Genomic DNA, 47,341 nt, shown 5'->3' with positions numbered 1-47,341 from the left:
CAAATCGGCCCTCCCGGGCTTCCTCGCTGGCTGGATGTCCAACACTACGCCGGTTTCCAGCACCCCCGCAGGAGCAACCGGTCCGGCGACCCTCCCGGGCCGCGCGGCGCATGGAGAACCATACACGCCTCCGGAGGGGGTCTGCAGGGGGGTGCGGACGCGCCCCGCCCCGACCGGGGTCAGGCGACGCCGGTCGGGCGGAACTGCACGCTCACACGAGGGCCCACGGGCCTGGTGGTCTTGGGGATGCAGTGCTCCCACGTGCGCTGGCAGGACCCACCCATGACGGCGAGGTCGCCGTGACCCAGCGGGAAGCGGAGGCTCTGCCCACCCCCGGCCGGCCGCAGCAGCAACGGACGGGGCGAGCCGAACGAGACGATTGCGACCATCGTGTCCGACGACCGCCCGCGGCCGATCCGATCGCCGTGCCAGGCGACGCTGTCGCGGCCGTCCCGGTAGAGGCACATACCCGCGCTGACGAATCGCTCGCCGAGCTCCGGCCCGTAGTAGCGGTTCAGTGATTCGCGCGCCTCGGTCAGGAGGGGGTGGGGCAGCGTCTCGCGGGGGCCGTACCAGCGGAGCAGTCTCGGGACGGCGACCTCCCGCTCGTACATCTGCCGGCGGTCCTCCCGCCAGCCGATGTTCCCGAGCAGCACGTCCAGGACGGCGTCCGATCCGCTGACCCAGCCCGGCAGGTGGTCCACCCAGGCGCCGTCGCTCAGTTCGTGCCGGACGACAGCGCCGGCGAGCGGCCGCAGGGTCGACTCCTCCGCGAGGTCCCACATCGAGGGCTGGTGCGCGAGCTGCATGCGGGCACGCTACTCCCGGTTTCGCACATGTGTGCGAAAAGCTGTGGAAAGAGCGCGGGCCTCAGGCAGTCAGGGCCAGCGCGAACGGCAGGACGGCGGTGGCGCCCGCCCGGCGGAGCTCGCGGCCGGCCACCGTCATGGTCCACCGCGAGTCGGCGAGATCGTCGACGAGCAGGATCGGGGCAGAACCTGCCTCCGCCAGCCGGTCGCGCAGCTCCGGGCCGACGACGATGCGGTCCCAGACGGCAGCCAACCGGAAGGCGCTGTTGCCGCCCGGCCGCCCGGTGGGTCCGCCGTGTTGCAGCGACATCTCGCCCAGGTAGGGCAACCGGCCCAACCGGGCCAGGCCCTGCGCCAGCCCGCTGATCAGCCGCGGCCGCCGCCGGGACGGCATCGCGACCACGGCGCCCGGGCGCTCCGTCCAGTCCCAGGCGGCGAGCACCCGCGCGCAGGCCTTCATCAGCTCGTCGTCCGGGGGGACGTCGGAGATCGAGCGCTGCACCGGGACGTCGAACGCGGCGTCCGGGTCCTCCTCGATGCCGGGTGCCTCGAGGTCGAGGACCACCACCCCGCCGACGCCGTCGTCCCCCAGGAGCGTGCGGAGGCGCTGTCCCCAGCCGAGGTCGGTCAGCCGCGCCACGGCCCGGCCGGGCTCGATCTGGTCAGCCGGCGAGATCTTGCCCTTGACGTCGACCCCGAGACGGTCGGCGCCGGTCGGCCACTGGCCGCGTGGCGCGAGCTCGACCCCCGGGCGGTCGAGCACGGCGGAGGCCGCCTCGGCCGCGGCCTCCGGCACGTCGGCGGAGTACCAGGGCCCGGCGCAGACGTCGCACCGCCCGCACGGGGCGGCGGTCGGGTCGTCCAGGGCCTCCTGGAGGAAGGCCATCCGGCACATCGCCGCGTCCACGGGCCTGGCGTAGGCGATCATCGCCCGCTGCTCGGCCTCGCGGGTGCGCGTGACGCGGGCATACCGGTCGGCGTCGTACACCCACGGTTGACCGGTCGAGCGCCACCCTCCCTGGACGCGCTCCACGGCGCCGTCGACGGCGAGCACCTTCAGCAGCAGCTCCAACCGCGACCGGCGGACGTCGGCGACGGTCTCCAGCCGCGGTACCGACCACGCCTTGCCGTCCGCCATGGCGGTGAGCACCGCGGCCGCGTGGTCCTCACGCGGCATGGAGGACGTGGCGAACCACTGCCAGATCGCGAGGTCCTCCGGGCCGGGCAGCAGCAGCACGTCGGCGTGCTCCACGGCGCGGCCGGCACGACCGACCTGCTGGTAGTAGCTCACCGGAGAGGACGGCGCCCCCAGGTGCACGACGAACCCGAGGTCGGGCTTGTCGAACCCCATGCCCAGCGCCGAGGTCGCGACGAGGGCCTTCACCTTGTTGTTCCGCAGCGCCTCCTCGGCATCCTTGCGGTCGGCGTCGTCGAGCCGGCCGGTGTAGGCACGCACCTCGTGACCGGCGTCCCGGAGCAGCGCCGCCGTCTCCTCCGCCGCGGCGACGGTGAGCGTGTAGACGATGCCGCTGCCCGGCAGGTCGCCGATGTGGGCGGCCAGCCAGGCCAGCCGCGCCCGGTCCGACGGCAGCCGGAGCACGCCCAGCCGCAGCGACTCCCGCGACAGCGGCCCACGGACGGTCGTGACCTCCACGCCACCGGCGCCCAACTGCTCGGCGACGTCGGCCACCACCCGCTCGTTCGCTGTGGCAGTGGTCGCCAGCACCGGCGTCCCGGCCGGCAGGGTGGCGAGCAGGTCGCGGATCCGGCGGTAGTCGGGTCGGAAGTCGTGTCCCCAGTCGGAGACGCAGTGCGCCTCGTCGACCACGACGAGCCCGCAGCGGGCGACCAGGCCGGGCAGCTGCTCCTCGCGGAACCGGGGGTTCGTGAGCCGCTCGGGAGAGACCAGCAGGACGTCGACGTCATCCGCAGCGAGGCGGGCGGCGATGTCGTCCCACTCGGTCATGTTCGCACTGGAAATCTCGACCGCGCGGATGCCGGCGCGGGCCGCGGCGGCCACCTGGTCACGCATGAGGGCCAGAAGGGGCGACACCAGCAGCGTCGGGCCGGCGCCACGGCGGCGCAGGAGTGCGGTGGAGACGAAGTAGACCGCCGACTTCCCCCAGCCGGTGCGCTGGACGACGAGGGCGCGCTGCGAGCGCTCGACCAGCGCCGAGACGGCGGCGTCCTGCCCCTCGCGGAACACCGCATCCGGCCGCCCGGTCAGCTCGCGGAGGACGGCGAGCGCCTCCTCGGTGATCTCCGACGGCGGCGCAGCGGTGCTCATGGGGACGACAGTAGGCAGGAGCTCCGACACTCGGGGCCACCGCGCGGGGCCTGGGGACGGCGAGGGAGAATCCACAGCGATGCGACCGCCGGACAATCACGTGCACACCAGGTGGTCGTGGGACACCCCTGGCTCCTCGACGATGCGCCGTGCCTGCGAGCGGGCGGTCGCCCTCGGACTGCCGGCGATCGCGTTCACCGAGCACCTGGACTTCACGGTCTGGCACGAGGACGACGCGGCGACGTCCCAGGGCCTGGTCGACCGTCACCCCGCGCATCAGCTCCCCATCGACGTCGAGGGCTACTTCGCCGAGCTCGAGGAGTGCCGGGGCCGGTTCCCGGACCTGCGGATCCTGTCCGGCGTCGAGACCGGTGAGCCGCACCTGTTCGAGGCCAGCGTGGCGGACCACCTGGCGCGGAGTCCCGTGGACCGGATCCTCGGCTCGCTGCACTCCCTGGAGCTCGACGGGCGCCTGGTCGGCGTCGGGCGCCTGCTCTACGTCGATCCGGACACGACGATGCGCCGCTACCTGGCCGAGATCGTGCGGATGATCGAGACCAGCGACGTCTTCCAGGTGCTCGCGCACGTCGACTTCCCGCGCCGGTACTGGCCCGGCGGCACCGACCGGTACGTCGAGAAGACCTACGAGGAGGAGTACCGCGCCGTCTTCCGCGCCCTGGCGTCGACCGGCCGGGCCCTCGAGGTGAACACGAGCAGCCCGCTCGCCTCCGTCGACCAGGTGCGCTGGTTCCACGAGGAGGGCGGGCAGGCGGTCAGCTTCGGCAGCGATGCGCACGCCCCGGCCGCGGTCGGGCAGCGGTTCGACCTCGCCGTCGACGTGGTGGAGGCGGCAGGCTTCCGGCCGGGTCGCGACCGCTTGGACTTCTGGCGCCGGTGACCGCTCCAGCAGGTACTTCACCGCTAAGGCATCTTCCCGCTAGGGTCCGGGGATGACCTCTCGCCGCGTCGTGATCGCCCTCGGGGGCAACGCCATGACCGGCGCCGACGGCTCCGCCACGCCGGAAGCACAGCGGGATGCCATCCGCGAGGCGTCGGCCCACATCGCCGCAGTCGTCGCGACCGGTGTCGAGGTCGTCCTGACCCACGGGAACGGCCCGCAGGTGGGCAACCTGCTCGTCAAGAACGAACTGGCCGCCCACGTCGTCCCGCCCGTGCCGCTGGACTGGTGCGTCGCCCAGACCCAGGCGACCATCGGCTTCACGCTGACCGACGAGCTCGACGCCGCCCTCTCCGAGCGCGGCCTGTCGCAGCGCGCCGCAGGTCTGGTCACCCGCACCCTCGTCGACGTCGACGACCCGGGCTTCCGCGAGCCCTCGAAGCCGGTGGGCCGCTTCCTCCCGCGCGAGGAGGCGGAACGGTTCGTCTCCCTCGGGCAGATCTGGGAGGACCGCGGCGAGAAGGGCTGGCGACGGGTGGTCGCCTCCCCCGAGCCGAGGTCCGTCGTCGACTCCCCCGCGATCCACGCGCTGGCGGCCGCCGGTTTCGTCGTCGTCTGCGCAGGCGGCGGAGGTATCCCGGTGACCGACGACGGCCGGGACGGCACTGCCCTGCGGGGCGTCGAGGCGGTCATCGACAAGGACCTGACGGCTGCGATCCTGGCGCGCGAGCTGGACGCCGACACCCTCGTCATCGCCACCGACGTCCCGAACGTGATGGTCGACTTCGGGACGCCGTCCGCCCGGCCGCTGGGCCGCGTCACCGCAGCGGAGCTGCGGCAGCATGCCGCCGCCGGCCAGTTCGCGCGCGGCAGCATGGGCCCCAAGGTGGACGCCGCGCTCCGTTTCCTCGATGCCGGCGGCACCCGCGCCGTCATCACGTCCCTCGAGCACATCGCCGACGCCGTCGCTGGTGACGACGCCGGCACCGTCCTCACCCGCTGATCCGAACCTGGAAGGAATCCACGTGCCCGCACCGATCGAGGTCCGCAAGATCCCGCTGCACAACGTGAGTGACGCCTCCGAGCTGGCCAAGCTCATCGACGACGGCGTGATCGAGGCCGACCGCGTCATCGCCGTCATCGGCAAGACCGAGGGCAACGGCGGCATCAACGACTACACGCGGATCATCGCCGACCGGGCCTTCCGCGAGGTCCTCGTCGAGAAGGGCAGCCGCCCGCTGGACGAGGTCAAGCAGATCCCGATCGTGTGGTCCGGCGGCACGGACGGCGTCATCAGCCCGCACGCCACCATCTTCGCGACCCTCCCCGAGGACTCGGTGGAGAAGACCGACGAGCCGCGGCTGACCGTCGGGTACGCGATGAGCGACGTCCTCCTGCCCGAGGACATCGGCCGCATCTCGATGGTCGAGAAGGTCGCCGACGGCGTCCGGAAGGCGATGGAGGCCGCGGGCATCACCGACCCGGCCGACGTCCACTACGTGCAGACCAAGACCCCGCTGCTGACGATCGACACGATCCGCGACGCCCGCGAGCGCGGGAAGACCACGTACATGGAGGAGCCGCACGGCTCCATGGACCTCTCCAACGGCACGACCGCGCTCGGCATCGCGGTGGCCCTCGGCGAGATCGAGATGCCGACGCAGGAGCAGGTCATGCACGACCTGTCGCTCTTCAGCGCCGTCGCCTCCTGCTCGTCCGGTGTGGAGCTGGACCGGGCGCAGATCGTCGTGGTCGGCAACGCCCGCGGGCACGGCGGCAACTACCGCGTGGGCCACTCGGTCATGAAGGACGCCCTCGACCAGGACGGCATCTGGGAGGCCATCCGCAATGCCGGCCTCGAGCTGCCCGAGCGCCCGCACCACACCGACCTCGGCGACCGGCTGGTCAACGTCTTCCTCAAGTGCGAGGCCGACCCGAACGGCAAGGTCCGCGGACGGCGCAACGCGATGCTCGACGACTCCGACGTCTCCTGGCACCGCCAGATCAAGGCGACCGTCGGCGGCGTGACCGCCTCGGTGACCGGCGACCCGGCGGTCTTCGTGTCGGTGGCCGCGGTGCACCAGGGCCCGTCCGGCGGTGGCCCGGTCGCCGCGATCGTCAAGGCCTAGCCGGCACGCTCAGGCGACGCGGCCCCAGAGCGCCCCGTCGGGCATGACGGCCTTTCCCACCGGGGCCGTCGTGTCCGGCGGGACGACGCTGGGTGGGACCGGCGGCCTGCCGCGCCTGCGGTCCGACGCACCGGGGACGACGAAGCGGTAGGTGGCGTCGAGGTCCCGGACGGCGAACACGTCCTCGTCCGGGCCGGCGTGGTGCAGGACGACGGTGTCGAACCGCTCGGCGACCCGGTGCAGCGACTCGGCGTCCGACACGTCGATGACGGTGGGTCCCGGGCTGAAGGACGACACCGGGAGGATCCGGTCGGCGTGCCGGACGAGGAAGCTGTCCGCGACGTCGCCCCGGCCGACCCGCCCCACCCACGCGGCGGCACCGAGGGTGACGAGCGCGGCGAGCAGGGCGGCACCGACGGCCGTGCGGACGGCCCCGATCGGTACCGACACCCCCAGCACCGTGAGGCTGCGCGGCACCACCTCGTCGGTCTGCACCTCGGTCCGCACGGTCGTGGCGAAGGCCGCTGCCTCGGTCGCGGCCGGCCGCAGGGACATGTCCTCCAGCGCGAAGACCAGGCCGGGGAGGGGGTCGGCGGCAAAGGCGATGCCCTCGACCGTGCCGGTCAGATCGGTCACCGGGGTCACCGTGAGGGTCGCCGACCCCCCGGTCACGCCGATCTCGTCGTAGTGGCGGGTGAGCAGCTCCTCGGCCTCGTCGGTGTCGACCGCGACCGACGCCGTCGCCGTCCCGCCCTGGAGGGCCGCGACGCCACCGCTGGTCAGGACGGCGCTCCAGCCGTCGGCAGCGGTGACCACGACGTCGAGGCGCATGCCGCCGCCGAGCCCGGCGAGGTCCGGGCCGGTGACCGTGCTGGTGAGGGACACGGTGAGGTTCCGGACGAGGCTGGTCCACACGGTCTCGCCGGTCGCGACCGTGCCGTCGGGGTAGGTGGTGCCGGGCTCCGCCTCGCCCGTGTAGGCGAACTCGCCCTGCTGGTGGACCTGCAGGGTCCGCGTGTCCGTCTGGGTGGGCGGCAGGGCCAGCAGCACGCCGCAGCCGACTGCCGCGAGGATTGTGACCGCGCCGGCCCCCAGGGCGACCTGGCGCGCCCGCGCCCGGGTGGGCGTAGAGGCCCGGGCCGCGACCGGCAGGGATCGGACCCGGTCGGACAGCGAGAGGCCGGAGACGCGGCCGCGCAGTGCCCGTAGGTGGCGGCGGGCGCGGGGTCGACGGGCGGTGGCACCGAGCAGGGCCAACACCACCCCCGCCATCGGGAGTGATAGCCCGGGTGAGCGCAGCGCATCGAGCACCTCGCCGCCCTGGGGAATGCGGAGAAAGAGACGGCCGAGGATCTCGTCCGCCGTCGGCCGCTCCTCGTCGAGCCAGTCGTTGTTGTCGCCCTGGGTCACGAATCCGTCCGCGTCGCCGGAGACGATGCGGTGCATGACGATCGTCTCGAGGTCGTTGCTGTAATACGCGACGACGTCGCCGACGGCGTAGGTCTCGGCCGGGCTCAGGACGGCGAGGTCCCCGGTGGTGAACTCGGGTTCCATGCTTGTGCCGTGCGTGGAGACGTACGTCGTCCCCCCGCCCAGCTCCGCGGGCCAGAACAGCCACACGGTCGTCAACACCAGCGCGATGACAGCGCTGATGCCGGCGACTCTGGAGGCTGCGTTCATCGTGAGAGCGCCCGACCACGGGGCGGGCGGGGCGGGTACTGCGCCGCCCCGCCCGTTCCGGGGCAGGGTTACTGGACCACCGTCAGACCGACGGCGTCGAAGTCGGCGAACCTCCGGACGACGCCGGCGTTCGACGCGGCGCTCGTGTCGCAGGTGAGCACGAGGCTCGGAGGGGTCGCCCCGGGCGCCCACGGGGAGGTCACGGCGCACGCGTACGGGCTACCGACGACCGCGGTGCCGCCCGTCGTCTTGAGCGTCATGGTCGACGTGTGCGTGGTGATGTTGGTCGTGCTCGTGAACCGGATTGCGTCGACCACGGTGCCGTCCGACCCGTTGGCGACGTAGCTGATGTTGGTCACCGTGGCGCCGGTGACGGTGCCCTGGCCATAGCCGGCGACGCTGTTCGGGACGGTGTTGCTGGCAGTGAAGGCGGAGGTGGCAGCACCGGCAGCGGCAACCGCAACACCGGCGAGCAGAACGCGCGACTTGCGCATTGCCTGGGTCCTGTTCTCTCAGGTGGCGCAGGGTCGCGCGGATGGGGTCATCCGGCTCCAGCGACGGCTGTGCCACTTCTCGTTGACATCCCCTTTTCGGCCGCGCTCCTACAGCCTTAACTCCTGTCCCAAAGGAAACTGGAGTCGCCATGACGACTCCGGAAAGGCGGCTACCGCCGCCTTCCGGAACGGGGAGGAAAGTGCTCGTCAGCCTGCATTCGCAGGCGGGCGGAGAATCAGCTCCCGCTGCGGTACAGGAGGAACGCGACGTCGTCGTCGGGGGCGTCGGCGAGCAGTTTCTCGGTGAGCAGGTCCGCGAGGTCCGCCGGCGACAGGTGCCGGCCGGAGGTGAGGACGTCGACCGCCCGGGCCATCCCGTCGTCGATCACGCGGTCGCGGCGCTCGACCAGACCGTCGGTGTAGAGCAGCAGCGTCGAGCCCGGCGGCAGGACGACATCGGACTCCGGGCGCTGCAGGTCGTCCGCCACGGCCAGCGGCAGCGAGGCGGCGTCCTCCAGGAATCGCGAGTGCCCGTCGGCGTCGACGAGGATCGCCGGCGGATGTCCCGCGCTGCTGTACCGGAGCGTCTGGGTGTGGACGTCGATGACGGCGCAGAACACCGTGCTCACGGCGGCCCCGGGCACGAGGTCCGCGAACCGGTCCAGCGCGGACAGCACGTGCCCGGGGGAGCTGGTCTCGAGCAGCAGGGCGCGTCCGGCGCTCCGGAGCTGGCCCATGACGGCTGCGGCGGCGAGGCCACGGCCGACCACGTCGCCGACGACGACGCCGTAGAGACCGTCGGGCAGGTCGACCACGTCGTACCAGTCGCCACCGACCTCGAGGGTGCCGGTGGCCGGCTCGTAGTGGACGGCGAAGCCCTCCGGCAGGAGGGTCGGGCCGAGGACGGCGCGCTGCAAGGTGACGGCCACGTCGGTGAAGAACTGCGCCTCCGCGCGGTCCAGGGCGGCCTGGTCCTCGGCGCGCCGGCGCTCCAGCTCGACCGCGCGGGCATCGGCGAGGGCGGCCGACATCTGTCCCGCCGCCAGGGCCAGGAAGCTGCGGTACTCCTCGTCCATGCGCAGGTGGGGGCTCACGCCCAGGACCAGCGCTCCGGCCGGGCGCGACGAACCGGCGAACGTCAGCGGCAGGACGACCGCGGTGTCGACTTCCGCCTCCCTCACGGGGCTCGCGCCGCCGGAGGACAGGCCCGGCAGCCGCTCGGCCAGGCGGTCGACCGTCTGCGCCACACCGGTGTCGACCACCGTGCGCGCGAGCTCCGGGATGTCGCTCCCGGCCAGCCGCTGCTCGGTGCCCGTGCCGTGGCCGGCGACCAGCCGGAGGTCGCCGTGGTCGTCGGCGAGGTAGACGAGGCCGAACGGACAGTCGGCCCGGGCGCGGCCGAGCACCTCGAGTGCGGCCTCCACCGCCTCGACCGCGTTGCCGTGCACGGAGCGCGGGAGGCTGCCGAGCTGCTGCAGCACGAGCAGCCGCCGTGCGGCGAGGACGCGGGGGGTGGTCTCCACGACGGTGTTGAGCAGACCGGCCACGCGCCCGCCCGGCTCCACGACGGGACTGTAGGAGAAGGTGAAGTAGCACTCCTCCTCGAAACCGTGCCGGGTCATCGTGAGCGGCAGGTCCTCGAAGAAGGTCGCCTCGCCGGCGAAGACGTCGTCGATCATCGGCTTGATGTCGGCCCAGACGTCGACCCAGACGTCGGGTACCCGCTTGCCGAGGGCGTCGGGGTGCCGCATGCCCAGCATGGGGGCATAGGCGTCGTTGTAGACCATGACGAGCTCCGGGCCCCACATGAGGAGCTTGGCGAAGCGCGTGTTGAGCGAGTTGCTGACCGTCGTCCGCAGGACGGGTGACCACTGCTCCTCGGGACCGAGAGCGGTCGCCGCCCAGTCGTGCTCGAGGACCCTGCGCTGCATGTCGGTGCGGCAGGCGCCCGGGATGAGCTCGCCCAGCAGCCCGTCCAGTTCATACCCCCAGGAAGCACGCGCGGGACGCCGTGGCGGCGCCCCCGTCCACCGGAATCCTGCCACTTCTGCGTCGCGCCAGCCCCTCGGGCGCTACCGATCGTGACGGAACGGTCATACCCCGCTGTCGACACCGAGGTACGCCGGAGGAACGGTCTCGGTCAGCCAGACCCCGTTCGCCGACCGCGTGAACGTGTGCCCGGCCGCGGCCATCCCTGCCGCGTCCACCCGGAGGACGACGGCGCGACCGCGCCGCCCACCCACCGATCGGGCGGTGGCGGCATCCGGGCTCAGGTGGACCGCGTGCCGCCGTCCGGGGACGAGCCCCTGGGCCAGGATCGCGGGGAGGAACCGATCGACCGTGCCGTGGAAGAGGACGTCCGGCGGCCGCTCGGGCCGGTAGCCGAGCTCGACCGGACGGCTGTGGCCCTGGCTCGCGCGGATCCGGGTGCCGGTGTCGTCGAAGGCGAAGCGCTGCTTGTCGTTGGTGGCGACGACGTGCTCGAGCTCCCCCCTGGTGAGCTGCAGCGCCGTGAGCAGGGCGTCGACGTCCACCCAGCCGGCGTCGTCCAGGACCAGCCCGACGCTGCCGGGCTGGTGCCGCAGGACGTATGACAGCCGCTTGCTCATCCGGACGACGTCCACGTCGCCAGTGTCGGTCAGCGCGAGTAGTACTCCACGACAAGCTGCTCCTCGCAGACGACCGGGACCTCGTCGCGGGACGGCGTCCGCTCGTACCGTGCGACCAAATCGGTCAGCCGGACCGCGAGGTAGGCCGGGGCGTCGGCGTGCGCACCGGAGGCGGCGACCACGAACGGCTCCTTGGCCCGCGACTTCTCGGCGACCTGGACGAAGTCGCCCGGCCTGAGGCGGTACGACGGACGGTCGACCCTCGTGCCGTTGACGCCGTCGACCGCCTGCTGAGCTGCGGTCGAGACTGAAGCGTCCAGCAACAGAGCGAGCATGAACGCGAAAGCTCCACCCGGGGGACGCTCCCTCTAACGTCGCCCCATGAACCCTCCGCCGGCGACGGCCACCACAGGGTTGCTCGCTCTCGGCGCCGGGCTTCTCGGGGTGATTCTCGGTGCGGCGTTCCAGCATCAGAGGGACCGAGCCGCCCACCAGCGCCTGCTTCGAACTCGTTGGGACGAGACGCTTCTCCTCAGTCTCGTCGAGTACCTCGGTGCAGTGGACAAGGCCGTGCGCGGGCTTCGGCGTGCCTGGGAACTGCGTGCTCAGGGCAGTCCGGATGCGGAACACATCAAGGAGAAGGCACTGGAGTGTCTCGAGGTCGCCCATGAGAAGTCACACGCTGTCACGCTGCTCACCGGTGACGCCGACGATGCCGTGCGAGCTGCTGCCCGCGAGATGCGCCGGCTCCTGCTACCCGTCGGGCGTGCGTTACGAGACTCACGCGAGCTTGACGAGTCGACGCTAGGGACGCTGGTCGGTCAATGTCACGACGCCCGGTACATGTTGATCGACGCCGCTCAGCGGCGGCTCGGTGTGCAGGCTCAGAACTCTGGGCGCTGGTCGTCGGCCACCTCGGCTCCACCTACCCGTGAACCGTCTCCCCTGTCGTCGAACGAGGCTCGCTGATCTCCCGTCGGGCACAGGGCTCAGGAACGTCGTCGATCATCCTGCGATCACGAGCGCATGATCGACTTCGGCAGGCTCAGGGGGTGCGGGACTCCTCGGCGAGCGCGGCCAGCGCCTTCTCGAAGCACTCCTGCGGCGGCTGGACCAGCCCGGCGCCGACCTGACCGGTGCCGGCCACCCGGCCGGCCATGCCGGTGTTGATCTGCGGCAACCAGCCGGTGCGCGCGACCTTGAGGACGTCGATGCCCGTCGGCGAGCCGCGGAAGCCCATGATCGGGATCGCCATCGCCGGGTTCTCCGCGAGCGTCAGCTGGTACATCCGCTCGGTCGTGGCCAGCGCGTCCGGCACGGTGCCGCCGACGAAGCGCACGATCGCCGGGGCCGCGGCCATCGAGAAGCCGCCGACGCCGTAGGTCTCCATGATCGCGGAGTCGCCGATGTCGGGGTTGGCGTCGTCCGGGCCGTAGTCACCGAGGAAGAGGCCGACCGGCGTCTGAGCAGGACCGGTGAACCAGCGGTCGCCGGTGCCGGCGGTCTGGATGCCGAACTCGGTGCCGTTGCGCGACATGACGGTCACCAGCGACGAGCCCGGGACGTCCCGGGCGGCGTCCATCGCGAGCTTCGCCGTCGGCATGCCGAGGTTCAGGTAGAAGTGCTCGTTGCCGCCGATGAACCTCAGCACCGCGGCGATGTCGGTCGACGGCGCATCCACCGCGACGATCGCCGGCGACAGCTCGCGGAGGGTCATCAGCGACCCGGCGCGGTTGCGGTTGTGCCCCTCGTCCCCCATCTGCAGCATCTGGGCGAGGATCGACTTGGCGTCCAGCGGATCGGTCATCGAGCGCACCGCGTCGCACAGGATCGGCCCGAGGACGTCGCGCATCCACGCCAGCCGGGTGAGCACCTCGTCGTTGTAGGCGCCCATCCGGAGCACCTTGCCGAGGCCCTCGTTGAGGTTGCAGAAGGCCATGTTCTTGTTGCTGCCGCCGTTGACCGGGTCCGCCAGGCACCACATCCACATCGACGGGCTGGTCACGCCCGCCATCGGGCCGACCGTCCGGTGGTGGTGGCAGGGGTCCAGCGTGACCTCACCGGCGGCCAGGATCCGTTCGGCGTCCTCGACGTCGGACGCCCAGCCCTCGAACAGGCAGGCGCCGATGAGCGCGCCGCGCATCGGACCCGAGGCGGTCTCCCAGGTCAGCGGCGGACCGGAGTGCAGCAGGGTGCGGTCGGCGAGGCCGATCACCTCACGGGCGGGGCGGACGTCGACCAGCTGCGAGCCCGCGGCGAGGATCCGCTCCACGGCCACCCGGTTGGCCGGGTTCCGGCGGGGGTCCAGCGCCAGCGCGGCCAGGTCGCCCGGGTCCCCGAAGCCCGGCGGCCGCCAGTCGACGTCGTGCACGTCGGCACCCTGGGCGCGGAGAGCGTCGGAGAAGACGTCGACCCCGGCGGCGACGATGGACGGGGGTGCGGAGAGCAGTCCACCCAGAGTCATGCCGAGGCTCCCAGCAGGTCGAGGGCGTACCGGACGGCGTGCGCGTTCGAGGCGAAGACGGCGGCACCCGCGGCGGCGAGCGCGTCGGCCTGGCGGGACCAGCCCTGCGGATCGCCCTCCGTGCCGATCAGCGCGATCACCACGGGCAGGGTGCCCGCACGCCGGGCCGCGGTCAGCGCCGGCGCGAGGGAGTACGCCGGGTCCGGATCGGCGCCGTAGCCGAGGACGACGTCCAGCAGCAGGACCGCGGGCTCGCGCCGCGCGGCCAGGTTGCTGATGGCCTCCAGCCGCAGGGTCGGGTCGATCATCGGGTGCGCCCGGCCCACGGTCAGGGCGTCGTCCCCGAAGTCGATGACGACGTGACCGGGGGCATTCAGGTCCGTTCCGAGGTCGAGCTCGGGCTTCAGCGGGGTGTTGGACCGGATGTCGCCGAGCGCCGGCGCAGCCAGGAGCATCGCCTCGTCGGCGAGCGTGCCGCCGGAGTAGAGGCCCTTCAGGACCGCGCCCGGGACGGCCGCCTCGGCCGGCCCTGGGCGGGACGGCCAGGCGGGAACGTCCAGCCCCAGGTCCGTCAGCAGCCCCTCGACGGCGGCGGTCAGGTCAGGGGTGTCGGGCGAGAGGGCGGCGGACCGGACCGGCACCGAGAGCTTCGCGGCGGCGGCCTCCACCGACGCGGCGACGGACGGCGCCGGCGGCTTGGACACCAGCAGCACCCGCTCGGTCGCCGGGTCGGCGTCCAGCGCGGCGAGCGCATCGAGCGTGGCCAGTCCGCCGACGGCCTCGGAGAGGTCGCGGCCACCCACGCCGAGCACGTGCGAGACGCCGACCCCGGCCATGTCCAGCAGGCACGAGACCTGCTGGGCGCCCGTGCCCGACGCGGCCACGAGGCCGACCGGTCCTGGACGGACGACGTTGGCGAAGCCGAGGGCAACCCCGGAGACGATCGCCGTCCCGCAGTCTGGACCCATGACGAGGACCCCGGCGGCGTGCGCAGCCCGCTTGAGCGCCACCTCGTGCTCGACGGCCACGCCGTCGGAGAAGACCAGCACGCTGCGGCCGGCCGCGATCGCGTCGGCGGCTTCCGCCACGGCGTACTGACCGGGCACCGAGATGATCGCCAGCGCCGACGCGTCGGGGGCGAGTTCGGCCAGGCCGGAGCCGATGGTGCGCTGCGGGATGGCGGCCGCGGTGCCGGTCGAGCGCTCGCGGGCGGCCAGCGCGGCGTCCACGGCGGCGACCGCGGTGGCCAGCGTGGCGTCGTCCTCGGCCCGGACGGCGATGAGCAGCTGCTCCGGCGAGGCGTCCTCGTCCGGCGCGAGGCCCATACCGGCCGCGAGCTCCAGGTTCAGCGGCGTGGCCATGGCGACCAGCACCGCGGTGACGCCCTCCAGGCCCTGGATCTCGCGGCTCACCTGCATCAGCCGGACGGAGTCGGCGTAGACCCCCGAGCGGAGGGTCACCGACCGCACCCCGGAGGGAACGGATGGGGGCGGTGTGGCGGTCATCCAGAGGACCGTACCGACAGCTGTCTCAGTGGTGAAGTATCGGTGTTCACCTGCAATAACGATTTAGCACTGAGGCACTTCCGCGCGAGACGACTGCGTGACACATTGGCGCCTCCCCGGTGAGGGAAACAGCCGTTGACCAGCACCGGTCCGGGTCGGAAGTGCACGTCGAGGAGGCACTCGCATGGCGCTCAGCTGGAAGCTCTACGGGGACGGCAAGACCCCGCCCTTGGGCGAGGCTGTCGCCCCGGACGAACGGCTCTCGTGGCCGCGCACGGTCGGCATCGGTGCGCAGCACGTCGTCGCGATGTTCGGCGCGACCTTCGTCTTCCCCCTGATCATGGGGCTGGACCCCAACCTCGCGATCATGATGAGCGGGATCGCGACGATCCTGTTCCTGCTCATCGTCAGGGGCCAGGTGCCCAGCTACCTGGGCACCAGCGCCTCGTTCGTGGGCGGCGTCGTGGCGATCCGCGCCAACGGCGGTGACTCGAGCGATGTCGTCGGCGCGATCCTGGTTGCGGGCGTCGTGCTGGCGCTGGTGGGTCTGCTGATCCACTTCGCGGGCGTCGGCGTCGTGAACAAGGTGCTGCCCCCGGCCGTCACCGGCGCGGTGGTCATGCTGATCGGGTTCAACCTGGCCCCGGTCGCCGCCGGCATCTACTGGCCGCAGGACCAGTGGGTCGCCCTGGCCACGATGGCGTTCGTCATCGTCTGCTCGCTCGCGCTGCGCGGCTTCCTCGCCCGCATCTCGATCCTGCTCGGCCTGGTCTTCGGCTACCTGCTCTCGGTGCTGCTCGACGTCACCGCCGGCCAGATCACCTCCCCCGACGGGACCGGCGAGGTCGTCACCCGCGACCGGATCAACTTCGACACGGTGGGCGACGCCGACTGGTTCGGCCTGCCGGACTTCACCGCGCCGAGCTTCTCGCTGAAGTTCAGCCTCCTGGTGCTGCCCGCGGTCATCGCCCTGGTCGCGGAGAACGCCGGTCACGTCAAGGCCGTCGCGGAGATGACCAAGCGCGACCTCGACCCGGTCATCGGCCGCGCGATCTTCGCCGACGGTGTCGGCACCGTCGTCGCCACCTCGGTCGGTGGCTCGCCCACGACGACCTACGCCGAGAACATCGGCGTCATGGCCGCCACCCGGGTGTACTCGACCGCGGCGTACTACGTGGCCGCGATCGTCGCGATCCTGCTGGGCCTCGTGCCCAAGTTCGGCGCCCTGATCAACATCGTCCCGGGCGGCGTTCTCGGCGGGATCACCGTCGTCCTCTACGGGATGATCGGCCTGCTCGGCGCGAAGATCTGGAAGGAGAACCGCGTCGACTTCGCCAACCCGATCAACCTGGTGCCGCTGGCCGCAGGCATCATCATCGGCATCGGCCCGGTACGTCTCCAGATCACGGACAACTTCTCCCTGGAGGGGATCGCGCTCGGCTCGATCGTGGCCGTCGTCGGCTGGCACGTCGCCCGTGCACTGGCCCCGACGGACATGAAGGCCGCACTGCTCCGCGAGGGCAGCGTGCTGGAGAGCGGCTCCACGCTCGGCCACACCGGCGAGCAGCTCCGTGGTCCGGCCGGCGGCTACGCCGACGCGCGCGGTGGCACCGATCCGTCGTCGGTGGACGAGGTCGGCCGCCCGGGTGTTCCCCACGATCGTGGAGAGGGCACGCTCAACCGGTGAAGCCCGCTCCCTTCCGTTACGCCGACCCCGGCACCCTGGACGAGGCCCTCGCGGTCCTGTCGGCAGAGGGTGAGGGCGCCAAGGTGCTCGCCGGTGGCCAGTCGCTGCTCCCGCTGCTCTCCATGCGGCTCGCGGCGCCGACCACCCTGGTGGACATCAACCGGGTGCCCGGCCTCGACACCGTCGAGGCCACCGGGGACGGCGTGACGGTGGGAGCCCTGGTCCGCCACAACGCACTGCTGGGTGGCCACCCCCAGGCCGTTGCCGCCGCCCGGGTCCAGCCGCTGCTGGCCCGGGCGACGGCGAACGTCGCCCACCCGGCCATCCGCAACCGGGGGACGACGGTCGGCTCGATCGCGCACGCCGACCCCTCGGGCGAGATGACCTCCGTCCTCGCCCTCACCGACGGTCATGTCACCGTCGCCACGCCCTCCGGGATCTCCACCGTCGAGTGGCGCGACTTCTTCGTCGGCCCGCTGGAGACCTCGGTGCACGGTCCCGCGGTCGTCACCTCCGCCTACTTCCCCGCGTTGCCGCTGCGCTCGGGCACCGCCTTCGCCGAGGTCGCCCGGCGCAAGGGCGACTACGCGGTCTGCGGCGCGGGCGTCGTCGTCACCCTGTCCGAGGACCGCACCGTCGAGCGTGTCCTCGCCTCCTACGTGTCGGTGGGGCTCACCCCCGAGGTGCACGACCTGACCGACGCCGTCGCCGGGTCGACGGTGGAGAAGGCCGACTGGGCCGCCGCAGGTGCGCTGGCGCGGACGCTGGTCGACCCCGACACCGACATCCACGCCAGTGCCGACTACCGCCGCCTGCTGGTCGGCGTCCTGACGGAACGGACTTCGGCCTCGGCGGCAGCCGAGGCGGCAGGGGGAACCGCGTGAGTGTCGACACGGAACGGACGATCACCGTCACGGTGAACGGTGTTCCACGTGAAGCCACCGTGCCGGTGCGCCGGCTGCTGTCGGACGCGCTGCGCCACGACCTCGGGCTGACCGGCACGCACGTCGGCTGCGAGCACGGCGTCTGCGGGGCGTGCACGGTGCTGGTGGACGGCGACCCGGTGCGCTCGTGCCTGCTGCTCGCCGTCCAGGTGGACGGCGCCTCGGTGACCACCGTGGAGGGCCTCGCCTCGGACGACGGCTCGCTGCACCCCGTGCAGGAGGCCTTCCGCGAGTGCCACGCGCTGCAGTGCGGGTTCTGCACGCCCGGCTTCCTGATGACGATCGCGGCGGGGTTGGAGAAGCGGGACAACGCCGCGGAGCTGACCGAGGAGGAGGTCGACGACCTGGTGGGCGGCAACCTCTGCCGGTGCACGGGCTACGCCAACATCAAGAAGGCGGTCCACCACGCCAACACGGCGATGCGGGACGCCCAGTGAGTGCCGAAATGGCGATTTCGGCACCCGGGGAGGGCCGGCCGTGACCACGAAGCTGTTCGGGGAGCCGGTCCGCCGGCGCGAGGACGCCCGGCTGATCATCGGCAAGGGCCGCTACCTCGACGACATCGGCCACCACGCCCTGGCCGCCGCGTTCGTGCGGTCGCCGCACGCCCACGCACGGATCACCGACATCGACGTCGAGGCCGCCCTGGACGTCGAGGGCCTGGTCGCGATCTACACCTACGAGGACCTGCACGGCCCGATGGCCGAGCCGCTGCCGGTGCTCATCCCGCACCCGCAGCTGCACTCGCCGCGCACCGGCTACCCGCTGGCGAACGGCATCGTGAACCACGTCGGCGAGCCGATCGCGATGGTGGTCGCGATCGACCGGTACATCGCCGAGGACGCCGCCGAGCGGATCGCCGTCAGCTACGAGGAGCTGCCGGTCGTCGTCGGGGTCGACGCTGCCCGAGAGGCGGCGCACTGGGTCCACGAGGACGTCCCGTCGAACGTGGCGGCGCACCACCACCAGGAGACCGGGGACGTCGAGCCGGCGCTGGCCGCCTCCCCGCACACGCTGAGCTTCACGCAGTACATCGAGCGCAGCGCCTGCACGCCGATGGAGGGCAAGGGCGTGCACGCTCGCTGGGATCCGGACGACGGGTCGCTGCGGGTCTACACGAGCACCCAGGCCTCGACCTCGGTGCGCGCGGCGATCGCGGCGAAGCTGCAGCTGTCGCTGGACAAGGTCGAGGTCATCGCGCCGGACGTCGGCGGCGGCTTCGGCGTGAAGATCGTGCATCCGTGGCCCGAAGAGCTTCTGGTGCCGATGGCGGCGATCGCGCTGCAGCAGGAGGTGAAGTGGGCCGAGGACCGGCGCGAGCACTTCATCTCCTCGGCGCACGAGCGGCAGCAGAAGCAGGAGATCACCGTCGGCTTCACCGACGAGGGCCGGATCACCGCCCTCGACGTCCACATCTGGCACGACAACGGGGCGTACACGCCCTACGGGATCATCGTGCCGATCGTGACGGCGACCCAGCTGGTGGGCCCGTACGTGCTGCCGGTGTACCGGGTGATCGTCGAGAGCGTCTACACGAACACCGTGATCGTGACGCCGTACCGCGGGGCCGGGCGGCCGCAGGGCTGCTACGCGATGGAACGGACGATGGACCGCATCGCCGACGAGCTCGGCCTCGACCGGGCACTGGTGCGCGAGCGGAACCTGATCCAGCCCGACCAGTTCCCCTACGACCACCACCTGACGTTCCAGGACGGCCGGCCGGTCATCTACGACTCCGGCGACTACCCGGGGCTGATGGCGAAGCTGAAGACGCTGGTCGGCTGGGACGACGTCGAGACGCTGCGCGCCGAGGCCTCGTCGCGGGGCAAGCAGCTCGGCATCGGGATGGCGCTGTACGTGGAGGGCACCGGGCCCGGGCCGTACGAGGGCGGGCACGTGCAGGTGCTCGGCAGCGGCAAGGTGCTGGTGTCGACGGGGCTGACCTCGCAGGGGCAGGGTCACGAGACGGTGTTCGCGCAGATCGTGGCGTCGGAGCTCGGGGTGCCGATCGAGGACATCGAGGTCACCACCGGTGACACCCGACGCTTCGGCTACGCGGTGGGCACGTTCGCCTCGAGGGCCGCGGTGATGAGCGGCAACGCGATCGCGCTGGCGGCGCGGGGCGTGAAGGAGAAGGCGCTGCGGATCGCTGCCGACGTCCTCGAGGCCTCCCCGGACGACCTGGAGATCGACAACGGCGTCGTCCAGGTGAAGGGGGTGCCGGGGTCGTCGGTGCCGCTGCGCACAGTCGCCGTCCTCTCCAACCCGCTGCGGTACGCCTTCGACGAGGCGGCGAAGCAGGCGACCCAGTTCGCCATCCCGGGGTCGGACGACAAGCCGCCGGTGGCCGTGGGCGATGCGCCGGGGCTGGAGCACCGCGACTACTACTCGCCGATCCGGTCGACCTTCGCGTCGGGCGCGCACGCGGCGATCGTGGAGATCGACCCGCAGACGTGGGAGATCGACGTCGTGAAGTACGCGGTGGTGCACGACTGCGGCAACGTGGTGAACCCGATGATCGTCGAGGGCCAGGTGCACGGCGGTGTCGCGCAGGGCGTGGGCGGTGCACTGTACGAGCGGATGGCCTACGACAAGGACGGGCAGCTGCAGAACGCCTCGTTCATGGACTTCCTGATGCCGTACGCCTCCGAGGTGCCCGAGATCGACATCGACCACCAGCAGACGCCCTCGCCGCTGAACCCGCTGGGGATCAAGGGCGCCGGCGAGGCCGGCGTCATCCCGGGTACGGCGGCGATAGCGTCGGCGATCGAGGACGCGGTGGGACGGCGGATCGCGGCGATGCCGATCAGCCCGACCGAGCTGTACGACCTGGTGCGCAACCCGGAATCGGAACTGACCGCCACGGCTGGGCGCCGGGCGGGGACTGGAGCGATGGCGTGAACCTGGACGGCTCTGCGGTGCTCTCGGCCGATCCCGAGCGGGTATGGGCCGTGATCACGGACCCGGCCGTGCTGGCGCGGACCATCCCCGGCTGCGAGACGCTCGAGCAGGTCGGGGACGACGAGTACAAGATGAACGTCTCCGTGGGGGTCGGGGCGATCCGCGGGACGTACGCCGGCGAGGTCAAGCTGACCGACCAGCAGCGGCCGTCGTCCTACGTCATGCACGCGTCCGGCGCAGGGGCTCCCGGCAATGCGCGGGCGACGGTGACGATCAACCTGGAGCCGGCCGGCAACGGCAGGACCAACCTCACCTACTCGGCGGACGCCGTGATCGGCGGCCCGGTCGCCGGCGTCGGTCAGCGGATGATCACCGGCGTCGCGAAGCGGATGGCCGGCCAGTTCTTCAAGGCGATCGACGACGAGCTGACGGGTGCAGTGGTGCCGATCGGTGCCGCGCCGTCCGCTGCTGCGGCGGCGAGCGACGCCTCACTGGTGGCCGGCGCTCAGCCGGTCGCTGCCGCGCCCCGGACCTTCACCGGCAAGGCGGCAGCCGCTGGGCCCGCCGGCGACGTCCAGTCGTTGCTCCTCGGCGCCGTCGGCGGCGCGCTGCTCACCCTGCTCGGCGTCCTGGTCGGCTACCGCCTCGGCCGCCGCACGAGCTGACCCCGGACATCACCGAGGGGCCCTCTCGATGGGATCGAGAGGGCCCCTCGGTGCGGGTTGATGGTGGAGCTCAGCTGACCGCGAGGAACGGGTAATCGGTGTAGCCCTCGGCGCCGGCGCCGTAGAAGGTCGCCGCGTTCGGCTCGTTCTCGGGGTGCTCGCCGGCCCAGCGCTCGACCAGGTCGGGGTTGGCGATGACGGCCCGGCCCACGGCCACGGCGTCCGCATGCGCGGCGTCGATCAGCTGCACGGCCTCCTCCCGGGTGGTCACCCGGCCGAAGCCGCTGTTGGCGACGAGCGGACCGCCGAAGCGACCGCGCAGCTCCTGCACCAGCTCACCACCAGGCTCGGAGTGCAGCACGGAGAGGTACGCCAGGCCCAGAGGGCGGAGCTGGTCGACCAGGTACCCGTAGGTGGCGCGGACATCGGCCTCGTCGACCTCGTGCATGCCCTGGACGTGGTGCATCGGCGACAGCCGGATGCCGACCCTGCCCGCGCCGATGGCCTCGGCCACCGCCGTCGTCACCTCGAGGACGAACCGCGCGCGGTTCTCCGGCGAGCCGCCGTACTGGTCGGTGCGCTCGTTGGTGTTGGGGGAGAGGAACTCGTGCAGGAGGTACCCGTTGGCGCCGTGGATCTCCACGCCGTCCAGGCCGGCGGCGACCGCACGCCTCGCCGCCGCGACGAAGTCGACCAGCGTGGCCTGAGCCTCCTCGGTGGTCAGTGCGTGGGGCACCGGGTAGGGCTTCTTGCCAGCCGGGGTGTGCGCGTCCCCGTCGATCGCCAGGGCGGACGGGGCGACGATCCGGTCGGTGCCGGTGATGTCGGGATGCGAGACCCGGCCGCTGTGCATGAGCTGCATGACGACCCGGCCGCCGCGGGCGTGCACAGCCTCGGCGACTCGACGCCAGCCGTCCTCCTGCTCGGCGTTCGTGATGCCGGGCTGGCCCGGGTAGGCGCGCGACTCGGGGTTCGGGTACGTGCCCTCGGTGATGATCAGGCCGACGCCCGCGCGCTGCCGGTAGTGCTCGACGACGAGGGCGCCGGGCACGCCGGCGGCACCGGAGCGCATCCGGGTGAGCGGGGCCATGACGACGCGGTTGGCAAGTCGGAGGTCGCCCAGGGCGACGGGAGAGAACAGATCCACGACGGTTGCAACCTGCGATGCGGCGGCCCATTCCGGAACGCGACCGTCATCACGTCACGAGCGCGGGGCGCCTGGCTCAGGAACCGCGACCTCCAGCGGGATGCCGGTCTCGCGCTCGGAGACCTGCCACAGGACGTCGATCTGCTTCTGCAGGTTGAAGCGACGCAGGATCGGGCGCTTCACCGCCGGTCCGTGGGTGCCGAACTGCGGCGCGTAGAGCTCCCCACCCTTCGCCGGCGGATCGGTTGCCGCCCGCAGCTGCGGCCGCGCACCTTCCAGAGGCGTCATCCCCGACCGCGCCGTCATGGTCTCGAAGAACGCGCCCAGCCAGCCAGCGCCACCCTCCCGCACCGACCGCGGCTGCAGGTCGGTGTTCGTGAGCCCCGGGTGCGCGATGAGGCTCGCCGCCCGCACGCGGGCGCGCTCGAACTGCTGCTGCAGTCCCAGCCCGAAGTGGTAGTTGGCCATCTTCGCCCGCGCGTACGACGACCAGGCCCCGTAATTCTCGCGCATGTGCGGGTCGGCCGGGTCCAGCCCCTGGCTCCGGAACCGCGCCGTGCTCGTCACCGTCACCACCCGCGCCGCCGGCGCCTTCAGCAGCGCCGGCAGCAGGTGCGCGGTGAACGCCCAGTGCCCCAGGTGGTCCACACCGAGCTGCATCTCGAACCCGTCGACCGTCGTCCGCTGCGGCATCGCCATCACGCCCGCGTTGTTCACCAGCAGGTCCACCTGCTCGTGCGCCGCGAGCACCTTCGAAGCGGCCGTCGACACCACCGAGAGGTCCCCGAGGTCCAGCGGCACGACCCCTAGCGACGCCGCCGGATACCGCTCGGCGATCCGCGCCACCGCCGCCGTGGTCTTCCCAGGGTCCCGAGCAGCCAGGACGACGTGCGCGCCGGCTCCCGCCAGAGCCAGCGCCGTCTGGTACCCCAGCCCGCCGTTCGCGCCGGTCACCACCGCGGTGCGCCCGCTCAGGTCGGGGATGTCCTTCTCGGTCCAGGCCATGGACCCATCCTCCACGGACGGCGGCGGGGCAAGCCGCGCGCCTTGACGACGCTTCCGCGGAAGCGTCTCCTACCGGCCGGCGCGCATCTCCGCCTTCACGGCGACGGCTGCCAGCACCTCCCACCGGATCGCCGAGCTGCCCGGTCCGACGACGCACCAGTACCGGTTGAACCGCTTCCGGGTCGCGTCATCGGTCGCGGCGACGCGCGTCTCCGAGCTCAGGTGAGTGCCCCCGACCGCCGGCGACAGCCGGAACTCCATCCCGATCTTCACCCAGCCGGGCTCCTCGAACGACCGCACGCCGTCGGCGTCGAGCTCCGGCGGTGTCTCGCCCCCGGTCAGCCGCCACGCCTGCAGCACGCCTCCGAACACCACGGCGGTCGGCGCCTCGGACGACAGCACAGGGATCGGGACGACGTCCAGGAACGTGCGGTCGAGGCCCCCGCGCCACCGGCCGGTCAGCAGCACCGGCACGGCCCGGATCCCGCTCAGCACGAGCGACACCGGCAGCGACCGCCGTGGTGTTCGGAGGCGTGCTGCAGGCGTGGCGGCTGACCGGGGGCGAGACACCGCCGGAGCTCGACGCCGACGGCGTGCGGTCGTTCGAGGAGCCCGGCTGGGTGAAGATCGGGATGGAGTTCCGGCTGTCGCCGGCGGTCGGGGGCACTCACCTGAGCTCGGAGACGCGCGTCGCCGCGACCGATGACGCGACCCGGAAGCGGTTCAACCGGTACTGGTGCGTCGTCGGACCGGGCAGCTCGGCGATCCGGTGGGAGGTGCTGGCAGCCGTCGCCGTGAAGGCGGAGATGCGCGCCGGCCGGTAGGAGACGCTTCCGCGGAAGCGTCGTCAAGGCGCGCGGCTTGCCCCGCCGCCGTCCGTGGAGGATGGGTCCATGGCCTGGACCGAGAAGGACATCCCCGACCTGAGCGGGCGCACCGCGGTGGTGACCGGCGCGAACGGCGGGCTGGGGTACCAGACGGCGCTGGCTCTGGCGGGAGCCGGCGCGCACGTCGTCCTGGCTGCTCGGGACCCTGGGAAGACCACGGCGGCGGTGGCGCGGATCGCCGAGCGGTATCCGGCGGCGTCGCTAGGGGTCGTGCCGCTGGACCTCGGGGACCTCTCGGTGGTGTCGACGGCCGCTTCGAAGGTGCTCGCGGCGCACGAGCAGGTGGACCTGCTGGTGAACAACGCGGGCGTGATGGCGATGCCGCAGCGGACGACGGTCGACGGGTTCGAGATGCAGCTCGGTGTGGACCACCTGGGGCACTGGGCGTTCACCGCGCACCTGCTGCCGGCGCTGCTGAAGGCGCCGGCGGCGCGGGTGGTGACGGTGACGAGCACGGCGCGGTTCCGGAGCCAGGGGCTGGACCCGGCCGACCCGCACATGCGCGAGAATTACGGGGCCTGGTCGTCGTACGCGCGGGCGAAGATGGCCAACTACCACTTCGGGCTGGGACTGCAGCAGCAGTTCGAGCGCGCCCGCGTGCGGGCGGCGAGCCTCATCGCGCACCCGGGGCTCACGAACACCGACCTGCAGCCGCGGTCGGTGCGGGAGGGTGGCGCTGGCTGGCTGGGCGCGTTCTTCGAGACCATGACGGCGCGGTCGGGGATGACGCCTCTGGAAGGTGCGCGGCCGCAGCTGCGGGCGGCAACCGATCCGCCGGCGAAGGGTGGGGAGCTCTACGCGCCGCAGTTCGGCACCCACGGACCGGCGGTGAAGCGCCCGATCCTGCGTCGCTTCAACCTGCAGAAGCAGATCGACGTCCTGTGGCAGGTCTCCGAGCGCGAGACCGGCATCCCGCTGGAGGTCGCGGTTCCTGAGCCAGGCGCCCCGCGCTCGTGACGTGATGACGGTCGCGTTCCGGAATGGGCCGCCGCATCGCAGGTTGCAACCGTCGTGGATCTGTTCTCTCCCGTCGCCCTGGGCGACCTCCGACTTGCCAACCGCGTCGTCATGGCCCCGCTCACCCGGATGCGCTCCGGTGCCGCCGGCGTGCCCGGCGCCCTCGTCGTCGAGCACTACCGGCAGCGCGCGGGCGTCGGCCTGATCATCACCGAGGGCACGTACCCGAACCCCGAGTCGCGCGCCTACCCGGGCCAGCCCGGCATCACGAACGCCGAGCAGGAGGACGGCTGGCGTCGAGTCGCCGAGGCTGTGCACGCCCGCGGCGGCCGGGTCGTCATGCAGCTCATGCACAGCGGCCGGGTCTCGCATCCCGACATCACCGGCACCGACCGGATCGTCGCCCCGTCCGCCCTGGCGATCGACGGGGACGCGCACACCCCGGCTGGCAAGAAGCCCTACCCGGTGCCCCACGCACTGACCACCGAGGAGGCTCAGGCCACGCTGGTCGACTTCGTCGCGGCGGCGAGGCGTGCGGTCGCCGCCGGCCTGGACGGCGTGGAGATCCACGGCGCCAACGGGTACCTCCTGCACGAGTTCCTCTCCCCCAACACCAACGAGCGCACCGACCAGTACGGCGGCTCGCCGGAGAACCGCGCGCGGTTCGTCCTCGAGGTGACGACGGCGGTGGCCGAGGCCATCGGCGCGGGCAGGGTCGGCATCCGGCTGTCGCCGATGCACCACGTCCAGGGCATGCACGAGGTCGACGAGGCCGATGTCCGCGCCACCTACGGGTACCTGGTCGACCAGCTCCGCCCTCTGGGCCTGGCGTACCTCTCCGTGCTGCACTCCGAGCCTGGTGGTGAGCTGGTGCAGGAGCTGCGCGGTCGCTTCGGCGGTCCGCTCGTCGCCAACAGCGGCTTCGGCCGGGTGACCACCCGGGAGGAGGCCGTGCAGCTGATCGACGCCGCGCATGCGGACGCCGTGGCCGTGGGCCGGGCCGTCATCGCCAACCCCGACCTGGTCGAGCGCTGGGCCGGCGAGCACCCCGAGAACGAGCCGAACGCGGCGACCTTCTACGGCGCCGGCGCCGAGGGCTACACCGATTACCCGTTCCTCGCGGTCAGCTGAGCTCCACCATCAACCCGCACCGAGGGGCCCTCTCGATCCCATCGAGAGGGCCCCTCGGTGATGTCCGGGGTCAGCTCGTGCGGCGGCCGAGGCGGTAGCCGACCAGGACGCCGAGCAGGGTGAGCAGCGCGCCGCCGACGGCGCCGAGGAGCAACGACTGGACGTCGCCGGCGGGCCCAGCGGCTGCCGCCTTGCCGGTGAAGGTCCGGGGCGCGGCAGCGACCGGCTGAGCGCCGGCCACCAGTGAGGCGTCGCTCGCCGCCGCAGCAGCGGACGGCGCGGCACCGATCGGCACCACTGCACCCGTCAGCTCGTCGTCGATCGCCTTGAAGAACTGGCCGGCCATCCGCTTCGCGACGCCGGTGATCATCCGCTGACCGACGCCGGCGACCGGGCCGCCGATCACGGCGTCCGCCGAGTAGGTGAGGTTGGTCCTGCCGTTGCCGGCCGGCTCCAGGTTGATCGTCACCGTCGCCCGCGCATTGCCGGGAGCCCCTGCGCCGGACGCGTGCATGACGTAGGACGACGGCCGCTGCTGGTCGGTCAGCTTGACCTCGCCGGCGTACGTCCCGCGGATCGCCCCGACCCCCACGGAGACGTTCATCTTGTACTCGTCGTCCCCGACCTGCTCGAGCGTCTCGCAGCCGGGGATGGTCCGCGCCAGCACGGCCGGGTCCGTGATCACGGCCCATACCCGCTCGGGATCGGCCGAGAGCACCGCAGAGCCGTCCAGGTTCACGCCATCGCTCCAGTCCCCGCCCGGCGCCCAGCCGTGGCGGTCAGTTCCGATTCCGGGTTGCGCACCAGGTCGTACAGCTCGGTCGGGCTGATCGGCATCGCCGCGATCCGCCGTCCCACCGCGTCCTCGATCGCCGACGCTATCGCCGCCGTACCCGGGATGACGCCGGCCTCGCCGGCGCCCTTGATCCCCAGCGGGTTCAGCGGCGAGGGCGTCTGCTGGTGGTCGATGTCGATCTCGGGCACCTCGGAGGCGTACGGCATCAGGAAGTCCATGAACGAGGCGTTCTGCAGCTGCCCGTCCTTGTCGTAGGCCATCCGCTCGTACAGTGCACCGCCCACGCCCTGCGCGACACCGCCGTGCACCTGGCCCTCGACGATCATCGGGTTCACCACGTTGCCGCAGTCGTGCACCACCGCGTACTTCACGACGTCGATCTCCCACGTCTGCGGGTCGATCTCCACGATCGCCGCGTGCGCGCCCGACGCGAAGGTCGACCGGATCGGCGAGTAGTAGTCGCGGTGCTCCAGCCCCGGCGCATCGCCCACGGCCACCGGCGGCTTGTCGTCCGACCCCGGGATGGCGAACTGGGTCGCCTGCTTCGCCGCCTCGTCGAAGGCGTACCGCAGCGGGTTGGAGAGGACGGCGACTGTGCGCAGCGGCACCGACGACCCCGGCACCCCCTTCACCTGGACGACGCCGTTGTCGATCTCCAGGTCGTCCGGGGAGGCCTCGAGGACGTCGGCAGCGATCCGCAGCGCCTTCTCCTTCACGCCCCGCGCCGCCAGCGCGATCGCGTTGCCGCTCATCACCGCGGCCCTCGAGGCGAACGTGCCCACCGCGTAGCCGAAGCGTCGGGTGTCACCGGTGGTGACCTCGATGTCCTCGATCGGCACCCCGAGCTCCGACGCCACGATCTGCGCGAACACCGTCTCGTGACCCTGCCCCTGCGAGGTCAGCCCCGTCGACACCAGCACCTTGCCGCTGCCGAGCACCTGCACGTGCCCGCCCTCGTACGGCCCGGGCCCGGTGCCCTCCACGTACAGCGCCATCCCGATGCCGAGCTGCTTGCCCCGCGACGAGGCCTCGGCGCGCAGCGTCTCGACGTCGTCCCAGCCGACCAGCGTCTTCAGCTTCGCCATCAGCCCCGGGTAGTCGCCGGAGTCGTAGATGACCGGCCGGCCGTCCTGGAACGTCAGGTGGTGGTCGTAGGGGAACTGGTCGGGCTGGATCAGGTTCCGCTCGCGCACCAGTGCCCGGTCGAGGCCGAGCTCGTCGGCGATGCGGTCCATCGTCCGTTCCATCGCGTAGCAGCCCTGCGGCCGCCCGGCCCCGCGGTACGGCGTCACGATCACGGTGTTCGTGTAGACGCTCTCGACGATCACCCGGTACACCGGCAGCACGTACGGGCCCACCAGCTGGGTCGCCGTCACGATCGGCACGATGATCCCGTAGGGCGTGTACGCCCCGTTGTCGTGCCAGATGTGGACGTCGAGGGCGGTGATCCGGCCCTCGTCGGTGAAGCCGACGGTGATCTCCTGCTTCTGCTGCCGCTCGTGCGCCGAGGAGATGAAGTGCTCGCGCCGGTCCTCGGCCCACTTCACCTCCTGCTGCAGCGCGATCGCCGCCATCGGCACCAGAAGCTCTTCGGGCCACGGATGCACGATCTTCACGCCGAAGCCGCCGCCGACGTCCGGCGCGATGACCTCGACCTTGTCCAGCGACAGCTGCAGCTTCGCCGCGATCGCCGCGCGCACCGAGGTCGAGGCCTGGGTGCTCGTGTAGACCCGCAGCGACCCGTCGTCCGGATCCCAGCGAGCGTGCACGCCCTTGCCCTCCATCGGCGTGCAGGCGCTGCGCTCGATGTACTGCGTGAAGCTCAGCGTGTGCGGGGAGGCGGCCAGCGCCGGCTCGACGTCCCCGGTCTCCTGGTGGTGGTGCGCCGCCACGTTCGACGGGACGTCCTCGTGGACCCAGTGCGCCGCCTCTCGGGCAGCGTCGACCCCGACGACGACCGGCAGCTCCTCGTAGCTGACGGCGATCCGCTCGGCGGCGTCCTCGGCGATGTACCGGTCGATCGCGACCACCATCGCGATCGGCTCGCCGACGTGGTTCACGATGCCGTTCGCCAGCGGGTAGCCGGTGCGCGGCGAGTGCAGCTGCGGGTGCGGGATGAGCACCGGCAGCGGCTCGGCCATCGGGCCGTGCAGGTCCTCGTAGGTGTAGATCGCGACCAGGCCCTCGACGTCCAGGGCGGCCTCGACGTCGATGTCGGTGATCCGTGCGTGGGCGTGCGGCGACCGCACGAACGCGGCGGCCAGGGCGTGGTGGCCGATGTCGTCGAGGTAGCGGCCCTTGCCGATGATCAGCCGGGCGTCCTCGCGCCGGCGGACCGGCTCCCCGAACAGCTTCGTGGTCACGGCCGGCCCTCCCCGGGTGCCGAAATCGCCATTTCGGCACTCACTGGGCGTCCCGCATCGCCGTGTTGGCGTGGTGGACCGCCTTCTTGATGTTGGCGTAGCCCGTGCACCGGCAGAGGTTGCCGCCCACCAGGTCGTCGACCTCCTCCTCGGTCAGCTCCGCGGCGTTGTCCCGCTTCTCCAACCCCGCCGCGATCGTCATCAGGAAGCCGGGCGTGCAGAACCCGCACTGCAGCGCGTGGCACTCGCGGAAGGCCTCCTGCACGGGGTGCAGCGAGCCGTCGTCCGAGGCGAGGCCCTCCACGGTGGTCACCGAGGCGCCGTCCACCTGGACGGCGAGCAGCAGGCACGAGCGCACCGGGTCGCCGTCCACCAGCACCGTGCACGCCCCGCAGACGCCGTGCTCGCAGCCGACGTGCGTGCCGGTCAGCCCGAGGTCGTGGCGCAGCGCGTCCGACAGCAGCCGGCGCACCGGCACGGTGGCTTCACGTGGAACACCGTTCACCGTGACGGTGATCGTCCGTTCCGTGTCGACACTCACGCGGTTCCCCCTGCCGCCTCGGCTGCCGCCGAGGCCGAAGTCCGTTCCGTCAGGACGCCGACCAGCAGGCGGCGGTAGTCGGCACTGGCGTGGATGTCGGTGTCGGGGTCGACCAGCGTCCGCGCCAGCGCACCTGCGGCGGCCCAGTCGGCCTTCTCCACCGTCGACCCGGCGACGGCGTCGGTCAGGTCGTGCACCTCGGGGGTGAGCCCCACCGACACGTAGGAGGCGAGGACACGCTCGACGGTGCGGTCCTCGGACAGGGTGACGACGACGCCCGCGCCGCAGACCGCGTAGTCGCCCTTGCGCCGGGCGACCTCGGCGAAGGCGGTGCCCGAGCGCAGCGGCAACGCGGGGAAGTAGGCGGAGGTGACGACCGCGGGACCGTGCACCGAGGTCTCCAGCGGGCCGACGAAGAAGTCGCGCCACTCGACGGTGGAGATCCCGGAGGGCGTGGCGACGGTGACATGACCGTCGGTGAGGGCGAGGACGGAGGTCATCTCGCCCGAGGGGTCGGCGTGCGCGATCGAGCCGACCGTCGTCCCCCGGTTGCGGATGGCCGGGTGGGCGACGTTCGCCGTCGCCCGGGCCAGCAGCGGCTGGACCCGGGCGGCGGCAACGGCCTGGGGGTGGCCACCCAGCAGTGCGTTGTGGCGGACCAGGGCTCCCACCGTCACGCCGTCCCCGGTGGCCTCGACGGTGTCGAGGCCGGGCACCCGGTTGATGTCCACCAGGGTGGTCGGCGCCGCGAGCCGCATGGAGAGCAGCGGGAGCAGCGACTGGCCACCGGCGAGCACCTTGGCGCCCTCACCCTCTGCCGACAGGACCGCGAGGGCCTCGTCCAGGGTGCCGGGGTCGGCGTAACGGAAGGGAGCGGGCTTCACCGGTTGAGCGTGCCCTCTCCACGATCGTGGGGAACACCCGGGCGGCCGACCTCGTCCACCGACGACGGATCGGTGCCACCGCGCGCGTCGGCGTAGCCGCCGGCCGGACCACGGAGCTGCTCGCCGGTGTGGCCGAGCGTGGAGCCGCTCTCCAGCACGCTGCCCTCGCGGAGCAGTGCGGCCTTCATGTCCGTCGGGGCCAGTGCACGGGCGACGTGCCAGCCGACGACGGCCACGATCGAGCCGAGCGCGATCCCCTCCAGGGAGAAGTTGTCCGTGATCTGGAGACGTACCGGGCCGATGCCGATGATGATGCCTGCGGCCAGCGGCACCAGGTTGATCGGGTTGGCGAAGTCGACGCGGTTCTCCTTCCAGATCTTCGCGCCGAGCAGGCCGATCATCCCGTAGAGGACGACGGTGATCCCGCCGAGAACGCCGCCCGGGACGATGTTGATCAGGGCGCCGAACTTGGGCACGAGGCCCAGCAGGATCGCGACGATCGCGGCCACGTAGTACGCCGCGGTCGAGTACACCCGGGTGGCGGCCATGACGCCGATGTTCTCGGCGTAGGTCGTCGTGGGCGAGCCACCGACCGAGGTGGCGACGACGGTGCCGACACCGTCGGCGAAGATCGCGCGGCCGATGACCGGGTCGAGGTCGCGCTTGGTCATCTCCGCGACGGCCTTGACGTGACCGGCGTTCTCCGCGACCAGGGCGATGACCGCGGGCAGCACCAGGAGGCTGAACTTCAGCGAGAAGCTCGGCGCGGTGAAGTCCGGCAGGCCGAACCAGTCGGCGTCGCCCACCGTGTCGAAGTTGATCCGGTCGCGGGTGACGACCTCGCCGGTCCCGTCGGGGGAGGTGATCTGGCCGGCGGTGACGTCGAGCAGCACCGAGAGCAGGTAGCCGAAGACCAGGCCGAGCAGGATCGAGATGCGGGCGAGGAAGCCGCGCAGCGCGAGCGAGCAGACGATGACGAACGCCATCGTGGCCAGGGCGACCCACTGGTCCTGCGGCCAGTAGATGCCGGCGGCGACCGGGGCCAGGTTGAACCCGATCAGCATGACCACCGCGCCGGTGACGGCCGGGGGCAGCACCTTGTTCACGACGCCGACGCCCGCGAAGTGGATCAGCAGACCCACCAGCGCCAGCACGACGCCCGCAACCAGGATCGCGCCGACGACATCGCTCGAGTCACCGCCGTTGGCGCGGATCGCCACGACGCCGCCCACGAACGAGGCGCTGGTGCCCAGGTAGCTGGGCACCTGGCCCCTGACGATGAGCAGGAACAGGATCGTCGCGATCCCGCTCATCATGATCGCGAGGTTGGGGTCCAGCCCCATGATCAGGGGGAAGACGAAGGTCGCGCCGAACATCGCGACGACGTGCTGCGCACCGATGCCGACCGTGCGCGGCCACGAGAGCCGTTCGTCCGGGGCGACAGCCTCGCCCAAGGGCGGGGTCTTGCCGTCCCCGTAGAGCTTCCAGCTGAGCGCCATGCGAGTGCCTCCTCGACGTGCACTTCCGACCCGGACCGGTGCTGGTCAACGGCTGTTTCCCTCACCGGGGAGGCGCCAATGTGTCACGCAGTCGTCTCGCGCGGAAGTGCCTCAGTGCTAAATCGTTATTGCAGGTGAACACCGATACTTCACCACTGAGACAGCTGTCGGTACGGTCCTCTGGATGACCGCCACACCGCCCCCATCCGTTCCCTCCGGGGTGCGGTCGGTGACCCTCCGCTCGGGGGTCTACGCCGACTCCGTCCGGCTGATGCAGGTGAGCCGCGAGATCCAGGGCCTGGAGGGCGTCACCGCGGTGCTGGTCGCCATGGCCACGCCGCTGAACCTGGAGCTCGCGGCCGGTATGGGCCTCGCGCCGGACGAGGACGCCTCGCCGGAGCAGCTGCTCATCGCCGTCCGGGCCGAGGACGACGCCACGCTGGCCACCGCGGTCGCCGCCGTGGACGCCGCGCTGGCCGCCCGCGAGCGCTCGACCGGCACCGCGGCCGCCATCCCGCAGCGCACCATCGGCTCCGGCCTGGCCGAACTCGCCCCCGACGCGTCGGCGCTGGCGATCATCTCGGTGCCCGGTCAGTACGCCGTGGCGGAAGCCGCCGACGCGATCGCGGCCGGCCGCAGCGTGCTGGTCTTCTCCGACGGCGTGGCCGTCGAGCACGAGGTGGCGCTCAAGCGGGCTGCGCACGCCGCCGGGGTCCTCGTCATGGGTCCAGACTGCGGGACGGCGATCGTCTCCGGGGTTGCCCTCGGCTTCGCCAACGTCGTCCGTCCAGGACCGGTCGGCCTCGTGGCCGCGTCGGGCACGGGCGCCCAGCAGGTCTCGTGCCTGCTGGACATGGCCGGGGTCGGCGTCTCGCACGTGCTCGGCGTGGGTGGCCGCGACCTCTCCGAGGCCGTCGGCGGACTGGCCACGCTCGATGCGCTCGCCGCGCTGGACGCCGACCCGGCGACCGAGCGGGTGCTGCTGGTGTCCAAGCCGCCGGCGCCGTCCGTCGCCGCGTCGGTGGAGGCCGCCGCCGCGAAGCTCTCGGTGCCGGTCCGGTCCGCCGCCCTCTCGCCCGACACCCCTGACCTGACCGCCGCCGTCGAGGGGCTGCTGACGGACCTGGGGCTGGACGTTCCCGCCTGGCCGTCCCGCCCAGGGCCGGCCGAGGCGGCCGTCCCGGGCGCGGTCCTGAAGGGCCTCTACTCCGGCGGCACGCTCGCCGACGAGGCGATGCTCCTGGCTGCGCCGGCGCTCGGCGACATCCGGTCCAACACCCCGCTGAAGCCCGAGCTCGACCTCGGAACGGACCTGAATGCCCCCGGTCACGTCGTCATCGACTTCGGGGACGACGCCCTGACCGTGGGCCGGGCGCACCCGATGATCGACCCGACCCTGCGGCTGGAGGCCATCAGCAACCTGGCCGCGCGGCGCGAGCCCGCGGTCCTGCTGCTGGACGTCGTCCTCGGCTACGGCGCCGATCCGGACCCGGCGTACTCCCTCGCGCCGGCGCTGACCGCGGCCCGGCGTGCGGGCACCCTGCCCGTGGTGATCGCGCTGATCGGCACGGAGGGCGATCCGCAGGGCTGGTCCCGCCAGGCCGACGCGCTCGCCGCCGCGGGTGCCGCCGTCTTCGCCTCGAACGCGCACGCCGTCCGGTACGCCCTCGACCTGCTGGGAGCCTCGGCATGACTCTGGGTGGACTGCTCTCCGCACCCCCGTCCATCGTCGCCGCCGGGGTCGACGTCTTCTCCGACGCTCTCCGCGCCCAGGGTGCCGACGTGCACGACGTCGACTGGCGGCCGCCGGGCTTCGGGGACCCGGGCGACCTGGCCGCGCTGGCGCTGGACCCCCGCCGGAACCCGGCCAACCGGGTGGCCGTGGAGCGGATCCTCGCCGCGGGCTCGCAGCTGGTCGACGTCCGCCCCGCCCGTGAGGTGATCGGCCTCGCCGACCGCACCCTGCTGCACTCCGGTCCGCCGCTGACCTGGGAGACCGCCTCGGGTCCGATGCGCGGCGCGCTCATCGGCGCCTGCCTGTTCGAGGGCTGGGCGTCCGACGTCGAGGACGCCGAACGGATCCTGGCCGCCGGTGAGGTCACGCTGGACCCCTGCCACCACCACCGGACGGTCGGCCCGATGGCGGGCGTGACCAGCCCGTCGATGTGGATGTGGTGCCTGGCGGACCCGGTCAACGGCGGCAGCAACAAGAACATGGCCTTCTGCAACCTCAACGAGGGCCTCGGCAAGGTGCTCCGGATGGGCGCCTACAACGACGAGGTGCTCACCCGGCTGGCGTGGATGCGCGACGTCCTCGGGCCGATCCTGTGCGACGCGGTGCGCTCGATGACCGATCCGCTGGACGCCAAGTCGATCCTCGCCCAGATGCTGCAGATGGGGGACGAGGGGCACAACCGCAACCGCGCCGGGTCGCTGATGACCCTCCGCGAGCTGTCGCCGGCGATCGTCGCGGTGGATGCGCCGTCGACCGACATCGCCGCGGTGCTGAGGTTCATCGGCGGCAACGAGCACTTCTACCTGAACCTCGGCATGCCGACGGCGAAGCTCGCGATGGACGCCGCCCGGGACGTCCCGGGCTCGTCGCTGGTGACCGTCATGTCGCGCAACGGCACCGAGTTCGGCATCCAGACCGCCGGCACCGGCGACCGCTGGTTCACCGGTCCTGCTCAGACGCCGGTCGGCCTCTTCCTCGGTGACTACGGCCCGGACGACGCCAACCCCGACATCGGCGACTCCGCGATCATGGAGACCTACGGCGTCGGCGGCTTCTCGATGGCCGCGGCCCCGGCGATCGTGCGCTTCGTCGGCGGCACCGTGCCGGACGCGCTGGCCACGACCGAGCGGATGTACCAGCTGACGCTCGCGGAGAACCCGGCGATGGCGATCCCGATCATGGGCTTCCGCGGCTCGCCGACGGGCATCGACGTCCTCAAGGTCGCGCGCACCGGCTGGTTGCCGCAGATCAACACCGGCATGGCCGGCCGGGTGGCCGGCACCGGTCAGGTCGGCGCCGGGCTGGTCCAGCCGCCGCAGGAGTGCTTCGAGAAGGCGCTGGCCGCGCTCGCCGAGGAGTCCCGCACCCCCTGAGCCTGCCGAAGTCGATCATGCGCTCGTGATCGCAGGATGATCGACGACGTTCCTGAGCCCTGTGCCCGACGGGAGATCAGCGAGCCTCGTTCGACGACAGGGGAGACGGTTCACGGGTAGGTGGAGCCGAGGTGGCCGACGACCAGCGCCCAGAGTTCTGAGCCTGCACACCGAGCCGCCGCTGAGCGGCGTCGATCAACATGTACCGGGCGTCGTGACATTGACCGACCAGCGTCCCTAGCGTCGACTCGTCAAGCTCGCGTGAGTCTCGTAACGCACGCCCGACGGGTAGCAGGAGCCGGCGCATCTCGCGGGCAGCAGCTCGCACGGCATCGTCGGCGTCACCGGTGAGCAGCGTGACAGCGTGTGACTTCTCATGGGCGACCTCGAGACACTCCAGTGCCTTCTCCTTGATGTGTTCCGCATCCGGACTGCCCTGAGCACGCAGTTCCCAGGCACGCCGAAGCCCGCGCACGGCCTTGTCCACTGCACCGAGGTACTCGACGAGACTGAGGAGAAGCGTCTCGTCCCAACGAGTTCGAAGCAGGCGCTGGTGGGCGGCTCGGTCCCTCTGATGCTGGAACGCCGCACCGAGAATCACCCCGAGAAGCCCGGCGCCGAGAGCGAGCAACCCTGTGGTGGCCGTCGCCGGCGGAGGGTTCATGGGGCGACGTTAGAGGGAGCGTCCCCCGGGTGGAGCTTTCGCGTTCATGCTCGCTCTGTTGCTGGACGCTTCAGTCTCGACCGCAGCTCAGCAGGCGGTCGACGGCGTCAACGGCACGAGGGTCGACCGTCCGTCGTACCGCCTCAGGCCGGGCGACTTCGTCCAGGTCGCCGAGAAGTCGCGGGCCAAGGAGCCGTTCGTGGTCGCCGCCTCCGGTGCGCACGCCGACGCCCCGGCCTACCTCGCGGTCCGGCTGACCGATTTGGTCGCACGGTACGAGCGGACGCCGTCCCGCGACGAGGTCCCGGTCGTCTGCGAGGAGCAGCTTGTCGTGGAGTACTACTCGCGCTGACCGACACTGGCGACGTGGACGTCGTCCGGATGAGCAAGCGGCTGTCATACGTCCTGCGGCACCAGCCCGGCAGCGTCGGGCTGGTCCTGGACGACGCCGGCTGGGTGGACGTCGACGCCCTGCTCACGGCGCTGCAGCTCACCAGGGGGGAGCTCGAGCACGTCGTCGCCACCAACGACAAGCAGCGCTTCGCCTTCGACGACACCGGCACCCGGATCCGCGCGAGCCAGGGCCACAGCCGTCCGGTCGAGCTCGGCTACCGGCCCGAGCGGCCGCCGGACGTCCTCTTCCACGGCACGGTCGATCGGTTCCTCCCCGCGATCCTGGCCCAGGGGCTCGTCCCCGGACGGCGGCACGCGGTCCACCTGAGCCCGGATGCCGCCACCGCCCGATCGGTGGGTGGGCGGCGCGGTCGCGCCGTCGTCCTCCGGGTGGACGCGGCAGGGATGGCCGCGGCCGGGCACACGTTCACGCGGTCGGCGAACGGGGTCTGGCTGACCGAGACCGTTCCTCCGGCGTACCTCGGTGTCGACAGCGGGGTATGACCGTTCCGTCACGATCGGTAGCGCCCGAGGGGCTGGCGCGACGCAGAAGTGGCAGGATTCCGGTGGACGGGGGCGCCGCCACGGCGTCCCGCGCGTGCTTCCTGGGGGTATGAACTGGACGGGCTGCTGGGCGAGCTCATCCCGGGCGCCTGCCGCACCGACATGCAGCGCAGGGTCCTCGAGCACGACTGGGCGGCGACCGCTCTCGGTCCCGAGGAGCAGTGGTCACCCGTCCTGCGGACGACGGTCAGCAACTCGCTCAACACGCGCTTCGCCAAGCTCCTCATGTGGGGCCCGGAGCTCGTCATGGTCTACAACGACGCCTATGCCCCCATGCTGGGCATGCGGCACCCCGACGCCCTCGGCAAGCGGGTACCCGACGTCTGGGTCGACGTCTGGGCCGACATCAAGCCGATGATCGACGACGTCTTCGCCGGCGAGGCGACCTTCTTCGAGGACCTGCCGCTCACGATGACCCGGCACGGTTTCGAGGAGGAGTGCTACTTCACCTTCTCCTACAGTCCCGTCGTGGAGCCGGGCGGGCGCGTGGCCGGTCTGCTCAACACCGTCGTGGAGACCACCCCCCGCGTCCTCGCCGCACGGCGGCTGCTCGTGCTGCAGCAGCTCGGCAGCCTCCCGCGCTCCGTGCACGGCAACGCGGTCGAGGCGGTGGAGGCCGCACTCGAGGTGCTCGGCCGCGCCCGGGCCGACTGTCCGTTCGGCCTCGTCTACCTCGCCGACGACCACGGCGACCTCCGGCTGGTCGCCGGCCACGGCACGGGCACCGAGCAGCGGCTGGCCGGGAGCGACATCCCGGAGCTCGCGCGCACGGTGGTCGACACCGGTGTGGCGCAGACGGTCGACCGCCTGGCCGAGCGGCTGCCGGGCCTGTCCTCCGGCGGCGCGAGCCCCGTGAGGGAGGCGGAAGTCGACACCGCGGTCGTCCTGCCGCTGACGTTCGCCGGTTCGTCGCGCCCGGCCGGAGCGCTGGTCCTGGGCGTGAGCCCCCACCTGCGCATGGACGAGGAGTACCGCAGCTTCCTGGCCCTGGCGGCGGGACAGATGTCGGCCGCCCTCGCCGATGCCCGCGCGGTCGAGCTGGAGCGCCGGCGCGCCGAGGACCAGGCCGCCCTGGACCGCGCGGAGGCGCAGTTCTTCACCGACGTGGCCGTCACCTTGCAGCGCGCCGTCCTCGGCCCGACCCTCCTGCCGGAGGGCTTCGCCGTCCACTACGAGCCGGCCACCGGCACCCTCGAGGTCGGTGGCGACTGGTACGACGTGGTCGACCTGCCCGACGGTCTCTACGGCGTCGTCGTCGGCGACGTGGTCGGCCGTGGCCTCGCCGCCGCAGCCGTCATGGGCCAGCTCCGGAGCGCCGGACGCGCCCTGCTGCTCGAGACCAGCTCCCCCGGGCACGTGCTGTCCGCGCTGGACCGGTTCGCGGACCTCGTGCCCGGGGCCGCCGTGAGCACGGTGTTCTGCGCCGTCATCGACGTCCACACCCAGACGCTCCGGTACAGCAGCGCGGGACATCCGCCGGCGATCCTCGTCGACGCCGACGGGCACTCGCGATTCCTGGAGGACGCCGCCTCGCTGCCGCTGGCCGTGGCGGACGACCTGCAGCGCCCGGAGTCCGATGTCGTCCTGCCGCCGGGCTCGACGCTGCTGCTCTACACCGACGGTCTGGTCGAGCGCCGCGACCGCGTGATCGACGACGGGATGGCCCGGGCGGTCGACGTCCTCACCTCCGGCCGGCACCTGTCGCCGGCGGACCTCGCGGACCTGCTCACCGAGAAACTGCTCGCCGACGCCCCCGACGACGACGTCGCGTTCCTCCTGTACCGCAGCGGGAGCTGATTCTCCGCCCGCCTGCGAATGCAGGCTGACGAGCACTTTCCTCCCCGTTCCGGAAGGCGGCGGTAGCCGCCTTTCCGGAGTCGTCATGGCGACTCCAGTTTCCTTTGGGACAGGAGTTAAGGCTGTAGGAGCGCGGCCGAAAAGGGGATGTCAACGAGAAGTGGCACAGCCGTCGCTGGAGCCGGATGACCCCATCCGCGCGACCCTGCGCCACCTGAGAGAACAGGACCCAGGCAATGCGCAAGTCGCGCGTTCTGCTCGCCGGTGTTGCGGTTGCCGCTGCCGGTGCTGCCACCTCCGCCTTCACTGCCAGCAACACCGTCCCGAACAGCGTCGCCGGCTATGGCCAGGGCACCGTCACCGGCGCCACGGTGACCAACATCAGCTACGTCGCCAACGGGTCGGACGGCACCGTGGTCGACGCAATCCGGTTCACGAGCACGACCAACATCACCACGCACACGTCGACCATGACGCTCAAGACGACGGGCGGCACCGCGGTCGTCGGTAGCCCGTACGCGTGCGCCGTGACCTCCCCGTGGGCGCCCGGGGCGACCCCTCCGAGCCTCGTGCTCACCTGCGACACGAGCGCCGCGTCGAACGCCGGCGTCGTCCGGAGGTTCGCCGACTTCGACGCCGTCGGTCTGACGGTGGTCCAGTAACCCTGCCCCGGAACGGGCGGGGCGGCGCAGTACCCGCCCCGCCCGCCCCGTGGTCGGGCGCTCTCACGATGAACGCAGCCTCCAGAGTCGCCGGCATCAGCGCTGTCATCGCGCTGGTGTTGACGACCGTGTGGCTGTTCTGGCCCGCGGAGCTGGGCGGGGGGACGACGTACGTCTCCACGCACGGCACAAGCATGGAACCCGAGTTCACCACCGGGGACCTCGCCGTCCTGAGCCCGGCCGAGACCTACGCCGTCGGCGACGTCGTCGCGTATTACAGCAACGACCTCGAGACGATCGTCATGCACCGCATCGTCTCCGGCGACGCGGACGGATTCGTGACCCAGGGCGACAACAACGACTGGCTCGACGAGGAGCGGCCGACGGCGGACGAGATCCTCGGCCGTCTCTTTCTCCGCATTCCCCAGGGCGGCGAGGTGCTCGATGCGCTGCGCTCACCCGGGCTATCACTCCCGATGGCGGGGGTGGTGTTGGCCCTGCTCGGTGCCACCGCCCGTCGACCCCGCGCCCGCCGCCACCTACGGGCACTGCGCGGCCGCGTCTCCGGCCTCTCGCTGTCCGACCGGGTCCGATCCCTGCCGGTCGCGGCCCGGGCCTCTACGCCCACCCGGGCGCGGGCGCGCCAGGTCGCCCTGGGGGCCGGCGCGGTCACAATCCTCGCGGCAGTCGGCTGCGGCGTGCTGCTGGCCCTGCCGCCCACCCAGACGGACACGCGGACCCTGCAGGTCCACCAGCAGGGCGAGTTCGCCTACACGGGCGAGGCGGAGCCCGGCACCACCTACCCCGACGGCACGGTCGCGACCGGCGAGACCGTGTGGACCAGCCTCGTCCGGAACCTCACCGTGTCCCTCACCAGCACGGTCACCGGCCCGGACCTCGCCGGGCTCGGCGGCGGCATGCGCCTCGACGTCGTGGTCACCGCTGCCGACGGCTGGAGCGCCGTCCTGACCAGCGGTGGCGTCGCGGCCCTCCAGGGCGGGACGGCGACGGCGTCGGTCGCGGTCGACACCGACGAGGCCGAGGAGCTGCTCACCCGCCACTACGACGAGATCGGCGTGACCGGGGGGTCGGCGACCCTCACGGTGACCCCGGTGACCGATCTGACCGGCACGGTCGAGGGCATCGCCTTTGCCGCCGACCCCCTCCCCGGCCTGGTCTTCGCGCTGGAGGACATGTCCCTGCGGCCGGCCGCGACCGAGGCAGCGGCCTTCGCCACGACCGTGCGGACCGAGGTGCAGACCGACGAGGTGGTGCCGCGCAGCCTCACGGTGCTGGGGGTGTCGGTACCGATCGGGGCCGTCCGCACGGCCGTCGGTGCCGCCCTGCTCGCCGCGCTCGTCACCCTCGGTGCCGCCGCGTGGGTGGGGCGGGTCGGCCGGGGCGACGTCGCGGACAGCTTCCTCGTCCGGCACGCCGACCGGATCCTCCCGGTGTCGTCCTTCAGCCCGGGACCCACCGTCATCGACGTGTCGGACGCCGAGTCGCTGCACCGGGTCGCCGAGCGGTTCGACACCGTCGTCCTGCACCACGCCGGCCCGGACGAGGACGTGTTCGCCGTCCGGGACCTCGACGCCACCTACCGCTTCGTCGTCCCCGGTGCGTCGGACCGCAGGCGCGGCAGGCCGCCGGTCCCACCCAGCGTCGTCCCGCCGGACACGACGGCCCCGGTGGGAAAGGCCGTCATGCCCGACGGGGCGCTCTGGGGCCGCGTCGCCTGAGCGTGCCGGCTAGGCCTTGACGATCGCGGCGACCGGGCCACCGCCGGACGGGCCCTGGTGCACCGCGGCCACCGACACGAAGACCGCCGGGTCGCCGGTCACCGAGGCGGTCACGCCGCCGACGGTCGCCTTGATCTGGCGGTGCCAGGAGACGTCGGAGTCGTCGAGCATCGCGTTGCGCCGTCCGCGGACCTTGCCGTTCGGGTCGGCCTCGCACTTGAGGAAGACGTTGACCAGCCGGTCGCCGAGGTCGGTGTGGTGCGGGCGCTCGGGCAGCTCGAGGCCGGCATTGCGGATGGCCTCCCAGATGCCGTCCTGGTCGAGGGCGTCCTTCATGACCGAGTGGCCCACGCGGTAGTTGCCGCCGTGCCCGCGGGCGTTGCCGACCACGACGATCTGCGCCCGGTCCAGCTCCACACCGGACGAGCAGGAGGCGACGGCGCTGAAGAGCGACAGGTCGTGCATGACCTGCTCCTGCGTCGGCATCTCGATCTCGCCGAGGGCCACCGCGATGCCGAGCGCGGTCGTGCCGTTGGAGAGGTCCATGGAGCCGTGCGGCTCCTCCATGTACGTGGTCTTCCCGCGCTCGCGGGCGTCGCGGATCGTGTCGATCGTCAGCAGCGGGGTCTTGGTCTGCACGTAGTGGACGTCGGCCGGGTCGGTGATGCCCGCGGCCTCCATCGCCTTCCGGACGCCGTCGGCGACCTTCTCGACCATCGAGATGCGGCCGATGTCCTCGGGCAGGAGGACGTCGCTCATCGCGTACCCGACGGTCAGCCGCGGCTCGTCGGTCTTCTCCACCGAGTCCTCGGGGAGGGTCGCGAAGATGGTGGCGTGCGGGCTGATGACGCCGTCCGTGCCGCCGGACCACACGATCGGGATCTGCTTGACCTCGTCCAGCGGGCGGCTGCCCTTCTCGACGAGGACCTCGCGGAAGGCCCGGTCGGCGATGATCCGCGTGTAGTCGTTGATGCCGCCGTTGCCCTCGGTCTTGCCGATGACGGCGATGACGCGGTCGGCCTCGATCACGCCGTCGTCGATGAGCTTGGCCAGCTCGGAGGCGTCACTCACGTTGTGCAGCGGGATCTTGCGGACCTCGATCGGTGCGGGCACGTGGATTCCTTCCAGGTTCGGATCAGCGGGTGAGGACGGTGCCGGCGTCGTCACCAGCGACGGCGTCGGCGATGTGCTCGAGGGACGTGATGACGGCGCGGGTGCCGCCGGCATCGAGGAAACGGAGCGCGGCGTCCACCTTGGGGCCCATGCTGCCGCGCGCGAACTGGCCGGCGGCGGCATGCTGCCGCAGCTCCGCTGCGGTGACGCGGCCCAGCGGCCGGGCGGACGGCGTCCCGAAGTCGACCATCACGTTCGGGACGTCGGTGGCGATGACGAGGGTGTCGGCGTCCAGCTCGCGCGCCAGGATCGCAGCCGTCAGGTCCTTGTCGATGACCGCCTCGACGCCCCGCAGGGCAGTGCCGTCCCGGCCGTCGTCGGTCACCGGGATACCTCCGCCGCCTGCGCAGACGACGACGAAACCGGCGGCCGCCAGCGCGTGGATCGCGGGGGAGTCGACGACGGACCTCGGCTCGGGGGAGGCGACCACCCGTCGCCAGCCCTTCTCGCCGCGGTCCTCCCAGATCTGCCCGAGGGAGACGAACCGTTCCGCCTCCTCGCGCGGGAGGAAGCGGCCCACCGGCTTCGAGGGCTCGCGGAAGCCCGGGTCGTCGACGTCGACGAGGGTGCGGGTGACCAGACCTGCGGCGCGCTGCGACAGGCCGCGCTCGGAGAGGGCGGCGTCGAGCTCGTCGGTCAGCGTGAAGCCGATGGTCGCCTGGGTCTGGGCGACGCACCAGTCCAGCGGCACGGGCGGGACGACGTGGGCGGCCAGTTCGTTCTTGACGAGCAGGTTGCCCACCTGCGGGCCGTTCCCGTGGGTCAGGACGACCTCGACACCGGTCGCGACGACTGCGGCGATGTGGGCCGACGCCTCGCGGATGGCATCCCGCTGTGCTTCCGGCGTGGCGGAGCCGTCGGCGCCGGTCATGGCGTTGCCCCCGAGGGCGATCACGACGCGGCGAGAGGTCATCCCCGGACCCTAGCGGGAAGATGCCTTAGCGGTGAAGTACCTGCTGGAGCGGTCACCGGCGCCAGAAGTCCAAGCGGTCGCGACCCGGCCGGAAGCCTGCCGCCTCCACCACGTCGACGGCGAGGTCGAACCGCTGCCCGACCGCGGCCGGGGCGTGCGCATCGCTGCCGAAGCTGACCGCCTGCCCGCCCTCCTCGTGGAACCAGCGCACCTGGTCGACGGAGGCGAGCGGGCTGCTCGTGTTCACCTCGAGGGCCCGGCCGGTCGACGCCAGGGCGCGGAAGACGGCGCGGTACTCCTCCTCGTAGGTCTTCTCGACGTACCGGTCGGTGCCGCCGGGCCAGTACCGGCGCGGGAAGTCGACGTGCGCGAGCACCTGGAAGACGTCGCTGGTCTCGATCATCCGCACGATCTCGGCCAGGTAGCGGCGCATCGTCGTGTCCGGATCGACGTAGAGCAGGCGCCCGACGCCGACCAGGCGCCCGTCGAGCTCCAGGGAGTGCAGCGAGCCGAGGATCCGGTCCACGGGACTCCGCGCCAGGTGGTCCGCCACGCTGGCCTCGAACAGGTGCGGCTCACCGGTCTCGACGCCGGACAGGATCCGCAGGTCCGGGAACCGGCCCCGGCACTCCTCGAGCTCGGCGAAGTAGCCCTCGACGTCGATGGGGAGCTGATGCGCGGGGTGACGGTCGACCAGGCCCTGGGACGTCGCCGCGTCGTCCTCGTGCCAGACCGTGAAGTCCAGGTGCTCGGTGAACGCGATCGCCGGCAGTCCGAGGGCGACCGCCCGCTCGCAGGCACGGCGCATCGTCGAGGAGCCAGGGGTGTCCCACGACCACCTGGTGTGCACGTGATTGTCCGGCGGTCGCATCGCTGTGGATTCTCCCTCGCCGTCCCCAGGCCCCGCGCGGTGGCCCCGAGTGTCGGAGCTCCTGCCTACTGTCGTCCCCATGAGCACCGCTGCGCCGCCGTCGGAGATCACCGAGGAGGCGCTCGCCGTCCTCCGCGAGCTGACCGGGCGGCCGGATGCGGTGTTCCGCGAGGGGCAGGACGCCGCCGTCTCGGCGCTGGTCGAGCGCTCGCAGCGCGCCCTCGTCGTCCAGCGCACCGGCTGGGGGAAGTCGGCGGTCTACTTCGTCTCCACCGCACTCCTGCGCCGCCGTGGCGCCGGCCCGACGCTGCTGGTGTCGCCCCTTCTGGCCCTCATGCGTGACCAGGTGGCCGCCGCGGCCCGCGCCGGCATCCGCGCGGTCGAGATTTCCAGTGCGAACATGACCGAGTGGGACGACATCGCCGCCCGCCTCGCTGCGGATGACGTCGACGTCCTGCTGGTCTCTCCCGAGCGGCTCACGAACCCCCGGTTCCGCGAGGAGCAGCTGCCCGGCCTGGTCGCCCGCTGCGGGCTCGTCGTGGTCGACGAGGCGCACTGCGTCTCCGACTGGGGACACGACTTCCGACCCGACTACCGCCGGATCCGCGACCTGCTCGCCACCCTGCCGGCCGGGACGCCGGTGCTGGCGACCACTGCCACAGCGAACGAGCGGGTGGTGGCCGACGTCGCCGAGCAGTTGGGCGCCGGTGGCGTGGAGGTCACGACCGTCCGTGGGCCGCTGTCGCGGGAGTCGCTGCGGCTGGGCGTGCTCCGGCTGCCGTCGGACCGGGCGCGGCTGGCCTGGCTGGCCGCCCACATCGGCGACCTGCCGGGCAGCGGCATCGTCTACACGCTCACCGTCGCCGCGGCGGAGGAGACGGCGGCGCTGCTCCGGGACGCCGGTCACGAGGTGCGTGCCTACACCGGCCGGCTCGACGACGCCGACCGCAAGGATGCCGAGGAGGCGCTGCGGAACAACAAGGTGAAGGCCCTCGTCGCGACCTCGGCGCTGGGCATGGGGTTCGACAAGCCCGACCTCGGGTTCGTCGTGCACCTGGGGGCGCCGTCCTCTCCGGTGAGCTACTACCAGCAGGTCGGTCGTGCCGGCCGCGCCGTGGAGCACGCCGACGTGCTGCTGCTGCCCGGCCCGGAGGACCTCGCGATCTGGCAGTGGTTCGCCACGTCCTCCATGCCGCGTGAGGACCACGCGGCCGCGGTGCTCACCGCCATGGCGGACGGCAAGGCGTGGTCGGTACCGCGGCTGGAGACCGTCGCCGACGTCCGCCGGTCGCGGTTGGAGCTGCTGCTGAAGGTGCTCGCCGTCGACGGCGCCGTGGAGCGCGTCCAGGGAGGGTGGCGCTCGACCGGTCAACCGTGGGTGTACGACGCCGACCGGTATGCCCGCGTCACGCGCACCCGCGAGGCCGAGCAGCGGGCGATGATCGCCTACGCCAGGCCCGTGGACGCGGCGATGTGCCGGATGGCCTTCCTCCAGGAGGCCCTGGACGACCCGACCGCCGCCCCGTGCGGGCGGTGCGACGTCTGCGCCGGGCCCTGGTACTCCGCCGACGTGCCGGAGGCCGCGGCCGAGGCGGCCTCCGCCGTGCTCGACCGCCCGGGGGTCGAGCTCGCGCCACGCGGCCAGTGGCCGACCGGCGCCGACCGTCTCGGGGTCGACGTCAAGGGCAAGATCTCGCCGGCTGACCAGATCGAGCCCGGCCGGGCCGTGGCGCGGCTGACCGACCTCGGCTGGGGACAGCGCCTCCGCACGCTCCTGGGGGACGACGGCGTCGGCGGGGTGGTGGTCCTCGACCTCGAGGCACCCGGCATCGAGGAGGACCCGGACGCCGCGTTCGACGTCCCGGTGCAGCGCTCGATCTCCGACGTCCCCCCGGACGACGAGCTGATGAAGGCCTGCGCGCGGGTGCTCGCCGCCTGGGACTGGACGGAGCGCCCGGGCGCCGTGGTCGCGATGCCGTCCCGGCGGCGGCCGCGGCTGATCAGCGGGCTGGCGCAGGGCCTGGCCCGGTTGGGCCGGTTGCCCTACCTGGGCGAGATGTCGCTGCAACACGGCGGACCCACCGGGCGGCCGGGCGGCAACAGCGCCTTCCGGTTGGCTGCCGTCTGGGACCGCATCGTCGTCGGCCCGGAGCTGCGCGACCGGCTGGCGGAGGCAGGTTCTGCCCCGATCCTGCTCGTCGACGATCTCGCCGACTCGCGGTGGACCATGACGGTGGCCGGCCGCGAGCTCCGCCGGGCGGGCGCCACCGCCGTCCTGCCGTTCGCGCTGGCCCTGACTGCCTGAGGCCCGCGCTCTTTCCACAGCTTTTCGCACACATGTGCGAAACCGGGAGTAGCGTGCCCGCATGCAGCTCGCGCACCAGCCCTCGATGTGGGACCTCGCGGAGGAGTCGACCCTGCGGCCGCTCGCCGGCGCTGTCGTCCGGCACGAACTGAGCGACGGCGCCTGGGTGGACCACCTGCCGGGCTGGGTCAGCGGATCGGACGCCGTCCTGGACGTGCTGCTCGGGAACATCGGCTGGCGGGAGGACCGCCGGCAGATGTACGAGCGGGAGGTCGCCGTCCCGAGACTGCTCCGCTGGTACGGCCCCCGCGAGACGCTGCCCCACCCCCTCCTGACCGAGGCGCGCGAATCACTGAACCGCTACTACGGGCCGGAGCTCGGCGAGCGATTCGTCAGCGCGGGTATGTGCCTCTACCGGGACGGCCGCGACAGCGTCGCCTGGCACGGCGATCGGATCGGCCGCGGGCGGTCGTCGGACACGATGGTCGCAATCGTCTCGTTCGGCTCGCCCCGTCCGTTGCTGCTGCGGCCGGCCGGGGGTGGGCAGAGCCTCCGCTTCCCGCTGGGTCACGGCGACCTCGCCGTCATGGGTGGGTCCTGCCAGCGCACGTGGGAGCACTGCATCCCCAAGACCACCAGGCCCGTGGGCCCTCGTGTGAGCGTGCAGTTCCGCCCGACCGGCGTCGCCTGACCCCGGTCGGGGCGGGGCGCGTCCGCACCCCCCTGCAGACCCCCTCCGGAGGCGTGTATGGTTCTCCATGCGCCGCGCGGCCCGGGAGGGTCGCCGGACCGGTTGCTCCTGCGGGGGTGCTGGAAACCGGCGTAGTGTTGGACATCCAGCCAGCGAGGAAGCCCGGGAGGGCCGATTTG

The 47,341-nt window shown here is 72.2% G+C and carries 42 protein-coding genes; 21 read left to right on the top strand and 21 right to left on the bottom strand.

Going from position 1 to position 47,341, the window contains the following annotated elements; translation table 11 throughout:
• Positions 1 to 179: 179 nt before the first annotated feature.
• Both E4P40_RS07645 and E4P40_RS07640 read right to left on the bottom strand, forming a co-directional pair.
• Positions 180 to 809 carry an alpha-ketoglutarate-dependent dioxygenase AlkB gene (locus E4P40_RS07645; protein ID WP_135158165.1) on the bottom strand — a complete coding sequence of 210 codons (630 nt, stop codon included), beginning with the start codon at positions 807 to 809 and terminating at the stop codon, positions 180 to 182.
• A 61-nt stretch (positions 810 to 870) separates the two neighbouring features.
• Positions 871 to 3,096 (bottom strand): DEAD/DEAH box helicase, encoded by a 2,226-nt coding sequence (locus E4P40_RS07640; RefSeq protein ID WP_135158166.1) that lies wholly within the window; start codon positions 3,094 to 3,096, stop codon positions 871 to 873.
• Positions 3,097 to 3,196: 100 nt separating this feature from the next.
• On the opposite strand from E4P40_RS07640, the gene E4P40_RS07635 reads away from it, so the two are divergent.
• Genes E4P40_RS07635 through E4P40_RS07625 form a run of 3 tightly spaced genes read left to right on the top strand, consistent with a single transcriptional unit; the run spans position 3,197 to position 6,123 of the window.
• Positions 3,197 to 3,994, top strand: coding sequence for a PHP domain-containing protein (locus E4P40_RS07635; RefSeq protein WP_245160188.1), 798 nt, complete (start codon positions 3,197 to 3,199; stop codon positions 3,992 to 3,994).
• A 52-nt stretch (positions 3,995 to 4,046) separates the two neighbouring features.
• Complete coding sequence (arcC, locus tag E4P40_RS07630) at positions 4,047 to 4,997, top strand: carbamate kinase (protein ID WP_135158168.1); 951 nt, start codon at positions 4,047 to 4,049, stop codon at positions 4,995 to 4,997.
• 22 nt (positions 4,998 to 5,019) lie between these two features.
• Positions 5,020 to 6,123, top strand: a complete 1,104-nt coding sequence (locus tag E4P40_RS07625) for a ring-opening amidohydrolase (RefSeq protein WP_135158169.1) — start codon at positions 5,020 to 5,022, stop codon at positions 6,121 to 6,123.
• 9 nt (positions 6,124 to 6,132) lie between these two features.
• Here the strand turns inward: E4P40_RS07625 and E4P40_RS07620 are convergent, their stop codons facing one another.
• From E4P40_RS07620 to E4P40_RS07600, 5 genes are all read right to left on the bottom strand, one after another.
• Entirely contained in the window at positions 6,133 to 7,803 is a 1,671-nt protein-coding gene (locus E4P40_RS07620; RefSeq protein ID WP_135158170.1) for a signal peptidase I, read from the bottom strand.
• Positions 7,804 to 7,871: 68 nt separating this feature from the next.
• Complete coding sequence (locus E4P40_RS07615) at positions 7,872 to 8,297, bottom strand: hypothetical protein (protein ID WP_135158171.1); 426 nt, start codon at positions 8,295 to 8,297, stop codon at positions 7,872 to 7,874.
• A 236-nt stretch (positions 8,298 to 8,533) separates the two neighbouring features.
• Positions 8,534 to 10,228: a SpoIIE family protein phosphatase gene (locus tag E4P40_RS07610; RefSeq protein WP_135158172.1), complete on the bottom strand. Its 1,695-nt coding sequence runs from the start codon at positions 10,226 to 10,228 to the stop codon at positions 8,534 to 8,536.
• 162 nt (positions 10,229 to 10,390) lie between these two features.
• Entirely contained in the window at positions 10,391 to 10,921 is a 531-nt protein-coding gene (locus E4P40_RS07605; protein ID WP_245160189.1) for an RNA 2'-phosphotransferase, read from the bottom strand.
• 14 nt (positions 10,922 to 10,935) lie between these two features.
• On the bottom strand, positions 10,936 to 11,241 hold the full coding sequence (locus E4P40_RS07600; RefSeq protein WP_245160190.1) for a hypothetical protein: 306 nt from the start codon (positions 11,239 to 11,241) through the stop codon (positions 10,936 to 10,938).
• Between the two features lie 46 nt (positions 11,242 to 11,287).
• On the opposite strand from E4P40_RS07600, the gene E4P40_RS07595 reads away from it, so the two are divergent.
• The gene (locus E4P40_RS07595) at positions 11,288 to 11,875 is read left to right on the top strand and encodes a hypothetical protein (RefSeq protein ID WP_135158173.1); all 588 of its coding nucleotides are present in this window, start codon (positions 11,288 to 11,290) and stop codon (positions 11,873 to 11,875) included.
• A 76-nt stretch (positions 11,876 to 11,951) separates the two neighbouring features.
• Here E4P40_RS07595 and E4P40_RS07590 read toward each other — a convergent pair whose 3' ends face one another.
• Entirely contained in the window at positions 11,952 to 13,370 is a 1,419-nt protein-coding gene (locus E4P40_RS07590; protein ID WP_135158174.1) for a DUF1116 domain-containing protein, read from the bottom strand.
• On the bottom strand, positions 13,367 to 14,830 hold the full coding sequence (locus E4P40_RS07585) for an FdrA family protein (protein ID WP_245160191.1): 1,464 nt from the start codon (positions 14,828 to 14,830) through the stop codon (positions 13,367 to 13,369). Before E4P40_RS07585 ends, E4P40_RS07590 begins: the two co-directional genes overlap by 4 nt.
• A 229-nt stretch (positions 14,831 to 15,059) precedes the next feature.
• On the opposite strand from E4P40_RS07585, the gene E4P40_RS07580 reads away from it, so the two are divergent.
• The 5 genes from E4P40_RS07580 to E4P40_RS07560 are packed head-to-tail and all read left to right on the top strand — an operon-like array spanning position 15,060 to position 21,072.
• Entirely contained in the window at positions 15,060 to 16,562 is a 1,503-nt protein-coding gene (locus E4P40_RS07580; RefSeq protein WP_135158176.1) for a solute carrier family 23 protein, read from the top strand.
• A complete protein-coding gene (locus E4P40_RS07575; RefSeq protein WP_135158177.1) occupies positions 16,559 to 17,446 on the top strand; it encodes an FAD binding domain-containing protein in 888 nt (295 codons plus the stop codon). The genes E4P40_RS07580 and E4P40_RS07575 overlap by 4 nt, the downstream gene beginning before the upstream one ends.
• Positions 17,443 to 17,943, top strand: a complete 501-nt coding sequence (locus E4P40_RS07570) for a (2Fe-2S)-binding protein (RefSeq protein ID WP_135158178.1) — start codon at positions 17,443 to 17,445, stop codon at positions 17,941 to 17,943. The genes E4P40_RS07575 and E4P40_RS07570 overlap by 4 nt, the downstream gene beginning before the upstream one ends.
• Positions 17,944 to 17,983: 40 nt before the next feature.
• Positions 17,984 to 20,407: an aerobic carbon-monoxide dehydrogenase large subunit gene (gene cutA / locus E4P40_RS07565; RefSeq protein ID WP_135158179.1), complete on the top strand. Its 2,424-nt coding sequence runs from the start codon at positions 17,984 to 17,986 to the stop codon at positions 20,405 to 20,407.
• A complete protein-coding gene (locus tag E4P40_RS07560; protein WP_135158180.1) occupies positions 20,404 to 21,072 on the top strand; it encodes a carbon monoxide dehydrogenase subunit G in 669 nt (222 codons plus the stop codon). The genes cutA (E4P40_RS07565) and E4P40_RS07560 overlap by 4 nt, the downstream gene beginning before the upstream one ends.
• Positions 21,073 to 21,142: 70 nt before the next feature.
• Here E4P40_RS07560 and E4P40_RS07555 read toward each other — a convergent pair whose 3' ends face one another.
• The 3 genes from E4P40_RS07555 to E4P40_RS07545 form a co-directional block, all read right to left on the bottom strand.
• Complete coding sequence (locus E4P40_RS07555) at positions 21,143 to 22,219, bottom strand: alkene reductase (RefSeq protein WP_135158181.1); 1,077 nt, start codon at positions 22,217 to 22,219, stop codon at positions 21,143 to 21,145.
• Positions 22,220 to 22,273: 54 nt separating this feature from the next.
• A complete protein-coding gene (locus tag E4P40_RS07550) occupies positions 22,274 to 23,224 on the bottom strand; it encodes an SDR family NAD(P)-dependent oxidoreductase (RefSeq protein WP_135158182.1) in 951 nt (316 codons plus the stop codon).
• Positions 23,225 to 23,293: 69 nt separating this feature from the next.
• The gene (locus E4P40_RS07545) at positions 23,294 to 23,728 is read right to left on the bottom strand and encodes a hypothetical protein (RefSeq protein ID WP_209305220.1); all 435 of its coding nucleotides are present in this window, start codon (positions 23,726 to 23,728) and stop codon (positions 23,294 to 23,296) included.
• 14 nt (positions 23,729 to 23,742) lie between these two features.
• Here E4P40_RS07545 and E4P40_RS07540 point away from each other — a divergent pair, with 14 nt between their 5' ends.
• The 3 genes from E4P40_RS07540 (at position 23,743) to E4P40_RS07530 (ending at position 26,199) form a co-directional block, all read left to right on the top strand.
• The gene (locus E4P40_RS07540) at positions 23,743 to 24,048 is read left to right on the top strand and encodes a hypothetical protein (protein WP_209305219.1); all 306 of its coding nucleotides are present in this window, start codon (positions 23,743 to 23,745) and stop codon (positions 24,046 to 24,048) included.
• Positions 24,049 to 24,117: 69 nt separating this feature from the next.
• Positions 24,118 to 25,068, top strand: a complete 951-nt coding sequence (locus tag E4P40_RS07535) for an SDR family NAD(P)-dependent oxidoreductase (protein WP_135158182.1) — start codon at positions 24,118 to 24,120, stop codon at positions 25,066 to 25,068.
• A 54-nt stretch (positions 25,069 to 25,122) separates the two neighbouring features.
• A complete protein-coding gene (locus tag E4P40_RS07530) occupies positions 25,123 to 26,199 on the top strand; it encodes an alkene reductase (RefSeq protein WP_135158181.1) in 1,077 nt (358 codons plus the stop codon).
• Between the two features lie 70 nt (positions 26,200 to 26,269).
• Here E4P40_RS07530 and E4P40_RS07525 read toward each other — a convergent pair whose 3' ends face one another.
• The 5 genes from E4P40_RS07525 to E4P40_RS07505 are packed head-to-tail and all read right to left on the bottom strand — an operon-like array spanning position 26,270 to position 32,282.
• Entirely contained in the window at positions 26,270 to 26,938 is a 669-nt protein-coding gene (locus E4P40_RS07525; RefSeq protein ID WP_135158180.1) for a carbon monoxide dehydrogenase subunit G, read from the bottom strand.
• Positions 26,935 to 29,358 (bottom strand): aerobic carbon-monoxide dehydrogenase large subunit, encoded by a 2,424-nt coding sequence (gene cutA / locus E4P40_RS07520; protein WP_135158179.1) that lies wholly within the window; start codon positions 29,356 to 29,358, stop codon positions 26,935 to 26,937. Before cutA (E4P40_RS07520) ends, E4P40_RS07525 begins: the two co-directional genes overlap by 4 nt.
• Positions 29,359 to 29,398: 40 nt before the next feature.
• Positions 29,399 to 29,899 carry a (2Fe-2S)-binding protein gene (locus E4P40_RS07515; RefSeq protein WP_135158178.1) on the bottom strand — a complete coding sequence of 167 codons (501 nt, stop codon included), beginning with the start codon at positions 29,897 to 29,899 and terminating at the stop codon, positions 29,399 to 29,401.
• Complete coding sequence (locus tag E4P40_RS07510; RefSeq protein ID WP_135158177.1) at positions 29,896 to 30,783, bottom strand: FAD binding domain-containing protein; 888 nt, start codon at positions 30,781 to 30,783, stop codon at positions 29,896 to 29,898. The genes E4P40_RS07515 and E4P40_RS07510 overlap by 4 nt, the downstream gene beginning before the upstream one ends.
• Complete coding sequence (locus tag E4P40_RS07505) at positions 30,780 to 32,282, bottom strand: solute carrier family 23 protein (RefSeq protein ID WP_135158176.1); 1,503 nt, start codon at positions 32,280 to 32,282, stop codon at positions 30,780 to 30,782. The genes E4P40_RS07510 and E4P40_RS07505 overlap by 4 nt, the downstream gene beginning before the upstream one ends.
• 229 nt (positions 32,283 to 32,511) lie before the next feature.
• Between E4P40_RS07505 and E4P40_RS07500 the strand changes: the two genes are divergently transcribed.
• Entirely contained in the window at positions 32,512 to 33,975 is a 1,464-nt protein-coding gene (locus E4P40_RS07500) for an FdrA family protein (protein ID WP_245160191.1), read from the top strand.
• Positions 33,972 to 35,390 (top strand): DUF1116 domain-containing protein, encoded by a 1,419-nt coding sequence (locus E4P40_RS07495; protein ID WP_135158174.1) that lies wholly within the window; start codon positions 33,972 to 33,974, stop codon positions 35,388 to 35,390. The genes E4P40_RS07500 and E4P40_RS07495 overlap by 4 nt, the downstream gene beginning before the upstream one ends.
• A 76-nt stretch (positions 35,391 to 35,466) precedes the next feature.
• Here E4P40_RS07495 and E4P40_RS07490 read toward each other — a convergent pair whose 3' ends face one another.
• Positions 35,467 to 36,054 carry a hypothetical protein gene (locus E4P40_RS07490; RefSeq protein WP_135158173.1) on the bottom strand — a complete coding sequence of 196 codons (588 nt, stop codon included), beginning with the start codon at positions 36,052 to 36,054 and terminating at the stop codon, positions 35,467 to 35,469.
• 46 nt (positions 36,055 to 36,100) lie between these two features.
• Here E4P40_RS07490 and E4P40_RS07485 point away from each other — a divergent pair, with 46 nt between their 5' ends.
• The 5 genes from E4P40_RS07485 (at position 36,101) to E4P40_RS07465 (ending at position 41,209) form a co-directional block, all read left to right on the top strand.
• Complete coding sequence (locus tag E4P40_RS07485; protein WP_245160190.1) at positions 36,101 to 36,406, top strand: hypothetical protein; 306 nt, start codon at positions 36,101 to 36,103, stop codon at positions 36,404 to 36,406.
• A 14-nt stretch (positions 36,407 to 36,420) separates the two neighbouring features.
• Positions 36,421 to 36,951 (top strand): RNA 2'-phosphotransferase, encoded by a 531-nt coding sequence (locus E4P40_RS07480; RefSeq protein ID WP_245160189.1) that lies wholly within the window; start codon positions 36,421 to 36,423, stop codon positions 36,949 to 36,951.
• 162 nt (positions 36,952 to 37,113) lie between these two features.
• On the top strand, positions 37,114 to 38,808 hold the full coding sequence (locus E4P40_RS07475; RefSeq protein WP_135158172.1) for a SpoIIE family protein phosphatase: 1,695 nt from the start codon (positions 37,114 to 37,116) through the stop codon (positions 38,806 to 38,808).
• 236 nt (positions 38,809 to 39,044) lie between these two features.
• Complete coding sequence (locus E4P40_RS07470; protein ID WP_135158171.1) at positions 39,045 to 39,470, top strand: hypothetical protein; 426 nt, start codon at positions 39,045 to 39,047, stop codon at positions 39,468 to 39,470.
• Between the two features lie 68 nt (positions 39,471 to 39,538).
• Positions 39,539 to 41,209, top strand: a complete 1,671-nt coding sequence (locus tag E4P40_RS07465) for a signal peptidase I (RefSeq protein ID WP_135158170.1) — start codon at positions 39,539 to 39,541, stop codon at positions 41,207 to 41,209.
• Between the two features lie 9 nt (positions 41,210 to 41,218).
• On the opposite strand, the gene E4P40_RS07460 is transcribed toward E4P40_RS07465, so the two are convergent.
• From E4P40_RS07460 to E4P40_RS07450, 3 genes are read right to left on the bottom strand one after another with little or no spacing between them, the layout of a single operon-like run.
• Positions 41,219 to 42,322, bottom strand: a complete 1,104-nt coding sequence (locus tag E4P40_RS07460; RefSeq protein ID WP_135158169.1) for a ring-opening amidohydrolase — start codon at positions 42,320 to 42,322, stop codon at positions 41,219 to 41,221.
• 22 nt (positions 42,323 to 42,344) lie between these two features.
• Positions 42,345 to 43,295, bottom strand: coding sequence for a carbamate kinase (gene arcC / locus E4P40_RS07455; RefSeq protein WP_135158168.1), 951 nt, complete (start codon positions 43,293 to 43,295; stop codon positions 42,345 to 42,347).
• A gap of 52 nt (positions 43,296 to 43,347) precedes the next feature.
• Positions 43,348 to 44,145, bottom strand: coding sequence for a PHP domain-containing protein (locus E4P40_RS07450; protein WP_245160188.1), 798 nt, complete (start codon positions 44,143 to 44,145; stop codon positions 43,348 to 43,350).
• A gap of 100 nt (positions 44,146 to 44,245) precedes the next feature.
• Between E4P40_RS07450 and E4P40_RS07445 the strand changes: the two genes are divergently transcribed.
• Together E4P40_RS07445 and E4P40_RS07440 are read left to right on the top strand one after the other, a co-directional pair.
• Positions 44,246 to 46,471, top strand: coding sequence for a DEAD/DEAH box helicase (locus E4P40_RS07445; protein WP_135158166.1), 2,226 nt, complete (start codon positions 44,246 to 44,248; stop codon positions 46,469 to 46,471).
• Between the two features lie 61 nt (positions 46,472 to 46,532).
• Complete coding sequence (locus E4P40_RS07440; protein ID WP_135158165.1) at positions 46,533 to 47,162, top strand: alpha-ketoglutarate-dependent dioxygenase AlkB; 630 nt, start codon at positions 46,533 to 46,535, stop codon at positions 47,160 to 47,162.
• The last annotated feature ends 179 nt before the right edge of the window (positions 47,163 to 47,341 follow it).

It is taken from the genome of Blastococcus sp. CT_GayMR20 (assembly GCF_004570345.1).
The sequence above is the reverse complement of the archived record's forward strand: the minus strand, read 5'-3'. Positions and strand labels throughout refer to the sequence as shown.

What these genes read in the sequence shown, in the direction of transcription:
- E4P40_RS07645 (WP_135158165.1), bottom strand. Translation starts at nt 809, where the DNA reads ATGCAGCTCGCGCACCAGCCCTCGATGTGGGACCTCGCGGAGGAGTCG.
- E4P40_RS07640 (WP_135158166.1), bottom strand. Translation starts at nt 3,096, where the DNA reads ATGAGCACCGCTGCGCCGCCGTCGGAGATCACCGAGGAGGCGCTCGCC.
- arcC (WP_135158168.1), top strand. Translation starts at nt 4,047, where the DNA reads ATGACCTCTCGCCGCGTCGTGATCGCCCTCGGGGGCAACGCCATGACC.
- E4P40_RS07620 (WP_135158170.1), bottom strand. Translation starts at nt 7,803, where the DNA reads ATGAACGCAGCCTCCAGAGTCGCCGGCATCAGCGCTGTCATCGCGCTG.
- E4P40_RS07615 (WP_135158171.1), bottom strand. Translation starts at nt 8,297, where the DNA reads ATGCGCAAGTCGCGCGTTCTGCTCGCCGGTGTTGCGGTTGCCGCTGCC.
- E4P40_RS07610 (WP_135158172.1), bottom strand. Translation starts at nt 10,228, where the DNA reads ATGCAGCGCAGGGTCCTCGAGCACGACTGGGCGGCGACCGCTCTCGGT.
- E4P40_RS07600 (WP_245160190.1), bottom strand. Translation starts at nt 11,241, where the DNA reads ATGCTCGCTCTGTTGCTGGACGCTTCAGTCTCGACCGCAGCTCAGCAG.
- E4P40_RS07595 (WP_135158173.1), top strand. Translation starts at nt 11,288, where the DNA reads ATGAACCCTCCGCCGGCGACGGCCACCACAGGGTTGCTCGCTCTCGGC.
- E4P40_RS07590 (WP_135158174.1), bottom strand. Translation starts at nt 13,370, where the DNA reads ATGACTCTGGGTGGACTGCTCTCCGCACCCCCGTCCATCGTCGCCGCC.
- E4P40_RS07580 (WP_135158176.1), top strand. Translation starts at nt 15,060, where the DNA reads ATGGCGCTCAGCTGGAAGCTCTACGGGGACGGCAAGACCCCGCCCTTG.
- E4P40_RS07550 (WP_135158182.1), bottom strand. Translation starts at nt 23,224, where the DNA reads ATGGCCTGGACCGAGAAGGACATCCCCGACCTGAGCGGGCGCACCGCG.
- E4P40_RS07535 (WP_135158182.1), top strand. Translation starts at nt 24,118, where the DNA reads ATGGCCTGGACCGAGAAGGACATCCCCGACCTGAGCGGGCGCACCGCG.
- E4P40_RS07505 (WP_135158176.1), bottom strand. Translation starts at nt 32,282, where the DNA reads ATGGCGCTCAGCTGGAAGCTCTACGGGGACGGCAAGACCCCGCCCTTG.
- E4P40_RS07495 (WP_135158174.1), top strand. Translation starts at nt 33,972, where the DNA reads ATGACTCTGGGTGGACTGCTCTCCGCACCCCCGTCCATCGTCGCCGCC.
- E4P40_RS07490 (WP_135158173.1), bottom strand. Translation starts at nt 36,054, where the DNA reads ATGAACCCTCCGCCGGCGACGGCCACCACAGGGTTGCTCGCTCTCGGC.
- E4P40_RS07485 (WP_245160190.1), top strand. Translation starts at nt 36,101, where the DNA reads ATGCTCGCTCTGTTGCTGGACGCTTCAGTCTCGACCGCAGCTCAGCAG.
- E4P40_RS07475 (WP_135158172.1), top strand. Translation starts at nt 37,114, where the DNA reads ATGCAGCGCAGGGTCCTCGAGCACGACTGGGCGGCGACCGCTCTCGGT.
- E4P40_RS07470 (WP_135158171.1), top strand. Translation starts at nt 39,045, where the DNA reads ATGCGCAAGTCGCGCGTTCTGCTCGCCGGTGTTGCGGTTGCCGCTGCC.
- E4P40_RS07465 (WP_135158170.1), top strand. Translation starts at nt 39,539, where the DNA reads ATGAACGCAGCCTCCAGAGTCGCCGGCATCAGCGCTGTCATCGCGCTG.
- arcC (WP_135158168.1), bottom strand. Translation starts at nt 43,295, where the DNA reads ATGACCTCTCGCCGCGTCGTGATCGCCCTCGGGGGCAACGCCATGACC.
- E4P40_RS07445 (WP_135158166.1), top strand. Translation starts at nt 44,246, where the DNA reads ATGAGCACCGCTGCGCCGCCGTCGGAGATCACCGAGGAGGCGCTCGCC.
- E4P40_RS07440 (WP_135158165.1), top strand. Translation starts at nt 46,533, where the DNA reads ATGCAGCTCGCGCACCAGCCCTCGATGTGGGACCTCGCGGAGGAGTCG.